General features: G+C 64.1%; 57 protein-coding genes and 1 tRNA gene (1 of these 58 cut by a window edge). 27 read left to right on the forward strand and 31 right to left on the reverse strand.

Features of this window, described 5'->3' with window-relative positions; translation table 11 throughout:
• From INR38_RS06765 to rpsO, 10 genes are all read right to left on the reverse strand, one after another.
• Positions 1–589, reverse strand: partial view of an NADH-quinone oxidoreductase subunit D gene (locus INR38_RS06765; protein WP_013801061.1) — the start only. 665 nt of this gene lie to the left of the window's left edge; only the first 589 of its 1,254 coding nucleotides appear in the window; its start codon is at positions 587–589; the stop codon falls past the left edge of the window.
• 32 nt (positions 590–621) lie between these two features.
• Positions 622–1,230, reverse strand: coding sequence for an NADH-quinone oxidoreductase subunit C (locus INR38_RS06770; protein ID WP_043783660.1), 609 nt, complete (start codon positions 1,228–1,230; stop codon positions 622–624).
• A gap of 10 nt (positions 1,231–1,240) precedes the next feature.
• Complete coding sequence (locus tag INR38_RS06775) at positions 1,241–1,720, reverse strand: NADH-quinone oxidoreductase subunit B (protein ID WP_012206978.1); 480 nt, start codon at positions 1,718–1,720, stop codon at positions 1,241–1,243.
• A gap of 23 nt (positions 1,721–1,743) precedes the next feature.
• Positions 1,744–2,103 (reverse strand): NADH-quinone oxidoreductase subunit A, encoded by a 360-nt coding sequence (locus INR38_RS06780; protein ID WP_012206979.1) that lies wholly within the window; start codon positions 2,101–2,103, stop codon positions 1,744–1,746.
• Positions 2,104–2,176: 73 nt separating this feature from the next.
• Positions 2,177–2,261, reverse strand: a tRNA-Leu gene (locus INR38_RS06785).
• Between the two features lie 117 nt (positions 2,262–2,378).
• Positions 2,379–2,771: a preprotein translocase subunit SecG gene (gene secG, locus INR38_RS06790; RefSeq protein WP_012206980.1), complete on the reverse strand. Its 393-nt coding sequence runs from the start codon at positions 2,769–2,771 to the stop codon at positions 2,379–2,381.
• Positions 2,772–2,829: 58 nt separating this feature from the next.
• Positions 2,830–3,576, reverse strand: coding sequence for a triose-phosphate isomerase (gene tpiA / locus INR38_RS06795; protein WP_207441921.1), 747 nt, complete (start codon positions 3,574–3,576; stop codon positions 2,830–2,832).
• A gap of 2 nt (positions 3,577–3,578) precedes the next feature.
• Entirely contained in the window at positions 3,579–4,580 is a 1,002-nt protein-coding gene (locus tag INR38_RS06800; RefSeq protein WP_207441923.1) for an NAD(P)H-quinone oxidoreductase, read from the reverse strand.
• 119 nt (positions 4,581–4,699) lie between these two features.
• Complete coding sequence (gene pnp, locus INR38_RS06805) at positions 4,700–6,961, reverse strand: polyribonucleotide nucleotidyltransferase (RefSeq protein WP_043819231.1); 2,262 nt, start codon at positions 6,959–6,961, stop codon at positions 4,700–4,702.
• A 207-nt stretch (positions 6,962–7,168) separates the two neighbouring features.
• On the reverse strand, positions 7,169–7,435 hold the full coding sequence (rpsO, locus tag INR38_RS06810) for a 30S ribosomal protein S15 (RefSeq protein WP_012206984.1): 267 nt from the start codon (positions 7,433–7,435) through the stop codon (positions 7,169–7,171).
• A gap of 239 nt (positions 7,436–7,674) precedes the next feature.
• Here rpsO and INR38_RS06815 point away from each other — a divergent pair, with 239 nt between their 5' ends.
• The 15 genes from INR38_RS06815 to INR38_RS06885 all read left to right on the forward strand — a co-directional run bounded on the left by INR38_RS06815 (position 7,675) and on the right by INR38_RS06885 (position 23,793).
• Positions 7,675–7,989, forward strand: a complete 315-nt coding sequence (locus INR38_RS06815) for a hypothetical protein (RefSeq protein ID WP_207441925.1) — start codon at positions 7,675–7,677, stop codon at positions 7,987–7,989.
• Between the two features lie 246 nt (positions 7,990–8,235).
• Positions 8,236–8,799, forward strand: coding sequence for a GspH/FimT family pseudopilin (locus tag INR38_RS06820; RefSeq protein WP_097201575.1), 564 nt, complete (start codon positions 8,236–8,238; stop codon positions 8,797–8,799).
• A complete protein-coding gene (pilV, locus tag INR38_RS06825) occupies positions 8,790–9,410 on the forward strand; it encodes a type IV pilus modification protein PilV (RefSeq protein ID WP_097201574.1) in 621 nt (206 codons plus the stop codon). The genes INR38_RS06820 and pilV (INR38_RS06825) overlap by 10 nt, the downstream gene beginning before the upstream one ends.
• On the forward strand, positions 9,407–10,282 hold the full coding sequence (locus tag INR38_RS06830) for a PilW family protein (protein ID WP_207441926.1): 876 nt from the start codon (positions 9,407–9,409) through the stop codon (positions 10,280–10,282). The genes pilV (INR38_RS06825) and INR38_RS06830 overlap by 4 nt, the downstream gene beginning before the upstream one ends.
• Positions 10,279–11,043 (forward strand): pilus assembly protein, encoded by a 765-nt coding sequence (locus INR38_RS06835; RefSeq protein ID WP_207441927.1) that lies wholly within the window; start codon positions 10,279–10,281, stop codon positions 11,041–11,043. Before INR38_RS06830 ends, INR38_RS06835 begins: the two co-directional genes overlap by 4 nt.
• 63 nt (positions 11,044–11,106) lie before the next feature.
• Positions 11,107–13,455 (forward strand): PilC/PilY family type IV pilus protein, encoded by a 2,349-nt coding sequence (locus INR38_RS06840; protein WP_347566753.1) that lies wholly within the window; start codon positions 11,107–11,109, stop codon positions 13,453–13,455.
• Positions 13,456–13,516: 61 nt separating this feature from the next.
• Positions 13,517–13,897: a type IV pilin protein gene (locus INR38_RS06845; RefSeq protein ID WP_207441929.1), complete on the forward strand. Its 381-nt coding sequence runs from the start codon at positions 13,517–13,519 to the stop codon at positions 13,895–13,897.
• Between the two features lie 186 nt (positions 13,898–14,083).
• Positions 14,084–14,635, forward strand: a complete 552-nt coding sequence (locus INR38_RS06850; RefSeq protein WP_097201569.1) for a GspH/FimT family pseudopilin — start codon at positions 14,084–14,086, stop codon at positions 14,633–14,635.
• Positions 14,629–15,258, forward strand: a complete 630-nt coding sequence (gene pilV / locus INR38_RS06855) for a type IV pilus modification protein PilV (protein ID WP_097201568.1) — start codon at positions 14,629–14,631, stop codon at positions 15,256–15,258. The genes INR38_RS06850 and pilV (INR38_RS06855) overlap by 7 nt, the downstream gene beginning before the upstream one ends.
• A 6-nt stretch (positions 15,259–15,264) precedes the next feature.
• The gene (locus INR38_RS06860) at positions 15,265–16,107 is read left to right on the forward strand and encodes a PilW family protein (protein WP_097201567.1); all 843 of its coding nucleotides are present in this window, start codon (positions 15,265–15,267) and stop codon (positions 16,105–16,107) included.
• 3 nt (positions 16,108–16,110) lie between these two features.
• Positions 16,111–16,884 carry a pilus assembly protein PilX gene (locus INR38_RS06865; protein WP_097201566.1) on the forward strand — a complete coding sequence of 258 codons (774 nt, stop codon included), beginning with the start codon at positions 16,111–16,113 and terminating at the stop codon, positions 16,882–16,884.
• 12 nt (positions 16,885–16,896) lie between these two features.
• Complete coding sequence (locus INR38_RS06870; protein ID WP_185070476.1) at positions 16,897–20,301, forward strand: PilC/PilY family type IV pilus protein; 3,405 nt, start codon at positions 16,897–16,899, stop codon at positions 20,299–20,301.
• Between the two features lie 25 nt (positions 20,302–20,326).
• Positions 20,327–20,749 (forward strand): type IV pilin protein, encoded by a 423-nt coding sequence (locus INR38_RS06875; protein WP_097201564.1) that lies wholly within the window; start codon positions 20,327–20,329, stop codon positions 20,747–20,749.
• A gap of 36 nt (positions 20,750–20,785) precedes the next feature.
• The gene (gene ribD / locus INR38_RS06880) at positions 20,786–21,895 is read left to right on the forward strand and encodes a bifunctional diaminohydroxyphosphoribosylaminopyrimidine deaminase/5-amino-6-(5-phosphoribosylamino)uracil reductase RibD (RefSeq protein WP_207441930.1); all 1,110 of its coding nucleotides are present in this window, start codon (positions 20,786–20,788) and stop codon (positions 21,893–21,895) included.
• 83 nt (positions 21,896–21,978) lie between these two features.
• A complete protein-coding gene (locus tag INR38_RS06885) occupies positions 21,979–23,793 on the forward strand; it encodes a phospholipase D family protein (RefSeq protein WP_207441932.1) in 1,815 nt (604 codons plus the stop codon).
• 13 nt (positions 23,794–23,806) lie between these two features.
• Here INR38_RS06885 and INR38_RS06890 read toward each other — a convergent pair whose 3' ends face one another.
• The gene (locus INR38_RS06890; protein ID WP_207441934.1) at positions 23,807–24,796 is read right to left on the reverse strand and encodes a tRNA-dihydrouridine synthase; all 990 of its coding nucleotides are present in this window, start codon (positions 24,794–24,796) and stop codon (positions 23,807–23,809) included.
• Between the two features lie 225 nt (positions 24,797–25,021).
• On the opposite strand from INR38_RS06890, the gene INR38_RS06895 reads away from it, so the two are divergent.
• A complete protein-coding gene (locus INR38_RS06895; protein WP_207475786.1) occupies positions 25,022–25,552 on the forward strand; it encodes a hypothetical protein in 531 nt (176 codons plus the stop codon).
• A 28-nt stretch (positions 25,553–25,580) separates the two neighbouring features.
• Here INR38_RS06895 and INR38_RS06900 read toward each other — a convergent pair whose 3' ends face one another.
• The 6 genes from INR38_RS06900 to INR38_RS06925 all read right to left on the reverse strand — a co-directional run bounded on the left by INR38_RS06900 (position 25,581) and on the right by INR38_RS06925 (position 33,282).
• A complete protein-coding gene (locus INR38_RS06900; protein ID WP_207444217.1) occupies positions 25,581–26,792 on the reverse strand; it encodes a class I SAM-dependent methyltransferase in 1,212 nt (403 codons plus the stop codon).
• 45 nt (positions 26,793–26,837) lie between these two features.
• Positions 26,838–27,359, reverse strand: coding sequence for a GNAT family N-acetyltransferase (locus INR38_RS06905; protein WP_013801040.1), 522 nt, complete (start codon positions 27,357–27,359; stop codon positions 26,838–26,840).
• A gap of 257 nt (positions 27,360–27,616) precedes the next feature.
• Positions 27,617–29,113 carry a coniferyl aldehyde dehydrogenase gene (locus INR38_RS06910; RefSeq protein ID WP_207444218.1) on the reverse strand — a complete coding sequence of 499 codons (1,497 nt, stop codon included), beginning with the start codon at positions 29,111–29,113 and terminating at the stop codon, positions 27,617–27,619.
• A 130-nt stretch (positions 29,114–29,243) separates the two neighbouring features.
• A complete protein-coding gene (locus INR38_RS06915; protein ID WP_012207005.1) occupies positions 29,244–29,597 on the reverse strand; it encodes a hypothetical protein in 354 nt (117 codons plus the stop codon).
• Positions 29,598–29,627: 30 nt separating this feature from the next.
• Entirely contained in the window at positions 29,628–32,240 is a 2,613-nt protein-coding gene (gene clpB, locus INR38_RS06920; protein WP_207444219.1) for an ATP-dependent chaperone ClpB, read from the reverse strand.
• Positions 32,241–32,373: 133 nt separating this feature from the next.
• Positions 32,374–33,282 carry an AraC family transcriptional regulator gene (locus INR38_RS06925; RefSeq protein ID WP_207444220.1) on the reverse strand — a complete coding sequence of 303 codons (909 nt, stop codon included), beginning with the start codon at positions 33,280–33,282 and terminating at the stop codon, positions 32,374–32,376.
• Between the two features lie 104 nt (positions 33,283–33,386).
• On the opposite strand from INR38_RS06925, the gene INR38_RS06930 reads away from it, so the two are divergent.
• Positions 33,387–34,277: an EamA family transporter gene (locus INR38_RS06930; protein ID WP_242698982.1), complete on the forward strand. Its 891-nt coding sequence runs from the start codon at positions 33,387–33,389 to the stop codon at positions 34,275–34,277.
• A gap of 12 nt (positions 34,278–34,289) precedes the next feature.
• Here INR38_RS06930 and INR38_RS06935 read toward each other — a convergent pair whose 3' ends face one another.
• Positions 34,290–34,751, reverse strand: a complete 462-nt coding sequence (locus INR38_RS06935) for a molybdenum cofactor biosynthesis protein MoaE (protein ID WP_197944071.1) — start codon at positions 34,749–34,751, stop codon at positions 34,290–34,292.
• Positions 34,752–34,857: 106 nt separating this feature from the next.
• Here INR38_RS06935 and INR38_RS06940 point away from each other — a divergent pair, with 106 nt between their 5' ends.
• From INR38_RS06940 to dapA, 3 genes are all read left to right on the forward strand, one after another.
• Positions 34,858–35,112: a hypothetical protein gene (locus INR38_RS06940; protein WP_012207010.1), complete on the forward strand. Its 255-nt coding sequence runs from the start codon at positions 34,858–34,860 to the stop codon at positions 35,110–35,112.
• Positions 35,113–35,120: 8 nt separating this feature from the next.
• Positions 35,121–35,465, forward strand: a complete 345-nt coding sequence (locus INR38_RS06945) for a hypothetical protein (protein WP_012207011.1) — start codon at positions 35,121–35,123, stop codon at positions 35,463–35,465.
• A 284-nt stretch (positions 35,466–35,749) separates the two neighbouring features.
• On the forward strand, positions 35,750–36,685 hold the full coding sequence (gene dapA, locus INR38_RS06950; RefSeq protein WP_207444222.1) for a 4-hydroxy-tetrahydrodipicolinate synthase: 936 nt from the start codon (positions 35,750–35,752) through the stop codon (positions 36,683–36,685).
• Here the strand turns inward: dapA and INR38_RS06955 are convergent.
• The 7 genes from INR38_RS06955 to INR38_RS06985 all read right to left on the reverse strand — a co-directional run bounded on the left by INR38_RS06955 (position 36,631) and on the right by INR38_RS06985 (position 43,369).
• A complete protein-coding gene (locus tag INR38_RS06955) occupies positions 36,631–36,984 on the reverse strand; it encodes a recombinase family protein (RefSeq protein WP_207444223.1) in 354 nt (117 codons plus the stop codon). The genes dapA and INR38_RS06955 overlap by 55 nt on opposite strands.
• Before the next feature lie 5 nt (positions 36,985–36,989).
• On the reverse strand, positions 36,990–37,259 hold the full coding sequence (gene moaD / locus INR38_RS06960) for a molybdopterin converting factor subunit 1 (protein WP_207444224.1): 270 nt from the start codon (positions 37,257–37,259) through the stop codon (positions 36,990–36,992).
• Positions 37,256–38,491 carry a gephyrin-like molybdotransferase Glp gene (gene glp, locus INR38_RS06965; RefSeq protein WP_207444225.1) on the reverse strand — a complete coding sequence of 412 codons (1,236 nt, stop codon included), beginning with the start codon at positions 38,489–38,491 and terminating at the stop codon, positions 37,256–37,258. The genes moaD and glp overlap by 4 nt, the downstream gene beginning before the upstream one ends.
• A gap of 9 nt (positions 38,492–38,500) precedes the next feature.
• Positions 38,501–39,061, reverse strand: coding sequence for a molybdopterin-guanine dinucleotide biosynthesis protein B (gene mobB / locus INR38_RS06970; protein WP_034396637.1), 561 nt, complete (start codon positions 39,059–39,061; stop codon positions 38,501–38,503).
• A gap of 46 nt (positions 39,062–39,107) precedes the next feature.
• Positions 39,108–40,535 (reverse strand): threonine synthase, encoded by a 1,428-nt coding sequence (thrC, locus tag INR38_RS06975; protein WP_192366271.1) that lies wholly within the window; start codon positions 40,533–40,535, stop codon positions 39,108–39,110.
• 140 nt (positions 40,536–40,675) lie between these two features.
• A complete protein-coding gene (locus INR38_RS06980; protein WP_012207018.1) occupies positions 40,676–42,025 on the reverse strand; it encodes a homoserine dehydrogenase in 1,350 nt (449 codons plus the stop codon).
• 108 nt (positions 42,026–42,133) lie between these two features.
• On the reverse strand, positions 42,134–43,369 hold the full coding sequence (locus INR38_RS06985) for a pyridoxal phosphate-dependent aminotransferase (RefSeq protein WP_013801028.1): 1,236 nt from the start codon (positions 43,367–43,369) through the stop codon (positions 42,134–42,136).
• Positions 43,370–43,539: 170 nt separating this feature from the next.
• Between INR38_RS06985 and INR38_RS06990 the strand changes: the two genes are divergently transcribed.
• The 4 genes from INR38_RS06990 to INR38_RS07005 all read left to right on the forward strand — a co-directional run bounded on the left by INR38_RS06990 (position 43,540) and on the right by INR38_RS07005 (position 46,922).
• Positions 43,540–43,908, forward strand: coding sequence for an Mth938-like domain-containing protein (locus INR38_RS06990; RefSeq protein WP_012207020.1), 369 nt, complete (start codon positions 43,540–43,542; stop codon positions 43,906–43,908).
• Positions 43,909–44,046: 138 nt separating this feature from the next.
• On the forward strand, positions 44,047–44,532 hold the full coding sequence (locus INR38_RS06995) for a peroxiredoxin (protein ID WP_013801026.1): 486 nt from the start codon (positions 44,047–44,049) through the stop codon (positions 44,530–44,532).
• Positions 44,533–44,708: 176 nt separating this feature from the next.
• Positions 44,709–46,520 carry a PhoH family protein gene (locus INR38_RS07000; protein WP_207444226.1) on the forward strand — a complete coding sequence of 604 codons (1,812 nt, stop codon included), beginning with the start codon at positions 44,709–44,711 and terminating at the stop codon, positions 46,518–46,520.
• A gap of 3 nt (positions 46,521–46,523) precedes the next feature.
• On the forward strand, positions 46,524–46,922 hold the full coding sequence (locus INR38_RS07005; RefSeq protein WP_013801024.1) for a hypothetical protein: 399 nt from the start codon (positions 46,524–46,526) through the stop codon (positions 46,920–46,922).
• A 74-nt stretch (positions 46,923–46,996) separates the two neighbouring features.
• On the opposite strand, the gene dnaB is transcribed toward INR38_RS07005, so the two are convergent.
• The 5 genes from dnaB to rpsF form a co-directional block, all read right to left on the reverse strand.
• Positions 46,997–48,430 carry a replicative DNA helicase gene (gene dnaB, locus INR38_RS07010; RefSeq protein ID WP_012207024.1) on the reverse strand — a complete coding sequence of 478 codons (1,434 nt, stop codon included), beginning with the start codon at positions 48,428–48,430 and terminating at the stop codon, positions 46,997–46,999.
• 132 nt (positions 48,431–48,562) lie between these two features.
• Positions 48,563–49,015 (reverse strand): 50S ribosomal protein L9, encoded by a 453-nt coding sequence (rplI, locus tag INR38_RS07015; RefSeq protein WP_013801023.1) that lies wholly within the window; start codon positions 49,013–49,015, stop codon positions 48,563–48,565.
• A gap of 11 nt (positions 49,016–49,026) precedes the next feature.
• Positions 49,027–49,308 carry a 30S ribosomal protein S18 gene (gene rpsR / locus INR38_RS07020; protein ID WP_012207026.1) on the reverse strand — a complete coding sequence of 94 codons (282 nt, stop codon included), beginning with the start codon at positions 49,306–49,308 and terminating at the stop codon, positions 49,027–49,029.
• An 18-nt stretch (positions 49,309–49,326) separates the two neighbouring features.
• Positions 49,327–49,617, reverse strand: a complete 291-nt coding sequence (gene priB, locus INR38_RS07025; protein ID WP_012207027.1) for a primosomal replication protein N — start codon at positions 49,615–49,617, stop codon at positions 49,327–49,329.
• A 26-nt stretch (positions 49,618–49,643) separates the two neighbouring features.
• The gene (rpsF, locus tag INR38_RS07030; protein WP_012207028.1) at positions 49,644–50,006 is read right to left on the reverse strand and encodes a 30S ribosomal protein S6; all 363 of its coding nucleotides are present in this window, start codon (positions 50,004–50,006) and stop codon (positions 49,644–49,646) included.
• A 307-nt stretch (positions 50,007–50,313) separates the two neighbouring features.
• On the opposite strand from rpsF, the gene grpE reads away from it, so the two are divergent.
• The 3 genes from grpE (at position 50,314) to dnaJ (ending at position 54,166) form a co-directional block, all read left to right on the forward strand.
• Positions 50,314–50,859: a nucleotide exchange factor GrpE gene (grpE, locus tag INR38_RS07035; RefSeq protein ID WP_013801022.1), complete on the forward strand. Its 546-nt coding sequence runs from the start codon at positions 50,314–50,316 to the stop codon at positions 50,857–50,859.
• Positions 50,860–50,973: 114 nt separating this feature from the next.
• On the forward strand, positions 50,974–52,923 hold the full coding sequence (dnaK, locus tag INR38_RS07040; protein ID WP_034396649.1) for a molecular chaperone DnaK: 1,950 nt from the start codon (positions 50,974–50,976) through the stop codon (positions 52,921–52,923).
• A gap of 100 nt (positions 52,924–53,023) precedes the next feature.
• Positions 53,024–54,166: a molecular chaperone DnaJ gene (gene dnaJ / locus INR38_RS07045; protein ID WP_013801020.1), complete on the forward strand. Its 1,143-nt coding sequence runs from the start codon at positions 53,024–53,026 to the stop codon at positions 54,164–54,166.
• A gap of 70 nt (positions 54,167–54,236) precedes the next feature.
• On the opposite strand, the gene INR38_RS07050 is transcribed toward dnaJ, so the two are convergent.
• Positions 54,237–55,499: a tetratricopeptide repeat protein gene (locus tag INR38_RS07050; protein ID WP_207444227.1), complete on the reverse strand. Its 1,263-nt coding sequence runs from the start codon at positions 55,497–55,499 to the stop codon at positions 54,237–54,239.
• Positions 55,500–55,635 lie beyond the last annotated feature (136 nt).

The following is a 55,635-nucleotide window of genomic DNA, read 5'->3' on the forward strand; positions in this document are numbered from 1 at the left end:
CGATGAAGTCCAGCAACGAGCCGTGGCGGTTGCGGTTCATGATCTCGACCGAGCGCGCATTGCGCACCTTGCTGGCCTTGTACTGCGGCATGGTGTCGGGCAGGTCGCGGTAGACGCCGCCCGGACGGAAATAGGCCGCGTGCATGCGCGCGCCCGAAACCGCCTCGTACATGTCCATGAGGTCTTCGCGCTCACGGAAGGTGTAGATCAGCGTCGTGGAGCTGCCCGCATCGTTGCCGCTGGAGCCCAGCCACATCAGGTGATTCATGATGCGGGTGATCTCCGAATACATCACGCGGATGTACTGGGCGCGGATGGGCACCTCGATGCCCAGCAGCTTCTCGATGGCCAGGCAGTAGGCGTGCTCGTTGCACATCATGGACACGTAGTCCAGCCGGTCCATATAGGGCAGCGACTGGATGTAGGTCTTGCTCTCTGCCAGTTTTTCTGTCGCACGGTGCAGCAGACCGATGTGCGGGTCTGCGCGCTGCACCACTTCACCGTCGAGCTCCAGCACCAGGCGCAGCACGCCGTGCGCTGCCGGGTGCTGCGGACCAAAGTTCAGGGAATAGTTCTTGATTTCAGCCATGGTCGTCCATCAAAAAGGCGCCTGGAGCGCCTTCAGTGCAGGCCCCCGTAGTTGTCTTCGCGGATGATCCGCGGCGTGATCTCGCGGGGCTCGATGGTGACCGGCTGGTACACCACGCGCTGTTGCTCGGGGTCATAGCGCATTTCCACATGGCCCGACAGCGGGAAGTCCTTGCGGAAGGGATGGCCGATGAAGCCGTAGTCGGTCAGGATGCGGCGCAGGTCGTCATGGCCGTCGAAGACGATGCCGAACAGGTCGAACGCCTCGCGCTCGAACCAGTTCGCACCCGCCCAGACGGAAGTGACGGAGGCCACCACCGGGAAATCGTCGTCGGTGCAAAAGACACGAACGCGCAGGCGCTGGTTCAGGCTGATCGACAGCAGGTGGGATACCACGGCAAAGCGCGGGCCTTCACGCCCGACTTCTGCATAGGTGGAGTAGTCCACGCCGCACAGGTCCACCAGGACCTCGAACCGGCAATCCGGGGCGGTGTGCAGAACCTGCATGGCCTCCAGATACTGGGCGGCGGACACTTCGACCGTCACTTCGCCCAGGGCCACGGTCACGCTGCGCGCCTTGTCGCCCAAGGCAGCAGCCACCACATCCCGAAGCACTTCGGGGTGAATCGCAATAGCAGTCATCATCTAGCCCTTAGACGCGAGCGATGGTATGGGTGCGGCGGATCTTCTGCTGCAGCTGGATGATGCCGTAGATCAGGGCTTCCGCCGTGGGGGGGCAGCCAGGCACATAGACATCGACCGGCACGATGCGGTCACAGCCGCGCACCACGGAATAGCTGTAGTGGTAGTAGCCGCCGCCGTTGGCGCACGAGCCCATGGAGATGACCCAGCGGGGCTCGGACATCTGGTCATAGACCTTGCGCATGGCGGGCGCCATCTTGTTGCACAGGGTGCCGGCCACAATCATCAGGTCCGACTGCCGCGGGCTGGCACGGAAGACTTCCGAGCCAAAGCGACCGATGTCGTAACGCGCCGCCGCAGCGTGCATCATCTCCACCGCGCAGCAGGCCAGACCAAATGTCATGGGCCACAGCGAGCCCGTCTTGGCCCAATTCACCACAGAGTCGTAACTCGTGGTGATGAAGCCTTCTTTCATCACGCCTTCGATCATCGTGTTTCCTTAGTGAACCCGCTTCAGTCCCAGTCCAACGCACCCTTCTTCCATTCGTAGACAAAGCCCACGACGAGAACGGTCAGGAAAATCAGGACAGCGGCGAAACCAGCCCCACCCACGTCCCGAAGCGCAACGGCCCAGGGCAGCAGAAAGGCGATTTCCAAATCAAACAGGATGAACAGGATGGCGACGAGGTAGTAGCGCACATCGAACTTCATGCGCGCGTCTTCGAAGGCCTCGAAGCCACATTCATAGGGGGAGTTCTTGGCGGCGTCGGGTCGGTTCGGACCCAGCACATACCCCAGTACCAGGGGGACTACGCCGACACCCATGCCGACGAGAATGAACAAGAGAACGGGAAGATACTGGTCGATGTTCATCGTGTGCGGCTACCTTGAAAGGCATGCCCGCACCGATCAGCCTGATCAGCAGGGCAGGCTCTTAGTTATATCTTGGTGCCGTCGGCGAGACTCGAACTCGCACAGCTTTCGCCACTACCCCCTCAAGATAGCGTGTCTACCAATTTCACCACGACGGCAAGTCTTGATTTCGGCTGGCTCTTTATCTCCGTTGCAAAGATTCCGCCTACCGAACAATCTCTAGATTCTACTCTGAAAAACCCTCGGACCCGGAGGACCGAGGACTTTGTTCGAAATTATTTCGTGGGGATCTGGGCGGCGCCTTCAGCACCGGCAGCAGGCGCCTGGCCTGCAGCAGGAGCAGGCACTTCGCCAGCAGCGCCAGAGGCCGCAGGAGCCGGCGCCGTGATGGGTGCGGCACCTTCCAGCACGCTGCCCGAGCTGACGGGACGCGCATTGCTCAGATAGGCCAGCGCCAGCGTGGCCACGAAGAACACCGTGGCCAGGCCTGCCGTGGAGCGCGACAGGAAGTTGGCGCTGCCGGAGGCACCGAACAGGCTGCCGGAGCTGCCGCTGCCGAACGAGGCGCCCATGTCGGCACCCTTGCCGTGTTGAATCAGGATCAGGCCGATCATGCCGAGAGCCGACAGCATCTGAACGGCGAGGATCACGCTTGCGAATGCATTCATTGGTTGTACCTGCTAGTAACGCGAGAGCTAAAAAAGCGAATGGAAAAACCGCCCCGGCTTACTGGGCCGCAGCGATGATGGTCAGGAAATCGGCCGCCTTGAGCGACGCTCCGCCCACCAGGCCACCGTCAATGTCGGCCTGGGCCAGCAGCTGGGCTGCATTGGAGGCATTCATGCTGCCGCCGTACAGCAAGGCGATGCGATCGGCCTGCTGGCTGGCAGCCGCCAGCTGGGCGCGCAGCACGGCATGCACGTGCTGGGCCTGCTCCGGCGTGGCGGTCCTTCCGGTGCCAATGGCCCAGACAGGCTCATAGGCCACGACCAGCTCATTGATGCACTGGCCCACCTGGTGGATCACGGCCGCCAGCTGGCGCTTGACCACTTCTTCGGTCTGCCCCGCCTCGCGCTCCGCCAGCGTTTCACCCACACAGACGATGGGCGTAACGCCCTTGGCCAGCGCAGCCTGCGCCTTCAGCGCCACCACGGCATCGGTTTCGCCATGGTACTGGCGACGCTCCGAGTGCCCCACCAGCGTATAGCGCACGCCAAAATCCCTAAGCATTGCGGCCGACAGCTCGCCCGTATAGGCACCCGATTCATGCTGCGACACGTCCTGCGCGGACACGCCGATGGCCGAGCCTTCAAGCTCAGCCTGGGCCTGGGCCAGATAGACGGCAGGCACGGCCACAGCCACGCCCGCATTGCCCCCCTCGGGCAGACCCTCCTTGAGGGCCTTGAGCAAACCGGCATTGGCAGCCAGGCTGCCATTCATCTTCCAGTTGCCGACGATGAGTTTCTTCTTCATGGTTACCACGTCAAAACGATTTTGCCGGTGTGCTGACTCGACTCCATCAGCGCGTGCGCCTTGTCGGCATCAGCGGCAGCAAAGGTGCTATGGATCACAGGACGAATGCCGCCTGCCTCGATGAGCGGCCAGACCTCGCGGCGCAGGGCCTGGGCGATGGCTGCCTTGAAAGCCACAGGCCGCGGACGCAGTGTGGAGCCCGTCACCAGCAGACGGCGACGCAGGACCAGGCCCGCGTCGAACTCTGCCTTGATGCCACCCTGCACCGCAATGATGACAAGGCGGCCATCCTCTGCCAGGCTTTGCACTTCGCGTGCCACATAGCCACCCGCCACCATGTCCAGGATCACGTCCACGCCCCTGCCTTCGGTGATGCGCCGCACCTCCGCGGCAAAGTCCTGCGTACGGTAGTTAATGGCATGGTCGGCACCCAGCTTGAGGCAGTCGGCGCACTTGGCATCGGAGCCAGCGGTCACGATGACCGTGGCGCCGCGCGCCTTGGCCAGCTGGATGGCCGTCACGCCGATGCCGCTGCTGCCACCCTGCACCAGCAGGGTTTCACCCGCCTGCAAGGCACCGCGGTCGAACACATTACTCCAGACGGTGAAGAAGGTCTCGGGCAATGCCGAAGCCTCCACCTCGCTGAGCCCTGCCGGAATGGGCAGGCACTGGGCCACGGGCGCAACGCAGTACTCCGCATAGCCACCACCGGCCAGCAGCGCGCACACGCGGTCTCCCACGCGCAGGCCTGCCAGCCGCATGGCTTCGTCGTCGCCCGACACGATCACCCCAGCCACTTCCAGTCCGGGCAGATCGGAGGCGCCAGGCGGCGGAGCATAGTGCCCCTTGCGCTGCAACACATCAGGGCGATTGACACCACTGGCCGACACCTGGATCAGCAACTCCTGCGCACCCGCAACGGGCAGCGGACGCTCGCCCAGGCGCAATACCTCGGGAGCACCAAAGTCCGTGAGTTCCACGGCACGCATGATTTGCTTTTCCATCTTTCGACCTCGCAATCCCTGTCAAAAATGCCACAAGCGCTGAACAGGTCAGCGCTTTTTGCCAGTCACCACACGCACCTGCAAGGCCACCCCCTTTTGGGGAATGGCCTTGCCGGGCATTACTGCTGCTGTTGCTGTTGCTGCTCGCCCTCGGCAGCCGGACGGCCGCCGTCACGGGGCTCGCGGGGTTCACGCGGCTCGCGGAACTCGCGCTGCTGGCGGGGCTCACGCGGCTGGCGGAACTCACGCTCGGCAGGCGCGGGGCGCTCGCTGCGCTCCATGCCGGCAGGACGCTCGGTCAGCGCCTTCAGCGACAGCTTGACACGACCCTTTTCGTCGGTCTCCATGACCTTGACCTTGATGATCTGGCCTTCCTGCAGGTAGTCGGCGACGCGCTCCACGCGCTCGTGAGCAATCTGGCTGATGTGCAGCAGACCGTCCTTGCCGGGCAGCAGGTTCACGAGAGCACCGAAGTCCAGGATCTTGGTGACCGGGCCTTCGTAGATCTTGCCGATTTCGACTTCGGCCGTGATCTCTTCGATGCGGCGCTTGGCTTCGTCGGCCTTGGCGGCATCGCTGGAAGCGATGGTGATGGTGCCGTCTTCGCCGATGTCGATCTGCGTGCCGGTCTCTTCGGTCAGCGCACGGATGGTGGAGCCGCCCTTGCCGATCACGTCACGGATCTTCTCGGGGTTGATCTTCATCGTGTACAGCTTGGGAGCGAAGGACGAGATCTCGGCCTTGGCTTCGCCCATGGCTTCCTGCATCTTGCCCAGGATGTGCATGCGCGCTTCCTTGGCCTGGGCCAGGGCGACCTGCATGATTTCCTTGGTGATGCCCTGGATCTTGATGTCCATCTGCAGTGCGGTGATGCCGCTGGTGGTGCCAGCCACCTTGAAGTCCATGTCGCCCAGATGATCTTCATCACCCAGGATGTCGGTCAGCACGGCGAAGCGGTTGTCTTCCTTGATCAGGCCCATGGCGATGCCGGCCACGTGGGCCTTCATCGGAACGCCTGCATCCATCATCGACAGGCAGCCGCCGCAGACCGAAGCCATGGACGAGGAGCCGTTGGACTCGGTGATTTCCGACACCACGCGGATGGTGTAGGGGAATTCTTCCTTGCTGGGCAGGCAGGCCGCCAGGGCGCGCTTGGCCAGACGGCCGTGGCCGATTTCGCGACGCTTGGTCGAGCCCATGCGGCCCACTTCGCCGGTGGCAAAGGGAGGCATGTTGTAGTGGAACAGGAAGCGGTCCTCGAACTCGCCAGCCAGCGCGTCGATGCGCTGCGCGTCGCGCTCGGTGCCCAGCGTGGACACGACCAGGGCCTGCGTCTCGCCGCGCGTGAACAGGGCCGAGCCGTGCGTGCGGGGCAGCACGGAGTTGCGGATTTCGATGGGGCGCACGGTGCGCGTGTCACGGCCGTCGATGCGCGGCTCGCCGGCCAGGATCTGGCTGCGAACGATGCGTGCCTCGATGTCGAACAGCATGCCTTCGACCTTGACGCCGTCGAACTCCACGCCCTGGGCCGTCAGGCCAGCCTTCACGGCGGCGTAGGCTTCGCGGCAGGCTTGCGTGCGGCTTTGCTTGTTGCGGATCTGGTAGGCCGTGCGCAGGGCTTCGTCACCCAGTGCAGCCACCTTGGCGATCAGCTCTTCATCCTTGGCGGGAGCAACCCAGTCCCAGACGGGCTTGCCGGCTTCGCGCACCAGCTCGTGGATGGCGTCGATGGCGATGCGGCCTTGCTCGTGGCCAAAGACCACGGCGCCCAGCATCACGTCTTCAGGCAGTTGCTGCGCTTCGGACTCCACCATCAGCACGGCGGCTTCGGTGCCGGCCACGACCAGATCCATCTGCGAATCCTTGCGCTGGGTCTGGCCGGGGTTGAGCACGTACTCGCCATTGATGTAGCCCACGCGGGCGGCACCGATGGGACCGTTGAACGGAATGCCCGACACGGACAGGGCAGCCGAGGTGGCGATCAGGGCGGCGATGTCGGCATCGACTTCGGGGTTCAGCGACACGGTGTGGATGACCACGTGCACGTCGTTGTAGAAACCTTCGGGGAACAGCGGGCGGATCGGGCGGTCGATCAGGCGGCTGGTCAGGGTTTCGAGTTCGCTGGGCTTGGCTTCGCGCTTGAAGAAGCTGCCGGGGATCTTGCCTGCGGCGTAGGTCTTCTCGATGTAATCGACGGTCAGCGGGAAGAAGTCCTGGCCGGACTTGGCCTGCTTGGACGCCACCACGGTGGCCAGCACCACGGTGTCATCGATGTTGACCAGCACGGCGCCGGAAGCCTGGCGGGCGATCTCGCCGGTTTCCATGGTGACCGTGTGCTGGCCCCACTGGAAGGTCTTGGTGACTTTGTTGAAGATGGACATTGTTGCTCCTTTGGAATGGGTGGACCGATGCACTCATCGGGCCATGATGGAGAGCAATTCAGAACACGATGCCATTCCAGTGCTGGATTCACTGCTATCAAATCAGCAGCATTGGAATGACACAGCTTCGCTCTGTCTTGCATTCTCCGAAGTAAAAAACGCCTGAGCTAGACAGGCTAACTCAGGCGTTTTGATCTCCCACCGTGCTTACTTGCGCAGGCCCAGCTTGGCGATCAGTGCGGTGTAGCGATCAGCGTCCTTGGACTTGAGGTAGTCCAGCAGCTTGCGACGACGGCTCACCATGCGCAGCAGGCCGCGACGACCGTGGTGGTCCTTGGCGTGTTGCTTGAAGTGAGGGGTCAGCTCGTTGATGCGTGCGGTCAGCAGGGCCACTTGCACTTCTGGGCTGCCAGTATCGTTGGCAGAGCGTGCGTTGGACTTGACGACTTCAGCCTTCACGGAAGATGCGATCATTTTTTTTCCTTTGAAATTGGCCCCTCACAGACAAAAGCAGGGAGGCAGCCTTGGTTACTTGCGCCGGGACTGGAAAGGCCCCGACGTGCGTCTTGCACCATGCAAAACCCTGGGATTATAACAAGCGCGCCCAGTCCAGCATCCACACATGCTTTGTGACCCCATGCCATGTCGGCCGACAGCCCGCCCAGAATGCCGCGAAACCTGCAGACATTCATAGATCACGGGAGGGCAACACCATGGCGACGCGTTTTTCATTCACTGCTGCAACCTGGCGCGCACATCGGCAGCAATGCACCCTGCTCTGCCTGGTCGCGGCCCTATGCCTGGCCCTGCCGGCCCAGGCGAGCCCTGACCGCTCCGACACATCGGCTGCGCAAGGCGCCAAGCGCAAAAAAGGCGGACAGCGAGTCCGTATTCCAACCCAGCGCAGCAGTTCCGAGGAATCGCCCGAACAACGCGACAAGCGGCTGTACCGCGAATGCCAGGGCCGGCACAACGCCGGGGCATGCGCCGGATATACCCGGCCGCCACCCGGCAGACAGCAGCGCTGAGCGTTCCCCCAACAAAAACAGTCCTACCCCGGAGTCCAATAGTGCAAAGCCGGCAACTCCTTGTCACCATTGGATTTTTTGACGCATCGTCATGCCGAATGACCCTGCACCAACGGCACGACTCCTAATTATTGAGGACAGAAACAGATTTGTCTGAAAGACATGTATGAACAACCCCAATAGATTGAGCGGCACGCAAAAACAACCAGCGCTTCGCAAGCAGATCGACGGGGAGGGATTCAAGACATGTCATCGACCTGGCCTCAGGCCCACCCGGGCGCAAAAGGCTTCACGGCCATCGAGTTGATGGTGGTCGTCGCCATCCTCGCCGTGCTCACCACGCTGGCAGCACCCAGCTTCCACCTCATCATCGAGCGATGGCGCGTTCGCCAGACCGTGGAGGGCCTGCAGTCGACGCTGCAATACGCGCGCTCCGAAGCCGTCCGGCGCGGGGGCGGCGTCTTCATCCAGAAACTGCCCCAAGGCACCAACGGCTGCACTCTGGCTGCACGTCACGCGGACTGGGGCTGTGGCTGGGTAGTGTTCGTTGACCGCAATGGCAACAAGCGCTGGGATCCCCGGGAAGAACTACAGCGCTTCGACACTCCCGCTCGCACCCTTGTCATCCGCTCCAGATCCGCCGCCATCATCAGTGTGGACCGATGGGGACAAATGGGTGGATTCACGGCCATGGGCTTCGCTGTCGCCCCGTCTTCCGCCGGCCTCGTCTCTGCTGCAGCGAAAGGCATCTGCGTTTCGTCCGGCGGACGCATCCGGGTGGTCGGCCGGGAGGGCATTCCATGCGCCTGACAAGTACCCACGCTCGGCACGCCAAAGGCTTCACCCTGATCGAAACCCTGGTTGCCACCGTCGTCACGGCCTTGGGTGTTCTGGGAATCCTGAGCCTGCAGATGCGCACCCTGGCCGACACCCAAAGCGGCGTGCGCCGCGCTCAGGCCATCCGGCTGATCGAAGACTTCAGCGAGCGCACCCACGCCAATCCCAACTCCCTCGGGCAGATGGGCAACTACGAATCCGATTGGGATCACACCCCTGAATCCACCGCCGACTGCAGCGCCACACCATGCGACCCGGAAACGCTGGCCAGCTACAACCTCGCGCTGTGGAAGGCTTCCGTGCACCAACTGCTGCCAGGCGGAGCCGCCAAGGTCTTCCCTGCAGCAGACGACACCAGCAACGGACGCCACCTGGGCATCGTGATCAGCTGGCGTGAAAACGAGAAATCCAGCAAAGCCGGCTACAAAAAACCCATCGGACTCCATAGCGATGGCACACACGGCGACGAAGCCATGGCCTGCCCCACCGGCAGAACCTGCCACCTGCAATACATAGCGCTCAGCGCTCGTTGCGCGCCATATCTTGCCAACAACGCAGTCCAGTTCTTCTGCGCAAGCCCATGAAGCACACCCACATCGCCGCCGCAACGCTGGTGCAGCCTGGTCAACGGGGCCTGAGCCTGGTCGAACTGCTGGTGGGCCTTCTCCTGGGACTGTTGATCATCGGCGTGGCCCTGGGCGCACTCATGGCATCACGCGCCGTCTCCGGCACCGTCAGCGATGCCAGCCAGCTGCAGCAGCAGGCATCCCACATCTTCCGCGTCATGGGCCGGCAGATCCGGCAGGCAGGATCTCTTCGGCTGCTTCTCTCGTCTGCAAAAAAGGGAACAGACACCGTTGACGTGGCGGACCCCGTTGCATTCGAGGCGAGCGCACAAGATTTCGACCCTGCGCACGACACCATCCTGGGCCTTGATGCGCCAGGCCGCGCTCAATACAAGCTCACCGTGGGCTACAGCAACTACACGCAACCGCTGCACGGCTCGGCCATCGAAACCTCACTGCAGCGCAATTGCCTGGGCCAGACCAACAGCAACAACCTGATCCTGAGCCGCTTTGCGCTGGACGCCCGCAAAAACACCCTGCGCTGCACCGGAGCACCCTCTGCGGGAGCCCAGCCACTGGCCCAGAACGTTGCCAACTTCCAGGTGCGCTATCTGATCCAGTCGCCGAAAGGTGATGCACGCCTGCAGTACGTCAACGCAGCCGCCGTGGGCCAGGACTGGTCACGCGTCGTTGCCGCGGAGGTCTGTCTGGTGCTTTTCGGGATCGAAGTCATCAACATGCCCGCCGACAGCCGCTACACCGATTGCGCAAGCAGTGACGGCACAGCCGAATCCATCGACATGACCACGCTGCCGGCGCCCAGGACCCGGCGCCTGCACATGGTCTTTCGCAGCGTGTATCAGTTGCGCAGCCAGGGGATGGCTGGATGACCGCCAAAGCAGCAGGCATGCGGCATGCCCACACCTGTGCCGCGCAGCGTCAGAAAGGCGTCGCACTGTTCATCGTGATCACCCTGGTCATGCTTTCCATGCTGGTGGCACTTTGGGCATCGCGCAGCGCCCTGTTCAACGAGATGTTCGTGGGCAACGATGCCGACTACCAACGCGCCCTCGAAGCTGCACAGGCATTGCTGCAGGATGCCGAACTGGACATTCGAGGCGAACAGGCCAACGGCGCCGCCTGCATCGCCAACAGCAGCCAGCCATCCGTCTGCCGCAACGCTGCAACCATCATCCAGTTTCCCCAGGAAACCCAGCAGGTAGGTCTGCTGCTGGCCAACCTGAACCGAGCCACTCCCACAAGCTGCCGAGACGCCCTGTGCACCAAGCGCACAGGGCCTCAGGACTTCTGGAACAACGTGGACGAGACCAAAGGGATCACGCTGAGCCAGATGACCGCCCCCGATGTAGCCGCACGCTACGGCCAGTTCACGGGCGCCATTTCTGAGGGCAAGAGCAATCCCATCCTGGCAAGCCGTGAGACAGGAAAGGGGGGTTGGTACTGGATAGAGATCCTGCCCTATGACGCCAACGCAGGGAACTCAGGTCTCATCGCAAACGACTCACCCCGTCTGGCCCTCTACATGCAGCCCCAGGTGATCTATCGCATCACAGCCATCGCTCACGGCCGCAAGAACGCCACCCAGGTGGTGCTGCAACAGACCTATGTCCGCCAGAAGCGCCGCGACTGATTCAGAACGTCTGACATGCCTTATCTCATCCATCCTGGGCTCCGCCCCCTCCTGCTGCCAGCCGTGATCGCCGCAGTCCTGGCCGCGCAAAACAGCCAGGCCCAACGTTTCTCTGAGGCAGGCACGCCAGCTTCCCCGGCGCAGAGAGAAGACAAAGAATTTGCCACGCCCATTGAAGACTGCCTGACAGGCCAGCCAGCCAATGCCAAGGGCCGCAGCAGCTCCGCCACGTCCAACGGCAGCGTGATTGCACAGGCAGGCGTGGACATATTCACGGCCCGCTACAGTGCCAAAGCTGCCTGGAGCGGCTGGATCAACGCAGAAACGGTCCAAGCCGACGGGAGCATCACCGCAGCAGCCGGCTGGCAAGGCAAAAGCACGGCTGACCACCTGGATGCACTCAGTGATCAACAGGTACTCAATGAGCGCCTGATCCTGACGTGGAGTGACAGACTGCAAAGGGGCGTGTCCTTCCAATGGCATGCGCTGGACCGCCCACAGAAGGCCTCTTTCAGCGTCGATGCCGAAGGCAGGGCAGACAAACTGGGCAAGCACAGGTTCAACTTCATACGTGGCGACCGCCGCATGGAAGCTGCGGGACAACCGCCGCGCCCTGACCCAGCCCACCCTTTTCGCCAACGCGGCTCGCGCCAGGGCGATATCGTCAACTCCCAGATCTGGCACACCGGCCACCCCGTGGACAACTCGCCTTTGCCGGGCTACGCGGCCTATGCGCTCGCCCAGCAGAAGCGCCAGCCCATGATTTACGTGGGCGGCAACGACGGCATGCTGCACGGCTTTTCTGCCACTGACGGCAGCGAGAAGATCGCCTACATCCCCCGTGGCGTGATTTCGGGGCTGGCACGCCTTTCCGATCTCGATTACGACACCCGGCATCGCTACTTCGTGGACGGCTCTGCCATGAGCGGCGACATCAACTCAGGCAGCCATGCATCCCCGCAATGGCGCACCGTGCTGGCAGGCATGCCGGGCGCCGGTGCCAAAGGCTACTTTGTGCTGGACATCACGCACCCAGAGGCTTTCAACGAGCACGGCGCCGGCACGCTGGTCCTGCTGGACCGCACCCAGACCCGCAACAGCGATCCCGGTGACTGCGCCATCTCCGCCGACCTCTGGCAGCGCACCACTTGCCAGGAAGACAAGGACCTGGGCCATATCCTTGCGGCCCCCGTGCGGGACGATGCCAACCCGCAACGCAGCATCCAGATCACGCAGTTGAACAACAACCGCTGGGCTCTGGTGACGGGCAACGGTTACCACAGCATCAACCAGCGACCCGTGCTGCTGATCCAGTACCTCGATGGCAACCAGGAGTTGCTGCGCATCGTGGCCACAGGCGACATCCCCACCGGCACCACACCGGATACCACCAACAATGGGCTCTCTGCCCCACGCCTCGTGGACATCAATGGCGATGGCCGGCCCGACGTGGTCTATGCGGGCGACCTCCAGGGCAATCTGTGGAAATTCATCATCGCCAGCGATGCCTCCTCCGCTTGGGGCATGGCCTTCAACGGACGGCCGCTGTACACCGCCATGGGTGGCAGTTCGCCAACAGCCTCTCCCGCGCTGCGCCAGCCTATTACCGCCCCTGCGTCCGTGCGCGCCAATGACCGGTACAGCGTCACCACAGAACCTTCGGGAAGCGATGAACGCGTGACTGTGGGCGGCATGCTGGTGGCATTCGGCACAGGACGCAACATCACCCAGCAAGACACTGGCAGCACGGCGGTGCAGAGCATCTATTCCATCCTCGACAACACCCGCTACAAGCTGCTCGCGGACGGCCGGGTACAGCCTTGCACGGGTGACTCGGACTCTGAGTGCAAGCGGCCTGCAGGGGAGCGTCCAGCCCCTGTATCCGGCATCGGTGAGCTGGCCAAACGCTCGGTGAACACTCAGACGCAAGGGATCGTAGGCCGTGGCGCCTGGCGAGTGGACTCCACCACCGACCTCGACTGGACGCGGCACAAAGGCTGGTACATGGACCTTCCCCTGTCAGGCGAGCGCCTGCTCAAGCCGATGAGCTTCTACGACGGCAGCAACCTCCTCGCGATCTACAGCCAGATACCCGCCAGATCCTCCAGGCGTCCTGGTGAAGCCATGAGCCGCTCCGCTGACACCTGCAATGTGAGCGAGGAAAGCCAATTTCTGACGCTCATGAACATCATGGATGGCAAGCGGTCCAGTGTTCCATTGATGGACAGCAACGGCGACGGCGTCTACGACACGGCGGATCAGGAAGCCTCGCGCGCAACCGTCTCCGGGGGATCCCAGACATTGCTCAAAAAAGGCCATCACGCCATTGGCTACGACACCGATGGCCGCCGCAACGTCCTCGCCCGCATGCCCGAGCAATCCCTGCGCCCCAGCTGGCGCCAAATGAAATGAGCCGCACAATGCGCCGCCCTCAATCCCCGGGCTTCACACTCATTTCACACTCATAGAACTCATGATCGTCGTGGCCGTCATAGTCATCCTCGGCACCGTCGCCGTGCCCAGCTACAACGAATACATCCGAGGAGTCCACCGCGCCGATGCACGCGCCGGCCTGCTGCAGGCCCAGCAATGGCTGGAGCGCGCAGCCACGGCTATGGGCGCCTATCCGACGACGCTGCCCGCAGAGATGACCTGGAGCAGCGATCCCGGCAAGCGCTACACCCTGGGCTTCGCAGCCGGCAACACCAACGCGGCCTATACGCTGGTGGCAACGCGTCGTGGCTCGCAGGCGGGCGACCGGTGTGGGGATTTCACGCTTATGCACACGGGCACGCGGGGACTGCAGGGAGATGGGATCGCGGTGACTGCGCCACTGGTGGCGGAGTGCTGGTAGATAGCTCGGCTGCTGTGCACGCGCCTTGCCGCCCCTGCACGTGTTCCTCTCTGCAACGGGTAATGCACGGCATTGCCCGCACCTGTCCAGTCTGACGGAAGCATTCCCGGACCATTCGTCCCAATCAAACCTCCATTCATCCAGGTTGCCCACCCTCGGTCCGCAGGCGCGACCTAGGATGCGCACATGTCCGCCTTGCCGCCAATCCACCGTGTACAAAGGCCCCTCGTCCATGGTTTCACCGCCATCGAATTGATGGTGACTATTGCCATCGTGGCCATACTCGCGGCCCTTGCCGCACCCAGTTTCAATCCGTTGCTGCAGCGCTGGCGCGTTCGCAACGGCACGGAAGCCATGGTCAGCGCCCTTTACTTCGCGCGCTCCGAAGCCCTCAAGCGCGGGGGCAACATCCAGATCAAAAAGACACCCGACAGTACCGATGGCTGCACACAGGCTCCCACCAACGAGGATTGGGGCTGCGGATGGGGGGTCTACAGCGCAGACGACAGCGGCACGCTGACCTTGCTCCGATCCTTTGCCGTACCCACGCGCATACAGGTCAGCATCAAGGACAGCAGTGGCGCCATACAGATAGACCGCTGGGGTGCCGTGACGGGCGTGAGCGCTAAGGGCGTCAGCGTCACACCTGTCGGTGGTGACAACTCGTCCCCCGCTGCCCAGGGCATTTGCGTCGCTGCGGGCGGCCGAGTCAAAGTGATTGGAAACCCACCATGCTGAAGCACCGAAGTCACCGCCTGCAGCGGGGATTGAGCCTGCTGGAGTCATTAATCGCCATTCTCGTCATGGCCTTGGGCGTGCTCGGCATCCTCGGATTGCAGATGCGCACCTTGGCAGACACCCAGTCCAGCTTCCGCCGCACCCAGGCCATACGTCTGATAGAGGACCTCAGCGAACGAATACAGATCAATCCCGACGGATTGCGCAGCCTGAGCAGCTATGCCAGCGCCTGGAATGACAAAAATCTGACCGACCCGCAATGCACCGACTGCACTCCCGGTGCGCTGGCACAGCGCGACATCCTGGAGTGGAAGAAATCCGTTGCCAACACTCTGCCCAACGGGGACGCATCTGTCTTCCTAGCTGCAGACGAGACCAGCGATGGCAACCGTCGCCAACTGGGAGTGATGATCGCTTGGCGTGCCAATGAACGCGCGGCCAAGAAGAGCGACGGCACGGACGACTCCAGCTATGGCCAACCTCTCGCTCCGGCCGATACCGGCTCTGCCAATGTGTCATGTCCGTCCGGCGCCCTGTGCCATCTCCAGTACATCCAGCCGGTGGCGCGATGCATCCCCTTCTTGCAGGGAGATGCCAGCGCGCGGACCGTGTACTGCCCCTGAAACACCATGCACAGCCTCCGATACAACTCTTCCCGTGCCAAGCACCGCCAGCAGGGCCTGTCGCTGCTGGAACTCATGGTGGGCATCACCATCGGCCTGCTCACCATTGCCGTGGCGCTGGGCGCGCTCATGGCGACCCGTGGCATCTCGGGCACCGTCAGCGAGGCCAGCCAGATGCAGCAGCAGGCCGCCTACGCCTTCCGAGTGATCGGCATGCAACTGCGCCAGGCCGGCTCGGTCGAGCTCAACCTGGCCTATGGTCGCTCCAGGACCGACCAGGCAACCAATCTGCCTCAACCCATGGAGCCTGTGGTCTTCGAAGCCAACGTTGATCGCGCCAGCAAGACCCTGGCGGGCGTGGACAGCCCTGGCAGCAGCGAGTTCAAGCTCAGCACCGGCTACATGAACTACCAGGAGCTGAACTACGGATCTGACACTGCGGCATCCTTCTTTCGCAACTGCCTGGGTGAAGGCGCCTCAGACACATTGATAACGAGCCGTTTCGCCCTCAGAAGTGGGGAACTTGTCTGCAATGGCGGAGGCACCAATACCCAGCCCCTGATTTCGAATGTCAGCGATTTCCGCGTTACTTACTTGGTGCAGGACAACACGGGATCGAACGCGGCCTCTCCCTCCATGTCTTTCAAAACCGCCACCGAGGTCGGTGATGCGAACTGGTCCAAGGTGTTCGGCGTACAGGTCTGCCTTGAACTGACGGGCACAGAAAAAATCGACACCGTTGGCAGCAAATACACCAACTGTGCCGGTACGGCCACGGACCGTGGCAATAAATTGCGCATGGTATTTCGCAATACCTATCAGATACGCAGCCAGGGCAAGCCCGCATAGAAAATGAAAATCATCTACCCGCGCCCACGACACCAGCAGGGCATTGCCCTGTACACCGTGCTCATCATTGTCGTTTTGTCCATGCTGCTGGCGCTATGGGCTTCGCGCACGGCATGGTTCAGCGAAATCGTGCTGGGCAATGACGTGGACTACCAGCGCACGTTCGAGGCAGCTCAGGCTATGCTGCAGGACGCAGAGCAGGACATCCGAGGCGTGCAGCCCGACGGAAGCGCCTGCGTAGCCAATGCAGAAAAGCCCAATGCCTGCCGTGCAGGCATTCCAGTCTTCTTCATGGAAGAAGAACAGGACTTCACCAAGGTGATGACGACCATGGACAACGAACCTGCAAATGCCAGGTGTCTGTACGGAATCTGCCAGAAACGGGCTGGCAAACAGGACTTCTGGAACGACAAGGACACGGACGAGAGCAAAAATGCGCTGACATTGATGACGGGCTCCAATGCCGCAGGAATCCCTCGCGGGGCACGGTATGGAACCTATACAGGCGCCCAGACAGGCTCGAAAAGCAACCCCATTCTCAATATATCAGCCAGCGGCCAGGGAGCTTGGTATTGGGTGGAAGTCATGCAATACCATAAGATTGCGGCAGCCAACTTGATCAACAATAGTTCAACAACTCCAAACGACCGTGAAATCTGGAACCTGAATCTCAAGCCCTATATCGTGTATCGCGTGACCGCCATTGCGCGCGGGCTCAAACCAGGCACCCAGGTGGTCCTGCAATCCACCATTGCACGCCAGAAATTGGCAGATTGAATGGAAAGCATCATGAAGATCAACCAGCAAAAAAAACTTCTAGCAGTGCTGATAGGTTCCATCGGCGCCAGCTTTCCGGTTTGGAGTGATCAACTGACCTTGGTTCAGTTTCCTGCGGGATCGGCCAACAAGACACCTGCACCCAATGTAATTCTCTCGATCGACGACTCGGGAAGCATGAGCAACACAGATGGCACTTCGACAGCGCGCATTGATGCGCTAAAAAATGCACTGAAGGAAGTTTTTTCCTCCACAAATATTGCCGATGACTCGATCCGGCTTGCATACCAGTCGATGAACAAGTCGCCCGGCATACCCACGAATGGAGACCGCGCACTGAAATCTTTCTCGGGAACCCATCGCAGCACGTTCAACACCTGGGTCAACAACATCGCCCAGGGCGGTGGCACGCCTGGCCATATCATGGTGCGCAATGCCGGCGACTACCTGATGAAAACCGGTCTGGGCAAGGACAATCCCTGGGGCGAGAGGCCCAGTGAGAACGAGGGGACCGTTCTCGAGTGCCGACGTGCCTATCATGTCTTTATGACCGATGGAGGCTGGAACAGCAATGCAACCTCCACTAGTTCTCACGTCGACGGCAATCGCAGCACCGCTGGATATTACGCGGTAGGCGATGGCAATATAGATGGGAACTCTTTTTCACTGCCCGACGGTAAGCAATACACTGCCAACGGGAATGAGACAAAAATCTATTACGACCAATGGGGATTTCCCACTGTCAAAAACAGCAAGGGGAGCATAACCACATATGGATTGAATACACTGGCAGACCTGTCCTTCTACTATTGGGCAACCGACTTGCAGCCCGATATACAGAACAAACTTAACCCGCTGACCAGCAAATCAACGGATGAGACCTTCGGCACGGGCAGCAGCCAGAAAACCATTACCCCCTACTGGAACCCCAAAAACAATCCTGCGACATGGCAGCACATGATCACCTACACGATAGGTTTCGGTGCAACAGCTTCGAACTGGGGCTCGGTGAGCGATGCGCCTAAATGGGGCGGCGACACCTACAGCGGGGACTTTTCCAAGCTAATCCAGGGTGCGACCACCTGGCCAAGTCCTTTGTGCAGTGGCAACAATGCCTGCGATGGCGCCAGCAACTACAGCGCGCGTGAAAGCTATCGAACTGTCGAGCTCTGGCATATGGCCATCAATGGCCGCGGAAAATACTTCCCGGCCAAGGATCAAGCGGAACTGACCAAGGCTTTCCGCGATATTTTCAACACCATCAACGCCGACAACCAAACCCCCATCACCAGCGCGACCAATTCATCCGCCACCAACACGCGCACCGACAGCGCGGAATTCAGCGCAGGCTATGAAGCCAAGGGCTGGAAAGGCTATGTGCGCTCCGACACCATTGCCAAGACCACGGGCGAGCGCAGTGCCAATACTGGCTGGGGAGTCAAGGCTGGTGCTGCTTATCCCAATAACTACATCACCACGGCGGATAAGCTGGATGCCCTGAGCGAGGCCGATATCACCAGCCGCCTGATCGTGACCTACAACGACACCAGCAACCAGGGTGTCTCCTTTGAATGGGCCACCAACAACAACCTGCTCAGCAGCAGTCAGAAGGCCCTGCTCAACACGGATACCAGAGGCCAGGATAGGGTCAACTTCATCCGTGGCAGTCGTTTGCTTGAGGGCAATACCTCGAGCCTGCCATTTCGCGTTCGACCTTCACGCCAAGGCGATATTGTCAACTCCCAGGTGTGGTACACCGCTCAACCCGTCAGTAACTACAGCTACAAGGGATATACCGCTTTTGCAAAAAGTATGGCCAACCGTCTGCCCATGATCTATGTCGGGGGTAATGACGGAATGCTGCATGGATTCTCTGCCCTGACGGGCGCCGAAAAAATCGCCTATATCCCCAAGGGAGTGATTAGAAACCTGCCTGAACTCACCAAGCCGGCATACAACCACGTTTATTTTGTGGATGGATCACCCTTTACCGGAGACATCGACGTGGGCGACACCACCACGCCAGACTGGCGCACCGTGCTGGTCGGATCGCTGGGTGCGGGCGGCCGCGGATACTACGTGCTGGATGTCACCAAGCCGGGCAGCCCTGACGGGACGTCGACCAATGCCGTTGCCAACAACTTCACCAAGGCCAATGCCTCCAGCCTGACCCTGGTGGACAACACGGCCAGCCCTTTCGATGCCTATGACGTCAACACCATCAATGCAGACATAGGTCATATCTTCGCAACGCCAGTCACAGACGACACCGCCCCGCATTTCAGCAACCAAATCACATTGATGAATAACGGTCGCTGGGCCGTCGTCATGGGCAATGGCTACAACAGCATTAACGAACGCCCCGTTCTTCTGATCCAGTATCTGAGCGGCTCCGACCGCAGCGTCAAGACCATCGCCGCCGCCGTGCGCAGCAGCGAGCTGACCAATAACTCCACCGCCACCGCACGGTCCAATTCCACGGCCAATGGACTGTCCGCGCCACGTCTGGTGGACCTCAACGGTGACGGCTCGCCCGACATCGCCTATGCCGGAGACCTGAAAGGCAATCTCTGGAAATTCGATCTCAGTTCGGGAAATGCCAACAATTGGGGGGTTTCCCTGGACGGCAGCCCCCTGCACATAGCCAAGTATGTCCAGGCAGGTTCGAGCAGCCTTCAGCCCATCACCGTGGCACCCATCGTCAAAGTCAATTCTCGCGGTGTGCGCGGCATGATGGTCTCGTACGGCACCGGCCGCAGCATCACCGAAGCTGACCGGACGGACACTACGGTCCAGACCTTTTATTCCGTGCTGGACAATACGCAGTACAAGCTGGAGTCGGGCAAGATCGTGGTCGACACCAGCAGTGTCACGCCCGCGCCTGTGGGCGTCGGTACAGAGAATCTGCAGGCTCAGACTGTGGATACGACAAACATGGTGTCGGGCGCCGGTATTTATGCCAACCGGAAAATGTGGAACGTCAGCCAGAACGATGTGGATTTCACGGAGAAAAAGGGCTGGTATCTGAACTTTCCCGAAACGGGCGAACGCCTGCTGCAGCCGCTGTCTTTCTACGATGGCAGCAATATTGTCGAAGTCATATCCATCGTTCCCGGCTCGGGGGGCAGCATAGAGCAAGAATCCTGTGCACCGGCCTCCACGGATACCAAGAAGTTCCGGACATTCCTCAACATCATGGATGGCAAGCGGCCCAGCGTCAAAATCATCGACCAAAATGGCAATGGCGTATACGGCCAGACCTCCGATGCTGCGGTATCGCGCATCGACGCCTCCGTCACCGAAAGCAAGACCTTCAACAAGAACTCGGAAATCCGGCGCGGCTCGGATGGCAGGAATGACATCTTTCTGAAGATGCCGGAAACAGCCCTTCGTCCCAACTGGCGCCAGCTGCGCTAAGCCTCCCAGCCAACAGAGTCAGACCATGAAACCACACCGCGCCTCAGGCTTCACGCTCATTGAAGTCATGATTGTCGTAGCCATCATCGGCATTCTCGGCGCCATCGCCTTGCCCAGCTACAACACCTACGTGCTGCGCGGCTACCGTTCCGAGGGCAAAGCAGCGCTGCTGCAAGCCGCGCAATGGCTGGAACGCTCGGCCACCGCCACCGGAACGTATCCGCTGACCGCAGCCTTTCCCACATCTTTGACAACAATCCCCTCGGGTCGCTATACAGTCGGCATTACCTCTACTGATGGTGCCAGCTACACGCTGACTGCCACGGCCCAGGGAGCGCAAACAAAGGACAAATGCGGAAACCTCACCCTGAACCAAGCGGGCGTGCGCGGCGCGAACGGCAAGAAGCAGGGTGAAACAGGTTACGACCCCGACTGTTGGAACAAATAGGCCCCGCACAGGCGCTGCGTTACCATCCCAGGCACCATGACAAACACCGTGCCACACATGCACCAAGCGCTTGGGCTCGCCGCCCAGGCGCTTTTTCTTTCCTCTCCCAATCCGCGCGTGGGCTGCGTACTGGTGGCACCTGACGGCAGAGTCGTCGGCCAAGGGTTCACTCAGCAGGCTGGCGGCCCACATGCCGAAGTGATGGCACTGCGCGATGCCGAGGCCCGAGGCGAGGATGTGCGCGGAGCCACCGCCTATGTGACGCTGGAGCCTTGCTCGCACCAGGGCCGTACGGGTCCCTGCTGCGATGCCCTGATCGCCGCTGGCGTTGCCAAGGTGGTAGGCGCACTGACGGACCCCAATCCCCAGGTCGCCGGCCAAGGCTTCGCGCGCCTGCGCGCGGCAGGCGTGGATGTGGTGGTGGGGCCGGGTGCAGACGAGTCCCGGGAGCTGAACATCGGCTTCTTCAGCCGCATGCTGCGCGGCATACCGTGGGTGCGCATGAAGGCGGCCAGTTCCCTTGACGGGGCGACCGCGTTGCACAACGGCACCAGCCAATGGATCACATCCCCCGAGGCACGCGCCGATGGCCATGCCTGGCGTGCGAGGGCATGCACCATACTGACGGGCATAGGCACGGTGCTGGAAGATGATCCGCGCCTGAACGTGCGGGATGTGGCTACGCCGCGCCAGCCGCGCATCGCTGTTGTGGACAGCCGGCTGGACATGCCGCTCACCGCCCAGGTACTCCAGACCCCGGCCGGCTGCCTGATCTACACCAGCAGCCGGGATGCATCGAAAACCAGTGCACTGCAGGACCTGGGCGCGACCGTCATTCCCATGCCCAACGCGCACGGCAAGGTGGACCTGTGCGCCATGCTGCGTGACCTGGCGGCGCGCGGCACGAACGAGTTGCATGTGGAAGCCGGCTTCAAGCTCAATGGTTCGCTGGTACGCGAGGGGCTGGTCGATGAGCTGCTGCTGTACCTGGCCCCCAAGCTGCTGGGGACGGGTGGCATGGGCATCGCCAGTTTCGGGCCGCTGGACGCGTTGTCCGAGGCCATTGCATTGGCACTGCATGATGTGCAACGCATCGGGCCAGATCTGCGCGTTGTGGCCCGCGTTGTGGACCGCGCCAGCTTCTGACGCGAACAGCGGCTTCCTGGACCAGCGGCTGGCGCAGCCGTCCGACACCCGATTGACCGATCCTTGGGCCAAATCTTCGAATCATGTCCGGCGCTCGCAACTTACAGCCCCTTCCATCCACCAGCCTGTTTCGAGGCCTGCGGACCACGCTTGTCCTGCTGGTGTCCGCCGTGGTCTGCGGCTGCGCCAGTAGCTTGCCCTCCCAGGTCGATCGCCCCGTCACTGCAGCCTTGGAAGCCCCGCAAAGCACGCCATTGGGGTCTTTAGTTCAGCAATTGCGGCCTGCCAGCGTCAAGCCTCAAACCTCCGCCTTCACCCTACTGTCCGGTGCCCAGGCCGCCTATGGCGCCCGACTGGCACTGGTCGAGGGAGCGCAGCAGACGCTGGACCTGCAGTACTACGCCATCCATGCCGACGAGAGCACGCAGCGCCTGCTGCGCGGCGTGGTCGAGGCAGCACGGCGTGGCGTGCGCGTGCGCGTGCTGCTGGACGATTTCCACAGCACCGGCGCGAATGCGCAGGTCATGCGCCTGGCCTTTGTGCCAGGCATCGAGATGCGCATGTTCAACCCTCTGGCGGGCGCGCGCAGCTCGGCGCTGGGCCGGGCCTATACGCTGCTGACGGATTTCCAGCGGGCCCAGCAGCGCATGCACAACAAGCTGTTCATCGCCGACAACGCCATGGGCGTGATCGGCGGGCGCAATCTGGGCGATGCGTATTTCGATGCGGACAGCGCCAGCAATTTCGTGGACCTCGACGTGCTGGCGGCGGGGCCGGTGGTCGGCGATCTGTCACGCAGCTTCGACAGCTACTGGAACAACCAGCGCGCCTATCCCGTCCAGTCGCTGATCAGCCTCAAGGAGCTCAAGCAGTTGCGCGAGCGCTTTGCGGGCGATGATGACCAGGCGCAGGAGGAGGACCCCACGCCTGCCGTTCCCCCGAAGGAGGCAAAGGCAGATGACCAGACGGCCGAGCAGCGCCGGATCATCTGGGACCAGCAGCCCATGGATTTGCGAAAGGCTCGCTGGACCTGGGCATCGGCGGCCGTGCTGGTGGATGAGCCCGCCAAGATTCCGCTGGACAGGGATGACGGCCCGGGCTCCGGCACAAGCGCTGGCACGGATGCGGCCGCACAGGCCAGCCCCGCTCCGCACAGCCCGCAGGCCAAGCCTGCCGGCACGCTGCCCATGGGCCAGCCGGCTGGCGCCCTGCGCCAGGCGGCGCGTCCGGTGCTGGAGGCCGATTCGGTGGTCGATGGCCTGCTGGCTCTGGTGCGCAAGACCCGGCGCGATCTGCTGGTGGTCTCGCCCTACTTCGTGCCGGGCCCGGACATGATGGAGGCGTTTCGTGGCGCACGGCAACGCGGAGTGCGCGTGCGCATCCTGACCAATTCGCTGGCCTCCAACGATGCACCTTTGGCCCATGCCGGCTATGCGCGCCACCGCAAGGCGCTGCTGGAGATGGGCGTTGAACTCTACGAAATGCGCAGCACGGCGGCCAGCGTCCGCTCTGCATTCGGCTCGGGCAGCACGGGTGGCGGCGATCCTTCGGGTTCCACAGGCGCATCGCGTGCAATGCTGCACTCCAAGCTGCTGGTGGTGGACGGGCATTTGGTGGCAGTCGGCTCGATGAACCTGGATCTGCGCTCCCAGTTGCAGAACACCGAGATTGCCCTGCTCATCGCCAGCCGCGAGTTCGGCCGCCTGGCCACGCAAAGCATCGACGAGGGCCTGCAGGATGGCAGCTGGCGCGTCGAGCTCGACAAGGATGGCGAGCTGGTGTGGAGGGCTTCGGAAGACAGTGAGCGCGGTGACGAGCACAGCGAGCCCGATGCCAGCTGGGGCCTGCGCCTGATGCTCAAGCTCATTGGCCCGCTGGCGCCCGACCATCTGCTGTGACCGGCCGATCGCGCTAAAGCCCGGCCCACTCCTGGCGCCGCGCCAGCGCTTGCACCCACAGCGTGATCTCGCGCTGGTCAGTCTGCGTGCGCACTTCCTGGTAGGCCTGCTCGGCTTCGGGAAAGCGGCGGCGCAGCAGGTTCAGCCATTGCTTGAGGCGGCCTGCGCGCTGGCGCGGCTCCAGATCCTCGCAGACCATGTCCCAGAAACGCTGTACCTGCGGCACCAGATCGCTCCAGAACACCTGTGCTTCAACATGCTCTGCTGGCATCTGCCCGCCTTCCACGGCAGCGCGAATGGCCAGCGCCAGGCCTGGGTCGGCAACGATTCCCCGGCCCAGCATCAGATCGCCGCAGCCCGATTGCTCACGGCAGCGCAGCGCATCCTCCACCGTCCAGATCTCGCCATTGGCCACCACGGGCACGGTCACGGACTCGCGGATGCGCGGGATCATGTCCCAGTAGGCAGGCGGACGGTAGCCGTCGAGCTTGGTGCGGGCGTGGACGACGATTTCGCAGGCGCCACTGGCCTGCATGGCCTGGGCGCATTCGGTCATCAGGGCCGTGTCGTTGAAACCCAGGCGCATCTTTGCCGACACAGGCATGGCCGCCGGCACGGCAGCACGCACGGCACCCACCACGCGCGCGATCTGCTCAGGGTCCTGCAGCAGCGCAGCACCGCCGCCATGGCGGTTGACCACCTTGGCGGGGCAGCCGAAGTTCAGGTCGATGCCCTCCGGACCCAGGCGCGCCAGATTGGCCGCATTGGCCGCCATGCTGTCCGGGTCCGAGCCCAGCAGCTGCGCACGCACGGGCACACCGGCCAGCGTCCGGCTGCCGTTGTTGAGCTCCGGCATGGTGCGCAGGAACACCTTGTCGGGCAGCACGGTCCCCGTGACGCGGATGAACTCCGAGACACAGCGGTCTGCGCCGCCCACGCGCGTGAGCACATCGCGCAGCACGAAATCAAGCAAGCCCTCCATGGGCGCCAGCAACAGTCTCATCACCTATGTCGCGAGGCCTGCGCCCCGTCTTCCTGTTACAGATCAAACAATATTTCTGCGACCGGCATCGGCCGCCAGCCCCTGCAGATCAGAGCCCGCCCATGCGATGGCAGGCGATTGTGCCCTTGCCGCAGAGCATCGGTCGGACCAGTTGTCATGGCGTCTTCACGCCACGGTCATTCATGTAACGTGCAATCGGGGCTTGTCGGACTCCCTGCCCCCACCATGCTGCTGCAAAAAACCGCCAAGGCCCTTGAAGAGCTGCAGCCCGGCCGCCGCAGCCTGCCGCTGCGCGAGCGCTCGGTGCTGCTGATGGCCGATGGCCGCACCGAGGAGCAGTTGCAGCAGGTCCTGGGCGCACAGGCCGGCGAACTGATCGAACAACTGATCGCCAGCGGCCACCTGCAGCGCCTGGCTGGTCAAGCCGCCGCGCCACCGCCCCAGGCCCCCTCCATGGCACCGGCCGCTGCGAAGGAATCCAGCCCGCCCGGCCCCGCCGCCACGCTGAATCTTGCCGGCACACGCATGTACCTGTTCGATATGTGCGAGCGCATGTTCGCCAACCGCCATGAGGACAAGGCCCAGGTGCTGCGCCATCTGCTGCGCGAGGCGCGCGATCTTGAGGCACTGCAGGCCGCCGCCCTGCAGCTGCTGCAGACCGTGCAGGAACATGCGGGCGACGAGCGCGCCGATGCCCTGCGCGAGCGCCTGCGGCATCTGCTGCCCCAGGAGGCAGCGACGGCACAGGGCGTCTAGACGAAACGAAGGGTGGACGCGCGCGCGATCAGCGCGGCGCCAGGCGCCACAGCGAGGTGAGCTCGGCGGCGCGTGCCGCGTGCAGCGGATCGGTGGAGTCCGCAGCCTTTCCATGGCGCGGGCGGATGTCCTCGCGGCCCAGGACCTGCAGGCCTGCGGCATCGATCCAGCCCAGCAGTTCCTCGCGCGAGCGCAACTGCAGGTGCTCGGCCAGATCCGACAGAATCAGCCAGCCTTCGCCGCCCGGCAGCAGATGTGCAGCAAGGCCCTCGACAAAACCGCGCAGCATGCGGCTGCCTTCGTCATAGACGGCCTGCTCCAGCAAGGAGCTGGCCTTGCCCGGCAGCCACGGTGGATTGCAGACCACCAAGGCGGCCCGGCCTTCAGGGAACAGGTCGGCCTTGCGCAGGCTCACGCGCTGCGCCAGACCCAGCCGCTGCAGGTTGTCCTGCGCGCAGGCCAGTGCCCGGTCGCTCAGGTCGGTGGCCACCACCTGCCGCACGCCACGGTGCAGCAAGAGAGCGGAAAGCACACCCGTGCCCGTGCCGATATCCCAGACGGCGGCATCAGCCTGCTGGGCTGCGGCCGGCAGGGGCGCCTGCGCCACCAGATCCAGGTACTCGCCGCGCACCGGGGAGAACACGCCGTAGTGCGGATGAATGCTGAACTCCGGCATGCCCGGCACGGCCAGGGCCACGCCCTTCTTGCGCCACTCATGTGCGCCCAGGGCACCCAGCAGTTCACGCAGGGGAACGATCACGCTTTGAGCACCCTGGTCGGCTGGAATCTCGCCCCAGGCTTCGCGACAGGCTTCGCTCCAGTCCGGTGCGCGGCGCAGGGCGCAGTGCCAGCGGGTATCGAGCTCGATCATCACGCTGGACAGGATGCGCGCACGCTGCGCCAGTGCCTGGCGGTGCAGGTGGAAGGCGTGGGGAAAGACCGGCTTGGCGTCTTCCTTGCCGGCGCGGCGCTGGCGCGCCTTGGCGGAAGTCTCACGTGCGGGTTTGTCGAGGCGGCGGCCCAGGGCCGACAGCAACTGCCGGGCATTCTGGAAATCGCCACGCCACAGCATGGCCTGGCCTTCGCAGGCCAGGCGGTAGGCGCTGTCGGCGGCCAGGCTGTCGTCAGCGATGACGATGCGGCGCGGTGCGGTCATGGTGCTGTCCGCCCGCCACAGGGCAACATGGGTGGCCTCGTGCTCCTGCCACTGCAGCAGGGACCAGTTCTGGGAAGAGGACAAGGCCTGCTGCTCCGTGAGTGATGGGTGGATGGTTTGGCGAATCGATCAGTTCAGTGCGCGCTTGAGCCGCACTTCCTCGATCTTGAGAGCGCCGACCTGGGCCGTCTTGGCGGTGGACATTTCGCGCTTGAAGCCGGCGAGCTCATGGAAGCGCAGCGCGCGTTCATTGCGCAGCGGCACCCACGAGGTGACGTTGGTGCAGCCTTCTTCGAGCAGGCCGTCGCGTGCGGCGTCCCACAGGGCCACGCCCACACCCTGATTCCAGTGCGTGGGAGAGGCATAGATGGCCCAAATTTCACCGGTGGTCTGGCGCGACTTTTCATCGCGCGAGCGGTCGAAACCGACGAAGCCGACGATCTTGTCGCCGTCGATGGCGACCTGAACCTGGGGTTCGCAAAATTCGATGGCTTCGCGCCAATAGGCCTGGCGTTTTTCTACCGACGACATGCTCTTGAGCTGGTCATCGGGAACCAGACCGCGATAAGCCTCCATGGCGGAAGCAGTATGGATCTGGGCAATCGCTTTTGCATCGCGGAGAGTGGCTGGACGAACCTGGATACTAGACATGGAAAAACCGAAACGAAAACAGGTGAAAATAGAAGGGCGTGATTTTCACAGGAATCGCGCTTTTTGCGTGCGTTGCGGCTCTTAGCCATGCACGCAAGTACGGCTGTGCTCGTTTTCTTGCCCTCGGCATTGGGATGTGCTATGTGCTCTCCAAAAAAGAGCAGCTGGCGCACGCGACACAAGGCTTGGCAAGGAATCAGTTGACAATTTCTCACGATGCAGGCAAGCCCGGCAACAGCGAGAAATCACCCCCTCGCTCACAGCCAGCGGCGCATCAACTCCATGATGCGGTCGAACCTTGCGCCATAGGGCGGATACAGCATCGAAGCCCCCGACCAGCGCGACTGCACGAACACCGCCTTCTGATGGCTCAGCCGTGCAAAGCCCTGCTCCGAATGGTAGGCACCCCAGCCGCTGTCGCCCACGCCGCCGAAGGGCAGGTTCTCGTGGGCGAAGTGCAGCAGGGTGTCGTTGACCGTCACCCCGCCGCTGATGGTGCGTGACAGCACGGCATCACGCACTTTCTCATCGCGGCCGAACCAGTACAGCGCCAGCGGCCTGGGCCCCGCATTGATGGCCGAGACCACGTCATCCAGCCTGTCGTAGCTGATCACGGGCAGGATGGGGCCGAAGATCTCCTCCTGCATGAGCTGCATCTGGCTGGTGGCATTGAAGACCAGGGCCGGCGCCATCTGGCGCTCCACGGCATCGCCCCACGCCATGTCGGCGTTCTCCTGGCCGGCTCCGCCATCCTCCATCCACTCGACATGCGCCCCCATGCCCTGGGCCTGGCGCAGCATCTGCCGCAGGCGCGCCAGGTGGCGCTTGGTGAGGATGGCCGCATAGTCCGGATTGCCGGCAAAGCGCGGGAACAGCCGCCGCGCCGCGGTGCGAAAGGCCTCGGCAAACTCCGCCTCCTGCCCGCGCGGCAGCAGCACGTAGTCGGGGGCGATGCAGGTCTGGCCCGCATTGACGAGCTTGCCATGCGCGATCTTGAGCGCGGCCTCCTTCAGGTCGCAGTCGGTGGAGATGATGCAGGGCGACTTGCCACCGAGCTCCAGCGTCGTCGGCGTCAGGTGCGCCGCCGCCGCCTGCGCCACGCGACGGCCCACGGCAGTCGAGCCGGTGAACAGCAGATGGTCGAAGTGCAGGCCCGAGAACTGCGTGGCGATGCTCACATCGCCTTCGATGACGGCGAATTCCTCGGGCGCGAAAAACTGCCCCACCAGCGCCGCCAGCTGGGCCGATGTGTGCGGCGTGAGTTCGCTGGGCTTGAGCATGACGCGGTTGCCCGCCGCCAGGGCCGTGATGGCCGGCCCCAGCGCCAATTGCACCGGATAGTTCCACGGGGAAATCACCCCCACCACGCCCAGCGGCTGGCGCTCTATCCAGCCCCGGCCGGGCATGAGCATCAGCGGCGTTCGCACCCGCTGGCGCCCCGACCAGCGCGACAGATGGCGCAGCGTGTGCTTAAGCAGGTTGCGCAGCACGAACAGCTCCACCATTTCGGTCAGCCGTGGCGAACGCATGCCGAAGTCGGCCTGCACGGCGGCAGCCAGCACGGGGCCGTGTTCGTCCAGCAGCTTTTGCATGCGCAGCAGGCGTTCGCGGCGTACCAGCAGGGGCACGTCCACCTGCGCCCGGCTGGCCTGGTACTGAAGGTCGAAGACGCGGTGGAGATCCAGCTGGGTCATAGGCTCAATGGTAAGAAGACACTTGCATGCGCCGCATTCCAAGGATGCGTCGCGGCACATGTTGGCATGCAGCCGCAGGAAAAAAAAGGGAGCCTTGCACGGGCTCCCGAGGGTTTCAGACTATACGGGCCGCCACGCGCGGCCTGGGCACGAAGATGCGCAGGCCGCGTAAAGGCTGCAGCAAGACGCTTCAGGGCTCGCGCACTTCACGGGGCTGAACGTCGGTCACCTCGCCCGCACCCGGCAGTACGCCGGCACCGGCGCGGCGGCCACCGCCCTCGGCAGCGCCATAGGCGCGCTGGGGACGCTGTGCCATCCACTCGGAGCCGGAGCGGTACACGGTCTGCCAGCCCGCCCGCGGGCTCATGCGCATGGCCCAGGGCATCACCGGCTGGCCGGTGAGCCTTGCCCACAGCGCTCTCACGGCCCAGACCAGGGCCAGCAGCGCCGCGGCGGTCAGCAGGCTGACAAAGAAGACCAGGCCCACAAGCATCAGCAGGATGCGAACGGCCCAGCGGGTCAGGGTGGCGACAAAATCGTTCAAAGCAAAGCCTTTCTTGGCTGGCCCGGTGCGTCAGGCGGGGTCTGCCGCATCGAACCGGAATACGCCCGGCTCCTGTACCGGGTCCACATGTACCGCAATCGTGCTCTTGGGCGGGAAGCGCCCTTCGAGCAGCAGTTTCGACAGCGGATTCTCGATCCGCTGCTGTATCGCGCGCTTGAGCGGCCGGGCCCCGAAAACGGGATCGAAGCCCACCTTGGCCAGTTCGGCCAGTGCCTGGTCGGACACCTGCAGCGCAAGGTCCATTTTCTCCAAACGACGCTCCAGCAGCTTGAGCTGAATCCTTGCGATCGACTCGATATTCTTCGCGTCGAGCGCGTGGAAGACCACGGTTTCGTCGATGCGGTTGAGGAATTCGGGTCGGAAATGGTTCTTGAGTTCCCCCCAGACCGCATCTTTCACATCATCGTAATCCTCGCCGACCATGGCCTGGATCAGCAAAGAGCCTATGTTGCTCGTCATCACGATGACCGTGTTCTTGAAGTCCACGGTGCGGCCCTGGCCATCGGTCAGGCGACCATCGTCCAGCACCTGCAGCAGCACGTTGAACACGTCGGGATGGGCCTTTTCCACCTCATCGAGCAGCAGCACGCTGTAGGGCTTGCGGCGCACGGCCTCGGTCAGGTAGCCGCCTTCCTCGTAGCCCACGTAGCCGGGCGGCGCACCAATCAGGCGGGCCACGGAATGCTTTTCCATGAACTCGCTCATGTCGATGCGCACCAGATGGTCCTCGCTGTCGAACAGGAAGCCGGCCAGCGCCTTGCACAGCTCGGTCTTGCCCACGCCCGTGGGGCCCAGGAACAGGAAGGAGCCGGTAGGCCGGTTGGGATCGGACAGGCCCGAGCGCGAGCGGCGAATGGCATTGGCCACGGCCGAGATGGCCTCGTCCTGGCCGACGACGCGGTCATGCAGCCGGTCTTCCATGCGCAGCAGCTTGTCCTTCTCGCCCTGCATCATCTTGGCCACGGGAATGCCGGTGGCACGGCTGACCACTTCGGCAATTTCCTCGGCGCCGACATGGGTGCGCAGCAACCTGTGGGCGGGCGCGCCGCCCTGCCCCTGCTCGTTGGCCTGGGCTTCGTTGAGCTGCTTTTCCAGCGAGGGCAGCTTGCCGTACTGCAGCTCGGCCACCTTGTTGAAGTCGCCCTTGCGCTTGAGCTCCTCGATCTGGATGCGGATCTGGTCGATCTCCTTGCGGATCTGCTCGGAGCCCTGGGCGCTGGCCTTCTCGCTCTTCCAGACCTCTTCCAGGTCGGCGTACTCGCGCTCCAGGCTGCCGAGTTCTTCCTCGATCAGTTGCAGGCGCTTTTGCGAGGCCTCGTCCTTTTCCTTCTTCATGGCCTCGCGCTCGATCTTGAGCTGGATCATGCGGCGCTCGAGCTTGTCCATGACCTCGGGCTTGGAGTCGATCTCGATCTTGATCTTGGCCGCCGCCTCGTCGATCAGGTCGATGGCCTTGTCGGGCAGGAAGCGGTCGGTGATGTAGCGGTGGCTCAGCTCGGCCGCAGCCACGATGGCCGGGTCGGTGATGTCCACGCCGTGGTGGGCCTCGTAGCGCACCTGCAGTCCGCGCAGGATGGCGATGGTGTCCTCCACGGAAGGCTCTTCGACCAGCACCTTCTGGAAGCGCCGCTCCAGCGCCGCATCCTTTTCGATGTACTTGCGGTATTCATCGAGCGTGGTCGCACCGATGCAGTGCAGCTCGCCGCGCGCCAGGGCCGGCTTGAGCATGTTGCCCGCGTCCATGGCGCCGTCGGCCTTGCCGGCACCGACCATGGTGTGGATCTCGTCGATGAACAGGATGATGCGGCCCTCTTCCTGGGCCACTTCCTTGAGAACGGACTTCAGCCGTTCCTCGAAGTCGCCACGGTATTTGGCGCCGGCCAGCAGGCCCGCCATGTCCAGCGACAACACGCGCTTGTTCTTGAGGCTTTCGGGCACCTCGCCGGCCACGATGCGCTGGGCCAGGCCCTCGACAATGGCGGTCTTGCCCACGCCGGGCTCGCCGATCAGCACGGGGTTGTTCTTGCTGCGGCGCTGCAGCACCTGGATGGAGCGGCGGATTTCGTCGTCGCGGCCGATCACCGGATCGAGCTTGCCGATGCGCGCGCGCTCGGTCAGGTCCATGGTGTATTTCTTGAGGGCCTCGCGCTGGCCTTCGCCTTCGGCGCTGTCCATGGTCTGGCCGCCGCGCACGGCGTTGATGGCCGACTCCAGGCTGGAGCGCGTCACGCCGCTTTCCTTGAGCAGTTGGCCTGCGCGCGTGGAAGAGCCGCTGCTGTCGGTCAGCGCCAGCAGGAACAGCTCGCTGGCAATGAACGGGTCGCCGCGCTTGAGGGCTTCCTTCTCGGTCGCCTGCAGCAGCCGGCCCAGCTCGGAGCCGACCTGCACCTGGTCCTGGTGCTGCACGCGCGGCAGATCGGCCAGGGCCTTCTCGGCCGCGGCCTGCAGCTGGCCCACGTTGGCGCCGGCGCGCTGCAAGAGCGAGCGCGGACCATCGTCCTGGCGCAGCAGCGCCACGAGCAGGTGCAGGGGTTCGATATTGGATTGGTCACCGCCCAGGGCCAGCGTTTGCGCGTCGGCCAGGGCTTCCTGGAACTTGGTTGTCAGTTTGTCGATTCGCATGGTGTTTCTTTTCGCTCCTGAAACAGGGTCATTGCGATTTATCTGATACCGGCAGGGCAAATTTCAAGCCATGCCCGGCCTGCAAGGACAGACGCTTGCGCCAGATCAAGGCCGGCGAGGCCGGCCATCCTTCTCAAGCATTGCGCTGAAAGATCGAGAACTGCGTAGGCGTAACGCCCAAATGCGCCCGGAAGCTGCGTCCCAGGTGGCTGGCGCTGGAAAAGCCGCAATCCAGCGCCAGCTCTGCCAGCGGCGGCACGTTGCGCGCAGACAGGGCACGCCGTGCCCGAGCCAGGCGCTGCTGCAGCACCCATTCGTGCACCGTGCAGCCCATGCTCTGGCGGAACATGCGTGCGAAATGGAATTCCGAAAGGCAGGCCTGTCTCGCCAGTGCCGGCAGCGACACGGCCTTGGAGTCATGCAGATGCGCCTCGACATGGGCCAGCACCCTGCGCCGCATGGCCGCAGAAAGCCCGCCCAGCGGCCGCTGCAGCGCCTGCAGCTGGCGCGGCGTGGCGGACTGCAGCACCAGCCGGTCCACCAGCTGCTGGCCAATGGCATCGGCCGCCAGTTGCTGCTGCGGGTCCTGCCAGTCCAGCCGCATCAGCGCACGGGCACCGGCGTGGAAGGCCTGATCATCCCCGTAGATCTGCGCACGCAAGGTGCGCGAGCGGGGCTCGGCATCCAGCATGCGGACCACGCGCCCCGCCCAGGCCAGGTCGGACACATACAGGTGCAGGAACTGCACGGGCGAGCGCACCAGCCAGTGCGATTCGTCCTCTGGCGTGAAGATGCAGATGCGCCCCGGCGCCCCCATGGCCTCGGGCCGCGCCTTGAGCTGCGAGCCCTCGCCCCCGGCCAGGTAGACCGACAGCGTGTGGTGACCGGGCTGGCAGTAGCGCACCTCGTCGTCCACATTGGCCCAGACGGCCAGCTCCACCCCTTCGCTCAGGCGCACGCGCCGCTGCAGCCGGGCCTTGGAGCGTGACAGCACCTGGCACAGGTGGCTGGAGGGCAGCTCGGGCAGCGGCGTGGGCGTCATGGCAGCGATTGTGGTCCCGCAGCCATACCGACGCATGGCGCCAGGCCATCAAACCGCAGGAATCTGCCATGCCCGCCCAGCCTGCGGCGCCATCATCACCGGCCATGACTGCCACCCTCTATGCCCTGGTCGTGCTGATCTGGGGTTCGACCTGGATCGCCCTGAAGCTGCAGCTGGGCGCCGTGCCCGTGGAGCTGTCCATTGCCTACCGCTTTGCGCTGGCCGCCGTGCTGATGTTCGCCTGGCTGGCCTGGTCGCGGCAGCTGCGCGTGCCCCGCGGCCCGGCGCTGCCGCGCGTGCTGGCGCAGGGCCTGTGCCTGTTCAGCTTCAACTTCGTGTGCTTCATGCATGCCAGCGAGACGCTGGCCAGCGGCCTGGCCGCCGTGGTGTTCTCCAGCTCCAATCTCTGGAACGCGCTGCTGGCGCGCATCATCCACGGCCGCAGGCTGGCTCCCCATGTGCTGGCCGGCAGCCTCTTTGGCCTTGCAGGCCTGGTGGCGCTGTTCTGGCCCGAGCTGCGCGCAGGCCGGCATGCCAGCCTGCCTGGCCTGGCCTGGGCGGTGCTGGGCACGCTGTGCTTTTCCTGCGGGAACATGCTGTCTGCTTCGCTGCAGTCCATGGGCTGGCGGCCCGCACAGACCAATGCCTGGGGCATGCTGGCCGGCACGCTGCTGCTGACCGGCTATGCGCTGGTGGCGGGCCTGCCCTGGCGCTTCGATGCCAGCTGGACCTATGTGGGCTCCTGGCTGTACCTGGCCATTCCAGGCTCGGTGATTGCGTTCACGGCCTACCTGACCCTGGTGGGTCGGCTGGGCCCGGAGAAGGCGGCCTATGCGACGGTGCTGTTCCCCATTGTTGCGCTCAGCATCTCGGCCCTGTTCGAGGGCTATGTCTGGACGCCGCTGGCCGTGGGCGGGCTGCTGCTGGTGATGTTCGGAAACCTGCTGGTGTTCCGCCCGCCGCAATGGTTGCGGGGTGCTGCGCTCAAGGCCTGAAGCCCCGCCGCCTCACTGGCGCCAGCGCGCCAGCGCCTCTTCGTCGCTGACGCGCGCATCCACCCAGCGAGCGCCCTCGGGCGTTTGCTCCTTCTTCCAGAAAGGCGCCAGCGACTTGAGGTAGTCCATGATGTATTCGCAGGCCTGAAAAGCCATGCCCCGGTGCGATGCGGTGACGGCCACGAGCACGATCTGGTCCAGGGGCTGCAGCGGACCGATGCGGTGGATGACGCGCGCGCCATGGATGCCGAAGCGCTGGGCCGCCTCGTCGATGATGGCCTCGATGGATTTCTCGGTCATGCCCGGGTAGTGCTCCAACTCCATGCTGGCCACGGCGGCGCCCTCGTTGCGGTCACGCACCGTGCCGATGAAGCTGCAGACCGCGCCCACGCGCGCGTCGCCGCCGCGCAGGGCGGCGAGTTCGGCCGATACGTCGAAATCCTCGGTCTGGATGGATACACGGGCTGCTTGCATGCCCGCATTGTCGCAGGGCGGGGGCGCACCAGGGCGCACCAGGGACTGGCGAACGCGGTAGCATTGCCCTCCCCCGCCGCCGGCCTTTTGCTGCGGCGGGCCATGCATGGCCACACTCACGATCACCACCCCCGAATACACGCTCTACCCGTCGCCGCGCAACGAGCAGCGCGTGGTCTACGAGCACCAGCTGTTCGTGTCCCATCCCTACACCATCATCCATCTGCCCGACTACAACTTCCGCGGCAAGGCCACGCTGTTCGCAGCCCACCGCCTGGCCGACGGCAAGATGGGCCAGCTCGTGAGCTGCGAGTTGGCCGAGGACCTTGCACGCTTCGAGCGCCTGTTCGAACCCGATTGAGGCGCGCCATGGACGAGACCAGCCAGATACAGCCGCCGCCGAGCTTTGCCGCCCTGTATGCCGACCGGCACGGCCGGCTCAAGGCATCGATTGCAGACGTGGTCGGGCGCTATGAACTGTGCGAGGACCTGGCCAGCCACCTGGTCGAGCAGGCGCAGACGCTCTATCACTCCGGCAACTCCTCGGAGCAAGGCGTGCTGCTGGGCATGCACGCGGGCCTGGCGGCCGAGGGCTCCATCGTCAGCCCTGGCGAGGCGCGCTGGATCGTGCAGCGCCTGGCCGAGCTGCTGGAGTGGCAGGCACCGTTGCTGCCCGATGCATCACCCCCTCCCGGCGCCGACGGCGCAGCCTGAAGGCCACCACCCAGGCGCTCAGGCGCGCTACACTGCGCGCCATGCCTGCAATCTTTGCCTTCCCCACATGCCACGGTGATGCCGTGCGCCTGTGCCTGGGCAAAGCCTGCAAACCCCAGCTCGTCTGACCGGAGCTGAGGTTCCGTCCAGATGAGCGACGGAACCGGCCCGGCAGCCTCCATCTCCCCTTCCCGTATCCCTTCAGGCGCCTGCCTTTCCGCCCTCGGTCTGGCCGGTGGCTGCGTCCGGTCGTTCATTGTTTGAATCACCCGAAGGGATCTTCCATGTCTTTGCCTTCCACCACCTCGCCGCAAGCCCGATTCCAGGGGCTGTGGCTTCCGCTGGTCACGCCCTTTCTTCCTGGAGATGAGGCGGCGGTGGACCACGGGGCTCTGCGCGCCCTGGTGCAGCACTACAACGCCACCGGCATCGCCGGCTACGTGGCCTGCGGCTCGACCGCCGAGGCCGCCGCGCTGAGCGAAGCGGAGCACGATGCCGCCCTGTCCACCATCCTCTCAGCGGCCCAGGGCATGCCCGTGGTCATGGGCGTTTCGGACTGCCACCTGGGGCATGCGCTGGCCCGCGTTCAGGCACTGAACGCCCTGCCGCTGGCCGGCATTCTGGTGCCCGCGCCGCATTACATACGCCCGTCGCAGGCAGGCCTGCTGCAGTGGTTCACGGCGATTGCCGAGCGCAGCGCCCATCCGGTCATCGTCTACGACATTCCCTACCGCACCGGCGTGGTGCTGGAGCTGGCCACGCTGCGTGCGCTGGCCGCCCATGAGCGCATCGTGGCCATCAAGGATTGCGGGGGCGATGCCGCCAAGACCCAGGCGCTGATCGCCGATGGGCAGCTGCAGGTGCTGGCTGGCGAAGACGCGCAGATCTTTTCCACGCTGGCCCTGGGCGGTGCGGGAGCGATTGCTGCCAGCGCGCACGCGCATACACGGCACTTCGTCGCGTTGATGCAATGTCTGGAGCGTGGCGAACTTCCCGCTGCCCGCGCGCTGTGGCAGCCGCTGCAGCCGCACATCGCCGCCTGCTTTGCCGAGCCCAATCCCGCACCCATCAAGGCCTTGCTGGCGCAGCAGGGCCGAATGCGGGCAACGCTGCGGGCGCCCATGCAGGCTGCATCGGCCGCGCTGGCGCAACGGCTGGCCGGGATTCAGCTGCCGCCGCTGCCGTCTGCAGACGGTGTTGCAGAGCGCAGGTCGGCATAGCGGTTCAGGATGCGTTGCACCTGACCGTGCGTCCACTCGCCGCCCCGGGCTGCGGCAATGCCGCGCGCATTGAGTTCGGAGGCCATGGCGCGGTGCGTCAGCCCGCGCGCCTGCAGTTCGGCGAACAGCGCCTCATGCTGCTGGGCGAAGGCATCGGCCGTGGATTTGCGCTTTTCCACGGTGGCGCGCAGGTTGTCTGCGCCTGCGCGGCCCAGTTGCACGCCGCGCGCCTTGGCTTCGGACAGGGCCTTGCGCGTGCGCGCGCTGATGGCCTGGTCCACGGGCTTGTCGGTGGTCATTTGGGTCAACCTCCGGTCACGGGAGGGAAGAAAGCCACCTCGTCCCCCTGGCGAATGGCGGCACCGGCATCGCACAGGACCTGGTTCAGCGCCATGCGCACGGCCTTGCCAGGGGCCAGCGCTTCGGCGGCTGCACCGCCACGCGCAATCAGTTCCTCACGCAGCGCGCCCACGGTGGCGGCCTCGGTGGACAGGGTTTCGCTGCCCGTGCCCAGGGCTTCGCGGATGGAGGCGAAATAGCGCACGGTGATGGTGATGGCGACGGCCTGGCTCATGACAGCAGCTCCGAAAAGGCGATGAAGCGCACTCGGTCGCCCGGCGCAATGGCCTGGCCCGGCGGGTTGTCCACCACGCCATCGCCCCAGGCCGCCGAGGTCAGCACGCCCGAACTCTGGTTGCGGAACAGCTCCAGCCCGCCGCTGTCGTTGTAGCGCACGCGCAGGAATTCGCGGCGCTTGTCCCCGCGCGGCCAATGGAAGTCGGCGCGCACCTCGACCGAGCGCGGCAGCGCCTGCTGCACGCCCTGCAGGCGCAGCACGAAGGGGCGTACCAGCAAAAGGAAGGTGACAAAGCTGGAGACCGGGTTGCCGGGCAGGCCGATGAAGTGGGCAAAGCCTTCGCCCTCGCGGTTCACACGGCCATAGGCAAAGGGCTTGCCGGGCTTGACGGCGATCTGCCAGAGGTCGAGCTGGCCCAGCGCCTGCACGGCGGGCTTGACATGGTCCTCTTCGCCGACAGAGACCCCGCCGCTGGTCAGGATCAGGTCATGCGCGCGGGCCGCCTCGCGCAAAGCATCCACAGTGGCTTCGCGCCGGTCGGGGACGATGCCGAAGTCGGTGACCTCGCAGCCCATGCGCTGCAGCAGGGCGCGAAGGAAGAATCGGTTGCTGTTGTAGATGCTGCCGGGCGGCATCTGCTCGGGCGCCACGGTGCCCGGCATGACCAGCTCGTCGCCTGTGGAGAACAGGGCCACGCGCGGCTTGCGTGCCACGCGCAAAGAGGCCAGGCCGATGCTGGCGGCCAGGCCCAGCTCGGCCGGCGACAGGCGCGTGCCGGCCGCGATGACGGTGGCGCCGCGCCGGATGTCTTCGCCCGAGCGGCGTATCCATTGCCCGGCCTCGGGCCGCGCCTTGATGCGCACGCGACCGTCTTCCAGGACTTCGCAGTCTTCCTGCATGACGATGGCATCGGCACCTTCGGGCACCGGAGCGCCCGTGAAGATGCGCGCCACCGTGCCCACGGCCAGCGGCTGGCCCACGGCGCCTGCGGGTATGCGCTGCGAGACGGGCAGCTCGGCATTGCCCTGCGTGCATTCGGCGCTGCGCACGGCGTAGCCGTCCATGGCACTGTTGTCCTGGGGCGGCACTTGCAGCGGAGAGACGGCATCGGCCAGCAGCACACGGCCATCGGCATCGAAGCTGTCCACGGTGTCATCGCCGGCCAGCGGCAGGGCCTGGGCCAGCAATTCGGCCAGCGCTTCGTCAAGGGGCTTGAGCGGGGCTCGCATGGTGTTTTCCTAATTTCGAGGGAGGCCTGGGGCACGGTAGCGCAGTTGCTGCGCATGCTCCAGCAGCCATTGCAGTATCTGCCCTGGCGCATTGAGATCGAGCACGGGCTGGCGCGGCGGCTCTGGCAGGCGCTGCGGTGCGTCGGTGGCAATGGCCAGCACATGGGGGTCGTGCGGATACAGGGGCGCCTGGGTCTTGCCGGCGCTGGCGCGCTCGGGCTGATCGCGCCAGATCTCTATTTTGGGCAGGTCGGCGTGCTTGAAGCCTTCGACCAGCACCCAATCCACGCGCGGATCGAGTTCGGCCAGCATGTCATGCACCGACAGCTCCGTGGGACGGGGGAATTCGCGCATCAGCGCCAGACGGCGATCCGAGGCCAGCACCACTTCATAGGCGCCCGCCTTGCGGTGGCGCCAGCTGTCCTTGCCCTCGTGATCGACATCGAAATGGTGGTGGGCATGCTTGACCACCGAAACGCTGAGCCCCTGCGCACGCATCAGCGTGATCAGGGGCTCCACCAGGCTGGTCTTGCCCGAGCCCGAGTAGCCGGCGAAGCCTATGACCTTCATCGCCATGCACTCCTGCTGCGGACCTTTGGGCAGCCCGGCTGCCGCATCAGTCGCAATGCCGGGCGATATAGGCCTTGACCTGCTCGGCGTCGGCCGGCAAGTCGGTCACGCGCTTGGGCAGGTCCTCGATGCCTTCGAACTTGGCCGGGCGATCGGGCAGGCGGCCCAGGGCTTCCTCGATGGTGGCGGCGAACTTGATGGGCAGTGCCGTCTCCAGCACGATCATGGGCACGCCGGACTGCAGCTGCTCGCGCGCCACCTTGACGCCGTCGGCCGTGTGCGTGTCGATCATGGTGCCGAAGCGCTCGAAGGTATCGCGGATGGTGGCCAGGCGGTCGGCATGCGTGCTCTTGCCGCTGACGAAGCCGTAGCGGGCAGCAGCTTCCTGGAACAGCGGGTTGCCGCCCAGGTCGAAGCGGCCCTGGCGCGCCACGCCCTCGGCGAACAATTCGCGCGTGGCCTGGCCATCACGGCCCAGCAGGTCGAACACGAAGCGCTCGAAGTTGCTGGCCTTGGAGATGTCCATCGAGGGGCTCGAAGTCTCGTAGGTATGTTCGCTGCCGCGCACCACATAGGCGCCTGTGCGGAAGAACTCGTCGAGCACATCGTTCTCGTTGGTCGCCACCACCAGGCGCGCTATCGGCAGGCCCATCTGGCGCGCCACGTGGCCGGCGCAGATGTTGCCGAAGTTGCCGCTGGGCACCGTGAAGCTGACCTTCTGGTCATTGCTCTGCGTGGCCTGCAGGTAGCCGGCGAAGTAGTAGACGACCTGGGCCAGCAGGCGGGCCCAGTTGATCGAGTTGACCGTGCCGATCTTGTACTTCGCCTTGAAGGCGTGGTCGTTGGAGACAGCCTTGACGATATCCTGGCAGTCGTCGAACACGCCCTCGATGGCGATGTTGTGGATGTTGGCGTCCTGCAGGCTGAACATCTGGGCCTGCTGGAAGGGGCTCATGCGGCCGCGCGGGCTGGTCATGAACACGCGCACGCCCTTTTTGCCGCGCATGGCGTACTCGGCCGCGCTGCCGGTATCGCCGCTGGTGGCCCCCAGGATGTTGAGTTCCTCGCCACGGCGGCCCAGCTCGTACTCGAACAGGTTGCCGAGCAGCTGCATGGCCATGTCCTTGAAGGCCAGCGTGGGGCCGTTGGACAGGGCTTCGAGCCACAGGCCGTCTTCCAGCGGGCGCAGCGGCGTGATCTCGGCCGTGCCGAACACCTGCTGCGTATAGGTCTTGGCGCACAGGGCGCGCAGATCCTCGGCCGGGATGTCGTCGATGTACAGGCTCAGGATCTCGAAGGCCAGGGCAGCGTAGCCCTGCTCCTTGTAGATGCTGCGCAGCTCGCCCAGGCGGGCGGCATCGATCTGCGGATAGTGCTCGGGCAGGTACAGCCCGCCATCGGGCGCCAGGCCCTCGAGCAGGATGTCGCAAAAGCGCTTGCGGTCCGCGTGGCCGCGCGTGGAAAGATAAAGCATGTCGCTTCCTCGTCAGTATTCTGTGAGACGGGGCGCGGCCGATGCCAGGGATGCCGAGCAAGGGCCGCCCCGCAGCGAGGGCGTCGTCCCCCTCCCGCGTGCGAGAGAGGGGGAAGCGGCGCAGCCGCTCAGGGGGTGTCTTAGTTCAACTCTTCCTTGCGGATGCGGTTGATAGGGGCCAGCACCGTGGGCAGTTGCTGGATCTGGGCCAGGGCCGTGTCCATATCGCCTTCGCGCGTGGCATGGGTCAGGATGATCAGGTCGGTCTGCGGCACGCCCTGGCTGCCTTCGCTGTCGCCGCTCACTTCGCCGGCCTCTCGCTGCAGCAGGGCGTCGATGCTGATGCCCATGCCCGCGAGGATGCTGGTGATCTTGGCCAGCACACCGGCTTCGTCGGCCACGCGGATGCGCAGGTAGTAGCTGGTGACCACCTCGCTCATGGGCAGCACGGGCAGCTCGCCACCTGCGGCGACCAGCGTGTTCGACTGGAAGGCCAGCGGGGGCACGCGGTGCTCGGGATCGGCCGTGTGCAGGCGGGCGATGTCCACCAGATCGGCGATCACGGCGCTGGCCGTGGGCTCGGAGCCCGCGCCCTTGCCGTAGTACAGCGTGGTGCCAACGGCATCGCCATGGACGACGACGGCGTTCATCGCGCCTTCCACGTTCGCGATCAGGCGCTTGGTCGGCACCAGGCTGGGGTGCACGCGCAGCTCGATGCCCTTGTCCGTGCGCTTGGTGATGCCCAGCAGCTTGATGCGGTAGCCCAGTTGCTCGGCGTACTTGATGTCGGCTGCAGACAGCTTGGTGATGCCTTCCACATGCGCCTTGTCGAACTGCACGGGAATGCCGAAGGCGATGGCGCTCATCAGCGTGACCTTGTGGGCGGCGTCCACGCCTTCGATGTCGAAGGTCGGATCGGCTTCGGCGTAGCCCAGGCGCTGGGCTTCCTTGAGCACCACGTCGAAGTCCAGGCCCTTGTCGCGCATTTCGGACAGGATGAAGTTGGTCGTGCCGTTGATGATGCCAGCCACCCACTGGATCTGGTTGGCCGTCAGGCCTTCGCGCAGCGCCTTGATGATGGGGATGCCACCGGCCACGGCCGCTTCGTAGGCCACCATCACGCCCTTCTCGGCGGCGGCCTTGAAGATTTCGCTGCCATGCACGGCCAGCAGGGCCTTGTTGGCCGTGACCACATGCTTGCCAGCGGCAATGGCTTCCAGCACCAGGGCCTTGGCAATGCCGTAGCCGCCGATCAGCTCGATCACCACGTCGATCTCGGGATTGGCGATGATCTCGCGCGCATCGCCGACCACCTTGGCCGTGTCGCCCACGACGGAGCGGGCGCGTTCCGTATCCAGGTCGGCCACCATGGCAATCTCAATACCGCGGCCCGCACGGCGGCGGATCTCTTCCTGATTGCGCTGCAGCACGTTGAAGGTGCCGCTGCCCACGGTGCCAATGCCCAGAAGGCCTACTTGGATCGGTTTCATAAACTACTTGCCAGTCAAAAAACGCTGCGGCGCCCAGAGGGTGCGCGCCGGCAGCCGGTAAAAAGCAATGGCCGGCGGAAGGCCCTCTCCTCCACCGGCCCGCACAGCTCAGCCGCGGTCCGTGCCGTGGCGCTTGCGGTATTTCTCGAGGAACACTGCGAGACGGCGGATGGCCTCGCGCAGGTCGGTGTCGTGCGGCAGGAAGACGATGCGGAAATGGTCGGGGTGCGGCCAGTTGAAGCCTGTTCCCTGCACCAGCATGACCTTGGTCTCTTGCAGCACTTCCAGGAAGAACGCCTGGTCATCCTTGATCGGGTAGATCTCGGGGTCCAGGCGCGGGAACATGTACAGCGCGGCTTGCGGCTTGACGCAGCTCACGCCGGGGATTTCTGTGATCAGCTTGTGGGCCAGATCGCGCTGCACGCGCAGCCGGCCGCCCTCCTGCACCAGCTCGTCGATGCTCTGGTGGCCGCCCAGCGCCGTCTGCACGGCCCATTGGCCGGGCACATTGGCGCACAGGCGCATGTTGGAGAGCATGTTCAGGCCCTCGATATAGTCCCGGGCCGCCTTCTTGTCGCCCGAGACCACCATCCAGCCGGCGCGGTAGCCGCAGCTGCGATAGGCCTTGGACAGCGAGTTGAAGGTCAGCGTCAGCACATCGGTGGACAGGCTGGCGAGCGGCGTGTGCACCACGTCGTCGTACAGCACCTTGTCATAGACCTCGTCGGCAAAGATCACCAGCCCATGCTCGCGGGCCAGCGCCACGATGCTTTGCAGCAGCTGCTTGCTGTACAGGGCGCCCGTCGGGTTGTTGGGATTGATGACGACGATGCCCTTGGTGCGCGGCGTGATCTTGGCGCGGATATCGTCCAGGTCGGGCATCCAGCCGTTGGACTCGTCACACATATAGTGCACGGGCGTGCCGCCCGACAGGCTGGTGACGGCGGTCCACAGCGGATAGTCGGGCGCCGGCAGCAGCATCTCGTCGCCGTCGTCCAGCAGCGCGTTCGTGGCCAAGCTGATCAGCTCGGATGCGCCATTGCCCAGGTAGATATCGTCCAGTGTCACGCCCAGGATGCCCTGGCGCTGGGTCTCATGCATCACGGCCTTGCGCGCTGCGAAGATGCCCTTGCTGTCCGAGTAGCCTGCCGAATTGGGCAGGTTGCGGATCATGTCCTGCTGCACTTCCTCGGGGGCATCGAAGCCGAACACGGCCAGGTTGCCGATATTGAGCTTGATGATCTTCTGCCCGTCCTCTTCCATCTTCTTCGCCGCGTCCATGATGGGCCCGCGGATGTCATAACAGACGTTGGCTAGTTTTGCGGATTTGAGAACGGTTTTCATGCTGAGAATATGAAAGTGGCCGGCGCGGGCTTGCGGCCTTCATGCACGCCAAAGTGCCCCATGCACCCTGGTGAAACCTATAATTTGACCACAGTTCCGCAATGCAGCATCGCCCTGGCCCCGGCCATGTGGCGGCCACCCCCATCGCGCAGACCGCGCCACCCTCATCCATGAAATTCCACGCCGACAAATCCGAAGCACAGAGCATCACGGGCTATGGCCCCGGCTGGGTCGCCGTGGACAGGGAAAAATTCGAGCACAGCCTGCTGGTAGGCGCCAAGGGCCTGCGCCAGGCCTGGGACTGCGTCCGCTTCGAGGACCTGACGCCCGAGCACTTCGAGGCGCTGTCCCAACTGGATGCCGAGGTCATCATCCTGGGCAGCGGCCAGCGCAACCGCTTCCCACCGGCGGCCTGGCTGCGCCCCCTCATGGCCCGGCGCATAGGCCTGGAAAGCATGGACACGCAGGCCGCGTGTCGCACCTACAACATCCTTGCCAGCGAAGGCCGTAACGTCGTCGCGGCCCTACTCTTGGAGTAGACTCCTGCCCCCCTGATTGGGTGAAATCCCGTTTTCAGGGTAAAATTGCAGGTTGCGGTTGGGGGCATTTCCGATAAAAGCAAAAACACAAACACGGCCCTCGGCATTTCAACGACTACACCCGAGAGATATAAGCGCATGGCGATCGTTGTCAACAAACCCCTTCCCGAATTTGAAGCCAACGCTACCGGCGGGATCAAGGTGACCAACACCTCCCACACGGGCCAGATTCTGATCCTGTATTTCTACCCAAAGGACAATACGCCTGGCTGCACCACTGAAGCCATGCAGTTCCGCGACAAGTACAAGGACTTCGTGAAAGCTGGTGCCACCGTGTTTGGCGTCTCGCGCGACAACATGAAGTCGCACGACGATTTCAAGGAAAAGCTGGAACTGCCGTTCGAGCTCATCGCCGATACGGAAGAGAAGATGTGCCACATGTTCGGCGTGGTCAAGAACAAGATCATGTACGGCAAGAAGGTGAAGGGCATCGAGCGCTCCACCTTCCTGGTGGGCACCGATGGCCTGCTGGTGCAGGAATGGCGCGGCCTGAAGGTCCCCGGCCACGTTGACGAGGTGCTCAAGGCTGTCAAGACCCTGAAGGCACTGAAGCAGGCCGCCTGATAGCGACAATCTGACAGGCGACAAAGCGCCGGCCGACATATTCAGGCCATCAGCCTATGCATAATGGGACGATGCCTCTTAGCAAAGACGCTTTTCCCTGTCACCCCACCAAAGCCGCCTCGGTTTCCAGGCGGCTTTGTGCTTTTTGATCCCTGTTGAGGAACGGTTCGTCCACTATGCCCCTGCCCCCCGCACCCGGCCGCCGTGCCGCCAAGCTCTCCCCCGAAGCCTTTCTTCCCGTGCGCGGTGCCCAGCACGCAGACCCCCTGCCCGCTGACGATCTTCCCGATGCAGCCGAGGCCGTAGCTGCCGCCGCGACGCGCAAGCGCAAGCCGGCCACGGCCCCCGCCTCCAACAACACCGCCACAGCCGCAAAGCCCGCACCGGCGCGCGGCCGCAATACCAAGCCCGCATCACCGGCACCGGCTCCTGCGCCCGCGACTGCAGCCCCTGCCAATCGGCAGCGCCGCGCAACCGACAATTCCAAAGCAACGGCAGCGCCGTCCAGCGCCCGCTCGGCCAACAGGTCCTCCACAGAAGCCAAGCCCGCAGCACTGCTGGCAGCGCCGGTTCGCCCACGCCGCACGCGCACAGGGCCGAAGACGCTGTTCGTGCTCGACACCAACGTGCTGCTGCACGACCCGACCAGCCTGTTCCGCTTCGAGGAACACGACATCTTCCTGCCCATGGTGGTGCTGGAAGAACTCGACGGCCACAAGAAGGGCATGACCGAAGTGGCGCGCAACGGCCGCCAGGTCAGCCGCACGCTGGATTCGCTGGTCGCCTCCCAGCCCTCCGAAACGCTGGACAAAGGCCTGCCGCTGAATGCCACGGGCCAGCGCAGCGCCACGGGAATGCTGTATTTCCAGACGGAACCGCTGGAAACCTCGCTGCCCGACAGCCTGCCCCAGGGCAAGGCGGACAACCAGATCCTGGGCGTGGTCGCCGCGCTGCGCAAGAAGTTCAGCGAGCGCGAAGTCGTGCTGGTGTCCAAGGACATCAACATGCGCGTCAAGGCACGCGCGCTGGGCCTGGCGGCCGAGGACTACCAGAACGACAAGGTTCTGGACGATGGCGATCTGCTGTACGCAGGTGCCCTGGCCCTGCCCCAGGACTTCTGGGCCAAGGCGGGCAAGAACGTCGAGAGCTGGCAGGAAGGTGCCATCACCTACTACCGCATCAGCGGCGCCATCGTCGACCAGCTGATGATCAACCAGTTCGTCTACCACGAGGCTCCGGGCGAGCCCAGCCTGTTCATGCGCGTGACCGAGATCCGCGACAAGACGGCCGTGCTCAAGACGCTCAAGGACTTCGGCAACCCCAAGTACGCCGTCTGGGGCGTCACGGCGCGCAACCGCGAACAGAACTTCGCGATGAACCTGCTGATGAACCCGGACATCGATCTGGTCACGCTGACCGGCACGGCCGGCACCGGCAAGACCCTGCTGGCCCTGGCTGCCGGCCTGTCCCAGGTGCTGGACGACCGCCGCTACACCGAGATCATCATGACGCGCGCCACGGTGAGCGTGGGTGAGGACATCGGCTTCCTGCCCGGCACCGAGGAAGAGAAGATGGGCCCCTGGATGGGCGCCCTCGACGACAATCTCGAATTCCTGGCCAAGGGCGATGGCGGCAATGCCGGCGAATGGGGCCGCGCCGCCACCAATGAACTGATCCGCAGCCGCATCAAGATCAAGAGCATGAACTTCATGCGCGGCCGCACCTTCCTGAACAAGTACGTCATCATCGACGAGGCCCAGAACCTGACGCCCAAGCAGATGAAGACCCTGATCACGCGCGCCGGCCCCGGCACCAAGATCATCTGCATGGGCAATCTGGCGCAGATCGATACGCCCTACCTGACCGAAGGCTCCTCGGGCCTGACCTACGCCGTGGACCGCTTCAAGGGCTGGCCGCACAGCGGCCACATCACGCTGGCGCGCGGCGAGCGTTCGCGCCTGGCAGACTTCGCCAGCGAGGTGCTCTAAGCCATGGCGATCAGCTGGATCACCGCGTTGAAGCTGGTGCCCTGGGGCGATGTCATCGAGGCCACGCCCCAGGTCGTCAAGGCCGCCAAGAACCTGCTGCGCAAGAAGGACGCTGCGCAGGAGCTCGATGCACAGCATCCTGCGGCCGTCGAGCCGCTGGCACCGCCGCGCTCGGCTGGCGAACAGGCGCTGCAGCTGATCCAGGCCCAGGACGCACGCATCGTGCAACTGGAACAATCCCAGCGCCAGTCGCTGGAGTTGATCGAAAAGCTGGCGGAGCAGAACGCCCAGATCGTGGCCACCGTGGGCGCGCTGCGCACGGGCGCCCAGCGGCTGGCCTGGGCATGCGCCATCCTTGGCGTCTGCGTGGCGGGCCTGCTGATCCAGGTCTGGCGCATGTAGATCGCCAACCACCCAAAGCAAACGGCCCCTCGGGGGCCGTTTTTCATTGCGGGCACAAAGCCCGGGTATCCCGATCAGTACTCGTCGCCGCCACCGTAGCCCACAGCCAGGTTCTCGAAGCGCGTCTGGTTCTTCTGGAAGAACACCTTCACCGTTCCCGTGGGACCGTTACGCTGCTTGCCGATGATGACTTCGGCAATGTTCGGCTCCTTGCTGTCCTTGTTGTAGTAGTCATCACGGTAGATGAACATGATGATGTCGGCATCCTGCTCGATGGCGCCCGATTCGCGCAGGTCGGACATCATGGGACGCTTGTCGGTGCGCTGCTCCACCGAGCGGTTGAGCTGGGACAGGGCAATCACCGGGCACTGCAGTTCCTTGGCCAGCATTTTCAGGCCCCGCGAAATCTCGCCCAGCTCGGTCGCACGGTTGTCGGAACTGGCAGCCGAGCCCGAGCCGCTCATCAGCTGCAAATAGTCCACCACGATCAGGCCCAGCTTGCCGCAGGTGCGCGCCAGGCGCCGCGCATTGGCGCGTAGTTCCGTGGGGGACAGGCCCGGTGTCTCGTCGATGTGCAGGGACACCGTGCGCAGCCGCTCGATGGCTTCCGTCAGGCGCGGCCACTCGTCGTCGTTGAGCTTGCCCGTGCGCAGATTGCCCTGGTTGACGCGGCCGATGGAGCCGACGATACGAACCGCCAGCTGGGCCGCGCCCATTTCCATGGAGAAAATGGCGACCGGCAGGCCCTCGTTGAGTGCCACATGCTCGGCGATATTCACCGCAAACGAGGTCTTGCCCATCGAGGGACGGGCAGCCAGCACAACCAGGTCACCGGCCTGCAGGCCGCTGGTCATGCGGTCCAGATCGACGAAACCCGTGGGCACGCCGGTCACGTCCATGGGGTTGTCGGCCATCTCCTGGACACGGTCCAGCAAGTCCACCACCAGCGTGTCGAGCGACTGGAAGCCCTGCTTGTTGCGCGCACCCTCCTCGCCGATGGCCAGGATCTTCTGCTCGGCCTCGTCCAGGATGCGATCGACCGTCTTGCCCTGCGGATTGAAGGCATTGGTGGCGATGTCGTCGCTGGCGGTCACCAGTTTGCGCAGGATGGAGCGCTCCCGCACGATCTCCGCATAGCGCCGGATGTTGGTGGCGCTGGGCACGTACTGCGCCAGCTGGTTCAGGTACAGCAGGCCGCCGATTTCCTCGGCCTTGCCCATGCTCTGCAAATGCTCGTAGACCGTGATCACGTCGGCCGGCTTGCTGCCGTTGATCAGCTTGCCGATCGCCTCGTAGATCAGCTTGTGCTCATGGCGGTAGAAATCACCATCCACCAGCAGATCGCCAACACGCTCCCAGGCGTTGTTGTCCAGCAGCAGCCCCCCTAGAACGCTGGACTCGGACTCCATCGAATGCGGCGGCACGCGCAACTGGGCCACCTGCTGGTCGCCAGCAGGCAGCGGTGCGAACGCATCATCGAGATCGAGCGGGGGCATTACGGACGACATGGAATTCCTGGAGATGAGCCCGCCATCGTAGCGGCTGGCAAAAGGCCGCGCCACCCGGCGTCATCACCCTGGCACGGCAAAGCAAAAAGCCGCCCTAAGGCGGCTTTTTGGTGATACGGGACAAGCCCCGGATCAGGAGTGGTCGCCGTAGACCGACACCGTCACTTCGACGCTGACGTCGGTGTGCAGTGCCACGACCACGGTGGCGTCGCCCACGGTCTTGATGGGACCGTTGACCAGGCGAACTTGCGACTTGGCAACGGCAAAGCCGGCCTTGGTCAGTTCTTCGGCGATGTCGGCGTTGGTCACCGAGCCGAACAGGCGGCCGTCAACGCCAGCCTTCTGGGTCAGCTTGACGTTTGCGCCGTTGAGCTTTTCGCCCAGTTGCTGAGCAGCAGCCAGCTTTTCAGCCGCTTGCTTTTCCAGTTCGACGCGCTTGGCTTCGAACTCGGCCTTGGCGGAAGCCGTGGCACGACGGGCAGCGCCCGTGGGGATCAGGAAGTTGCGGGCGTAGCCGTCTTTGACCTTGACGATGTCGCCGAGGCCACCGAGGTTCACAACCTTGTCGAGCAGAATGACTTGCATGGTTGTATTCCTTAGATCTTGTGCTGGTCAGAGTAAGGAACCAGAGCCAGGAAGCGGGCGCGCTTGATGGCCGTGTTCAGCTGACGCTGGTAGATGGCGCGCGTGCCGGTCAGGCGAGCGGGCACGATCTTGCCGTTTTCACCGATGAAGTCACGCAGGGTGTCCACATCCTTGTAGTCGATTTCTTCGACGCCGGCGACGGTGAAGCGGCAGAAGCGCTTGCGCTTGAACAGCAGCGACTGCGTGTTGCGCTTGGGGCGCTTGTCCTTGTTGAATTTCTTGAACGTGGCCATTTCTGGACCTCTTGAAAATTAGTTTTGTTGAATGTCCTGGATGTGGAAAACCAGCAATTTGCCGTTGCGAGGCGTTGCCAGGAAGCCTTGGAACTTCCACTGGCTGCCGAGCGCCTGGCGGGCCAGCTTTTCAGCCAGCGCGCCAAAGGCCACCGCCTTGACAGATGCCGTCACGCTGCGTTCGCTTCCTGCTTCCTTTTGCCGCGACGCGTGTTCGAGTCGCAGTTCAAGGGCGGGCAGCCCTGCCGGCGTGTAGCGCAGTGCTTGAAGCTCTGCGATGGCGGCCGTCAGTGCAACGTGGTTCTCCACTCCTTCAGGTTCTGAAAGGGCTGGGCTCAGGCCTGTTCGGTCTGGCTGGCCTTGCGGGCTTCTTCACGCTCGACGGTCTTCATCATCGAGGAAGGCGCAGTGTCGGCCTTCTTCTTCTGAACCGTCAGGTGACGCAGCACGGCATCGTTGAACTTGAAGGCATGCTCCAGCTCAGCCATCACAGCCTGGTCGGCTTCGATGTTCAGGCACAGGTAGTGGGCCTTGGCGAGCTTGTTGATCATGTAAGCCAGTTGGCGACGGCCCCAGTCTTCTTCGCGATGGACCTTGCCACCGCCAGCGGTGATCATGCCCTTGTAGCGTTCCAGCATGGCGGGAACCTGCTCGCTCTGATCCGGGTGGATCAACAAAACGATTTCGTAATGACGCATATCGACTCCTTTTGGGAAAACGCCGCCCACTGCGTCTTGTAGCGGTGCGGCAAGGCAAAGCATTGGATTCTAGCGCAGCCCTCTTCCATCTGTACACTCCGCACTGCCCGAGACCCCGGATTCGTGTGGGGCTTTTGCCCCTTCGCCCGGCTTTTGCCCCCACCGTGTGCACCTGCAGTGCGCATGCACAGGCACAAAGCCCTTGAAAATACACCGATCCGCTCGCATCTCGATTCAAGATCGTGCAATCGCCAAGTCTGGCCTCCAGCGCGGCGATCTTTTTGTTTTGTAGCTGAAGTCTCCATCCATGTCCGAACAAAACTCCAACCCCTTTCAAGACGCAGCCCCGGAAGAAATCGAAGCCGCCATGGCGGCCAACGCCGCCGACGAGCTGCAGCGCCTGCAGGCCGAGCTGGCCGAACTCAAGGCCAAGAGCGCCGAGCTGGCCGACCAGTTCCTGCGCGCTAAGGCCGAGGCAGAGAATGTGCGCCGCCGCGCGGAAGACGAAGTCTCCAAGGCCCGCAAGTTCAGCATCGAGAGCTTTGCCGAAAGCCTGCTGCCCGTCTGCGACAGCCTGGATGCCGCACTGGCCATCCAGCAGGCCACGCCAGAGCAGCTGCGCGAAGGCGCCGACGCCACGCTGCGCCAGCTGACCTCGGCCCTGGAGCGCAACAAGGTCGTGACCATCAACCCGGCAGCCGGCGAGAAATTCGACCCCAACCTGCACCAGGCCATCAGCATGGTGCCTGCCCAGCAGGAAGCCAACACCGTGGTGTCGGTGCTGCAAAAGGGCTACCTGATTGCCGACCGTATCCTGCGCCCGGCCCTCGTGACCGTGGCCCAGCCCCAGTAAGCGTGCGCTCACGGCATCGCTGACAAAAAAGAGGCAAAGCCCCTTGAAGCAGCGCCTGCCGGCCACAAGTTAGCAGTCATTCAAACATTTCACAGAACGCGGAGAGAACTCAAAATGGGAAAAATCATCGGTATTGACCTGGGCACCACCAACAGCTGCGTGGCCATCATGGACGGCAACACCACGCGCGTGATCGAGAACAGCGAAGGTGCACGCACCACGCCTTCGATCATTGCCTACCAGGAAGACGGCGAGATCCTCGTCGGCGCCTCGGCCAAGCGCCAGGCCGTCACCAACCCCCGCAACACCATCTACGCCGCCAAGCGCCTGATCGGCCGCAAGTTCGACGAGAAGGAAGTGCAAAAGGACATCGACCTGATGCCCTACACCATCTCGCGTGCCGACAACGGCGACGCCTGGGTGGAAGTGCGCGGCCAGAAGCTGGCCCCGCCGCAGATTTCCGCCGAAGTGCTGCGCAAGATGAAGAAGACCGCCGAGGACTACCTGGGCGAGCCCGTGACCGAGGCCGTGATCACCGTGCCCGCGTACTTCAACGACGCCCAGCGCCAGGCCACCAAGGATGCCGGCCGCATCGCCGGCCTGGAAGTCAAGCGCATCATCAACGAGCCCACGGCAGCTGCGCTGGCCTTCGGCCTGGACAAGATCGACAAGGGCGACCGCAAGATCGCGGTGTATGACCTGGGCGGCGGCACGTTTGACGTGTCCATCATCGAAATCGCCGATGTGGACGGCGAAAAGCAGTTCGAAGTGCTGTCCACCAACGGCGACACGTTCCTGGGCGGCGAAGACTTCGACCAGCGCATCATCGACTACATCATCACCGAGTTCAAGAAGGACCAGGGCGTTGATCTGGCCAAGGACGTGCTGGCCCTGCAGCGCCTGAAGGAAGCCGCCGAGAAGGCCAAGATCGAGCTGTCGAACTCGGCCCAGACCGACATCAACCTGCCCTACATCACGGCCGATGCCTCGGGTCCCAAGCACCTGAACATCAAGCTGACCCGCTCCAAGCTGGAAAGCCTGGTCGAAGATCTGATCGAGCGCACCATTGCGCCCTGCCGCACGGCCATCAAGGACGCAGGCGTGTCCGTGTCCGACATCGATGACGTGATCCTGGTCGGCGGCATGTCCCGCATGCCCAAGGTGCAGGAGAAGGTCAAGGAATTCTTCGGCAAGGAACCCCGCAAGGACGTGAACCCCGACGAAGCCGTGGCCGTGGGCGCCGCCGTGCAGGGCCAGGTTCTGTCGGGCGACCGCAAGGACGTGCTGCTGCTGGACGTGACGCCGCTGTCGCTGGGCATCGAGACGCTGGGTGGCGTGATGACCAAGATGATCACGAAGAACACCACCATCCCGACGAAGTTCGCACAGACCTTCTCGACGGCCGACGACAACCAGCCGGCCGTGACCATCAAGGTGTTCCAGGGTGAGCGCGAGATGGCTTCGGGCAACAAGATGCTGGGCGAGTTCAACCTCGAAGGCATTCCGCCCGCAGCGCGTGGCGTGCCCCAGATCGAAGTGGCCTTTGACATCGACGCCAACGGCATCCTGAACGTGTCCGCCAAAGACAAGGCATCGGGCAAGGAAAACAAGATCACCATCAAGGCGAACTCGGGCCTGTCCGAGGACGAGATCCAGAAGATGGTGAAGGACGCCGAGCTGAACGCAGCCGACGACAAGAAGAAGCTGGAACTGGTCCAGGCCCGCAACCAGGGCGAAGCTGCCGTGCACAGCGTCAAGAAGAGCCTGGGCGAGCATGGCGACAAGCTCGACGCTGGCGAGAAGACCGCCATCGAGAGCGCCGTCAAGGACCTGGAAGAGGCCCTGAAGGGCGAGGACAAGGATGCCATCGACGCCAAGACCACGGCGCTGATGACGGCCAGCCAGAAGCTCGGCGAGAAGATGTACGCCGATGCGCAGGCAGCCGGCGGCCCCGAGGCAGCAGCAGCCGCCGCAGCGGCCGGTGCAGCAGGCGCCTCGGCCGGTGCAGCAGCCGCTGACGACAACGTCGTTGACGCCGAAGTCAAGGAAGTCAAGAAGGACTGAACCCAGCGCGTGGTCCCTTGACGACCGCTTGCCGCCGCGCTCGGCCCTGCCAAGGGGCTGACGCGGCGTTCCTGTTCTCACTGACTGGCTAGCAAACACCATGTCCAAACGCGATTTTTACGAGGTCCTCGGCGTTGCCAAGAACGCCTCGGACGACGACATCAAGAAGGCTTATCGCAAGCTGGCGATGAAGTACCACCCTGACCGCAACCAGGGGGATGCCGCAAGCGGGGCGGAAGAGAAATTCAAGGAGGCCAAGGAGGCCTACGAGATGCTCTCCGACAGCAACAAGCGCGCGGCCTACGACCAGTACGGCCATGCAGGCGTGGACCCCAACCGCGGCATGGGCGGCGGCGCCGAAGGCTTTGGTGGCTTTGCCGAAGCCTTTGGCGACATCTTTGGCGACATGTTCAACCAGGGTGGCGGCAGACGCGGCGGCGCCGGTGGCGGCCGCCAGGTCTACCGCGGCAACGATCTCAGCTACGCCATGGAGATCACGCTGGAGGAAGCCGCCCACGGCAAGGATGCGCAGATCCGCATCCCCAGCTGGGATGGCTGCGACACCTGCCACGGCAGCGGCGCCAAGCCCGGCACCAGTGCCAAGACCTGCACCACCTGCAACGGCATGGGCAGCGTGCAGATGCGCCAGGGCTTCTTCAGCGTGCAGCAGACCTGCCCGCACTGCCGGGGCACGGGCAAGATCATTCCCGAGCCCTGCACCAGCTGCGGCGGCCAGGGCAAGGTCAAGCGCCAGAAGACACTGGAAGTGAAGATTCCTGCCGGCATCGACGACGGCATGCGCATCCGCTCCTCCGGCAATGGCGAACCCGGCACGAATGGCGGGCCTGCGGGCGATCTCTACATCGAGATCCGCATCAAGGACCACGACATCTTCGAGCGCGACGGCGACGACCTGCACTGCAACGTGCCCGTGAGCTTCATCACGGCAGCGCTCGGCGGCGAGATCGAGGTGCCCACCCTGTCGGGCAAGGCGGCCATCGACATCCCCGAAGGCACCCAGGCCGGCAAGCAGTTCCGCCTGCGCGGCAAGGGCATCAAGGGCGTGCGCTCCAGCTATCCCGGCGACCTGTACTGCCACATCGTGGTCGAGACGCCCGTCAAGCTGACCGAGTACCAGCGCAAGCTGCTGCGCGAGCTGGAGGAATCGCTCAAGAAGGGCGGCGCCAAGCACTCTCCCAGCGGCGAGAGCTGGACCGACAGACTCAAGAGCTTCTTCAGCTGATGCAGCACTGAGCCCTCAACAAAAACGCCTCTTTCGAGGCGTTTTTCCATTGGTGCATGCTCAACAGGACTCAGGGAGCGGGTTTGGCCTTCCAGGCCGCCGCCTGGCGCTCGGTGCGTGCACGCTCGGCCGCGCTCAGCGGCTGGGCCATGCTGTCACGCTTGGCGGCCAGCGAGCTGTCCCTACCCGCCGCCAGCAGCATCCAGAAATAGGCCTGGGACGGGCTGCGCTCCACGCCCTTGCCCGACGCATAAAGACTGGCGAGATTGGACTGCGCCAGCGCATCGCCCTGCTGGGCGGCACGCTCCAGCCAGCGCGCGGCCTTCTCGTCGCTGGCGGGCACGCCCTGGCCATTGGCATACAGCACGCCCAGGTTGGACTGGGCTGCGGCATTGCCCTGCTCGGCCGCCTTCTCCAGCCAGTGGGCGGCCTGCGCCATGTCGCGATCGACCACGCCACCCTCGGCATAGAGCATGCCAGCATTGAATTGCGCATCAACATGGCCCTGGCCTGCCGCTGCCACAAACCAGCGCAGCGCCTGCGCCACGTCCTCGGCCACGCCCCGGCCCGTGGCATACATCACGCCCAGGCTGTACTGGCCGGCCGCTTCACCTTGCTCGGCCGAGCGCTGGAACCACTGCACGGCCTGCGCGGGGTCCTTGGCGGCTCCGCGCCCCTCGGCCAGCATCAGGCCCAGGTTGTTCTGGGCCACGGCATCGCCCTGCTCGGCAGCCTTGCGATACCACTGCACGGCCTGGGCATCGTCACGCGCCACGCCACGGCCATTCGCATACATCAACCCCAGGTCGGACTGGGCTGGCGCATAGCCCTGCTGCGCAGACTTCTCATACCACTGGGCCGCCGTCTCGGCACTCAGGGCAACGCCCTGGCCGCGCTTGTACAGCGAGCCCAGCGCGTACTGGGCGCTGGCCTCGCCCTGCTCGGCATGCTGGTGCAGCGCTGCGACCTCGGCCGCGCTCAGGCCGGGCTCGCCCTTGGGGGCATGGCCCACTGCGGCTGCGGCAGTTCCGGCCGCAACAGCCCCTGCCGCCACGCCAGCGGCGGCGGCCTTGGCCGGCGCATTGCGGGTTGGAGAGGGCGCCGACTTGCCCCCGGTCTTGACGGCGGCCTTGCCCGCTGGCCTGGCTGTCGCTTTGGCTGCAGGTCTGGCTGCAGGTTTGGCCGGTGCCTTCGCACCGCTCTTGGCCGTGTTCTTCGCTGGGGGCTGCGGCTTGGCAGACGCCGGGACGGCCATGCAGGACAGGGCTGCGGCCAGCAGCAATGACAGGCCTGCAGGCAGGGCTCGCAGGCCCGTCGGGTATCGATCGTTCATATGCTCTTATTTTTGCAGCAATCCATGCAGGCGACTGGCGCAAAGATTGACAAATTCTTTCAGTATGCAACCGGCGTTCCGACAGGAAAAGCCGACCGCAGCCATCGCCAGGGGACATGACCCCCATCTCCATGAA

This window comes from Delftia sp. SD018, assembly GCF_017355445.1.
Taxonomy (GTDB): Bacteria; Pseudomonadota; Gammaproteobacteria; order Burkholderiales; family Burkholderiaceae_C; genus Comamonas; species Comamonas acidovorans.

Bases quoted from the DNA above. Each gene is read 5' to 3' on its own strand.
- INR38_RS06770 (WP_043783660.1), bottom strand. From the start codon at position 1,230: ATGACTGCTATTGCGATTCACCCCGAAGTGCTTCGGGATGTGGTGGCT.
- INR38_RS06775 (WP_012206978.1), bottom strand. From the start codon at position 1,720: ATGATCGAAGGCGTGATGAAAGAAGGCTTCATCACCACGAGTTACGAC.
- INR38_RS06780 (WP_012206979.1), bottom strand. From the start codon at position 2,103: ATGAACATCGACCAGTATCTTCCCGTTCTCTTGTTCATTCTCGTCGGC.
- secG (WP_012206980.1), bottom strand. From the start codon at position 2,771: ATGAATGCATTCGCAAGCGTGATCCTCGCCGTTCAGATGCTGTCGGCT.
- tpiA (WP_207441921.1), bottom strand. From the start codon at position 3,576: ATGAAGAAGAAACTCATCGTCGGCAACTGGAAGATGAATGGCAGCCTG.
- INR38_RS06800 (WP_207441923.1), bottom strand. From the start codon at position 4,580: ATGGAAAAGCAAATCATGCGTGCCGTGGAACTCACGGACTTTGGTGCT.
- pnp (WP_043819231.1), bottom strand. From the start codon at position 6,961: ATGTCCATCTTCAACAAAGTCACCAAGACCTTCCAGTGGGGCCAGCAC.
- rpsO (WP_012206984.1), bottom strand. From the start codon at position 7,435: ATGATCGCATCTTCCGTGAAGGCTGAAGTCGTCAAGTCCAACGCACGC.
- INR38_RS06815 (WP_207441925.1), top strand. From the start codon at position 7,675: ATGGCGACGCGTTTTTCATTCACTGCTGCAACCTGGCGCGCACATCGG.
- INR38_RS06820 (WP_097201575.1), top strand. From the start codon at position 8,236: ATGTCATCGACCTGGCCTCAGGCCCACCCGGGCGCAAAAGGCTTCACG.
- pilV (WP_097201574.1), top strand. From the start codon at position 8,790: ATGCGCCTGACAAGTACCCACGCTCGGCACGCCAAAGGCTTCACCCTG.
- INR38_RS06830 (WP_207441926.1), top strand. From the start codon at position 9,407: ATGAAGCACACCCACATCGCCGCCGCAACGCTGGTGCAGCCTGGTCAA.
- INR38_RS06835 (WP_207441927.1), top strand. From the start codon at position 10,279: ATGACCGCCAAAGCAGCAGGCATGCGGCATGCCCACACCTGTGCCGCG.
- INR38_RS06845 (WP_207441929.1), top strand. From the start codon at position 13,517: ATGATCGTCGTGGCCGTCATAGTCATCCTCGGCACCGTCGCCGTGCCC.
- INR38_RS06850 (WP_097201569.1), top strand. From the start codon at position 14,084: ATGTCCGCCTTGCCGCCAATCCACCGTGTACAAAGGCCCCTCGTCCAT.
- pilV (WP_097201568.1), top strand. From the start codon at position 14,629: ATGCTGAAGCACCGAAGTCACCGCCTGCAGCGGGGATTGAGCCTGCTG.
- INR38_RS06860 (WP_097201567.1), top strand. From the start codon at position 15,265: ATGCACAGCCTCCGATACAACTCTTCCCGTGCCAAGCACCGCCAGCAG.
- INR38_RS06865 (WP_097201566.1), top strand. From the start codon at position 16,111: ATGAAAATCATCTACCCGCGCCCACGACACCAGCAGGGCATTGCCCTG.
- INR38_RS06870 (WP_185070476.1), top strand. From the start codon at position 16,897: ATGAAGATCAACCAGCAAAAAAAACTTCTAGCAGTGCTGATAGGTTCC.
- INR38_RS06875 (WP_097201564.1), top strand. From the start codon at position 20,327: ATGAAACCACACCGCGCCTCAGGCTTCACGCTCATTGAAGTCATGATT.
- ribD (WP_207441930.1), top strand. From the start codon at position 20,786: ATGACAAACACCGTGCCACACATGCACCAAGCGCTTGGGCTCGCCGCC.
- INR38_RS06885 (WP_207441932.1), top strand. From the start codon at position 21,979: ATGTCCGGCGCTCGCAACTTACAGCCCCTTCCATCCACCAGCCTGTTT.
- INR38_RS06890 (WP_207441934.1), bottom strand. From the start codon at position 24,796: ATGAGACTGTTGCTGGCGCCCATGGAGGGCTTGCTTGATTTCGTGCTG.
- INR38_RS06895 (WP_207475786.1), top strand. From the start codon at position 25,022: ATGCTGCTGCAAAAAACCGCCAAGGCCCTTGAAGAGCTGCAGCCCGGC.
- INR38_RS06905 (WP_013801040.1), bottom strand. From the start codon at position 27,359: ATGTCTAGTATCCAGGTTCGTCCAGCCACTCTCCGCGATGCAAAAGCG.
- INR38_RS06910 (WP_207444218.1), bottom strand. From the start codon at position 29,113: ATGTGCCGCGACGCATCCTTGGAATGCGGCGCATGCAAGTGTCTTCTT.
- clpB (WP_207444219.1), bottom strand. From the start codon at position 32,240: ATGCGAATCGACAAACTGACAACCAAGTTCCAGGAAGCCCTGGCCGAC.
- INR38_RS06925 (WP_207444220.1), bottom strand. From the start codon at position 33,282: ATGACGCCCACGCCGCTGCCCGAGCTGCCCTCCAGCCACCTGTGCCAG.
- INR38_RS06930 (WP_242698982.1), top strand. From the start codon at position 33,387: ATGACTGCCACCCTCTATGCCCTGGTCGTGCTGATCTGGGGTTCGACC.
- INR38_RS06935 (WP_197944071.1), bottom strand. From the start codon at position 34,751: ATGCAAGCAGCCCGTGTATCCATCCAGACCGAGGATTTCGACGTATCG.
- INR38_RS06940 (WP_012207010.1), top strand. From the start codon at position 34,858: ATGGCCACACTCACGATCACCACCCCCGAATACACGCTCTACCCGTCG.
- INR38_RS06945 (WP_012207011.1), top strand. From the start codon at position 35,121: ATGGACGAGACCAGCCAGATACAGCCGCCGCCGAGCTTTGCCGCCCTG.
- dapA (WP_207444222.1), top strand. From the start codon at position 35,750: ATGTCTTTGCCTTCCACCACCTCGCCGCAAGCCCGATTCCAGGGGCTG.
- INR38_RS06955 (WP_207444223.1), bottom strand. From the start codon at position 36,984: ATGACCACCGACAAGCCCGTGGACCAGGCCATCAGCGCGCGCACGCGC.
- moaD (WP_207444224.1), bottom strand. From the start codon at position 37,259: ATGAGCCAGGCCGTCGCCATCACCATCACCGTGCGCTATTTCGCCTCC.
- glp (WP_207444225.1), bottom strand. From the start codon at position 38,491: ATGCGAGCCCCGCTCAAGCCCCTTGACGAAGCGCTGGCCGAATTGCTG.
- mobB (WP_034396637.1), bottom strand. From the start codon at position 39,061: ATGAAGGTCATAGGCTTCGCCGGCTACTCGGGCTCGGGCAAGACCAGC.
- thrC (WP_192366271.1), bottom strand. From the start codon at position 40,535: ATGCTTTATCTTTCCACGCGCGGCCACGCGGACCGCAAGCGCTTTTGC.
- INR38_RS06980 (WP_012207018.1), bottom strand. From the start codon at position 42,025: ATGAAACCGATCCAAGTAGGCCTTCTGGGCATTGGCACCGTGGGCAGC.
- INR38_RS06985 (WP_013801028.1), bottom strand. From the start codon at position 43,369: ATGAAAACCGTTCTCAAATCCGCAAAACTAGCCAACGTCTGTTATGAC.
- INR38_RS06990 (WP_012207020.1), top strand. From the start codon at position 43,540: ATGAAATTCCACGCCGACAAATCCGAAGCACAGAGCATCACGGGCTAT.
- INR38_RS06995 (WP_013801026.1), top strand. From the start codon at position 44,047: ATGGCGATCGTTGTCAACAAACCCCTTCCCGAATTTGAAGCCAACGCT.
- INR38_RS07000 (WP_207444226.1), top strand. From the start codon at position 44,709: ATGCCCCTGCCCCCCGCACCCGGCCGCCGTGCCGCCAAGCTCTCCCCC.
- INR38_RS07005 (WP_013801024.1), top strand. From the start codon at position 46,524: ATGGCGATCAGCTGGATCACCGCGTTGAAGCTGGTGCCCTGGGGCGAT.
- dnaB (WP_012207024.1), bottom strand. From the start codon at position 48,430: ATGTCGTCCGTAATGCCCCCGCTCGATCTCGATGATGCGTTCGCACCG.
- rplI (WP_013801023.1), bottom strand. From the start codon at position 49,015: ATGCAAGTCATTCTGCTCGACAAGGTTGTGAACCTCGGTGGCCTCGGC.
- rpsR (WP_012207026.1), bottom strand. From the start codon at position 49,308: ATGGCCACGTTCAAGAAATTCAACAAGGACAAGCGCCCCAAGCGCAAC.
- rpsF (WP_012207028.1), bottom strand. From the start codon at position 50,006: ATGCGTCATTACGAAATCGTTTTGTTGATCCACCCGGATCAGAGCGAG.
- grpE (WP_013801022.1), top strand. From the start codon at position 50,314: ATGTCCGAACAAAACTCCAACCCCTTTCAAGACGCAGCCCCGGAAGAA.
- dnaK (WP_034396649.1), top strand. From the start codon at position 50,974: ATGGGAAAAATCATCGGTATTGACCTGGGCACCACCAACAGCTGCGTG.
- dnaJ (WP_013801020.1), top strand. From the start codon at position 53,024: ATGTCCAAACGCGATTTTTACGAGGTCCTCGGCGTTGCCAAGAACGCC.
- INR38_RS07050 (WP_207444227.1), bottom strand. From the start codon at position 55,499: ATGAACGATCGATACCCGACGGGCCTGCGAGCCCTGCCTGCAGGCCTG.